This window comes from Pelomonas parva (assembly GCF_043555835.1).
GTDB lineage: Bacteria > Pseudomonadota > Gammaproteobacteria > Burkholderiales > Burkholderiaceae_C > Pelomonas > Pelomonas parva.
The window spans coordinates 230,686-272,208 of record NZ_JBIGHV010000010.1; the positions used below are offsets into that span (position 1 = coordinate 230,686).

The window sequence follows — 41,523 nt, forward strand, 5'->3', positions numbered from 1 at the left end:
AGCAGCGTCGCCCCCCTTCCCTTCTCGTCCTGGTCGACCGGCCGCAAGGTCGCAGCCGCCACCTTCGCGATAACCAGCTACGCGATGCTGGCTTGGGCGGCGGTCTACCTCGCGGGCGTGATCTTCCTGCTGCTGAACAAGGCCAACCCGGCACAAGCCAGGTTCCCCAGCATCGTCAGCTACTGGCGCCTCTACGCCGACGACCCACCCCTCCGGAAGAAGCTGCAGATTGCCATCGGCGCGGCGAGCGGCGGGATGCTCATTCTGTTGCCCGCCGCTTTGGTCACCGCCGCGAGGCAGAGGCGCCCGCTGCACGGCGACGCCCGCTTCGCAACACCTGCCGAGGTGTCGCGCGCCGGCTTGACCGCCGGCGGCCAGCCCAGCATCCTCGTCGGCAAGCATCGCGGGCAGTACCTCTCTCTGTCGGGACAGCTCTCCGTGATGCTGTCGGCGCCGACCCGCAGCGGCAAGGGCGTCGGGGTGGTAATCCCGAACCTGCTGAACTGGCCAGACTCCGTCGTCGTGCTCGACATCAAGGGAGAGAACTACGACATCACGGCTGGCTATCGCGCGGCGCACGGCCAGCCGGTCTACGCCTTCTCGCCGTTCGATGACGGAGCGCGCAGCCACCGCTGGAACCCGCTGACCACGGTGCGGGCCAGCCTGCTGCACCGCGTTGGCGACCTGCTGAACATCGGCCAGGTGTTCTTTCCGAACGACGGCAGCGGCACCTCGTCGGAAGCCTTCTTCAACGACCAGGCCCGCAACCTCTTCCTCGGTCTCGGCCTGCTGCTGTTGGAGACGCCCGAACTGCCGCGCACGGTCGGGGCGATGCTGCGGCAGTCCTCCGGCAAGGGGCGCACGCTCCGCGACCACCTTGCCGGCCTGATCGCAGCACGCATCGAGGAAGAGCGTCCTCTCACTGACGAGTGCGCAGACGCACTGCAGCGACTGCTGTCGAACTCGGACAACACGCTGTCCAGCATCGTCGCCACCTTCGTGGCGCCGCTGACCATCTTTGCGGACGCCATCGTCGATGCGGCGACCAGCGCCAACGACTTCCGGCTGGAAGACGTCCGGCGCCGGCGCATGTCGATCTACGTTCGCATCCCGCCCAACCGGTTGACGAACGCGCGACCGCTGCTGACCCTGTTCTTCTCCCAACTGGTCAGCCTCAACACCCAGCACCTGCCTGAGCAGGATCCGTCCCTGCGCTTCCAGTGCCTGCTGGTCAACGACGAGTTCACGGCGATGGGGCGGGTCGGCGTCATCACCAGCGCCGCAGCCTTCCTCGCCGGCTACAACCTGCGCTTGCTGACGGTCGTGCAGGCAATGTCCCAACTCGACGCCGTGTACGGCGACAAGGAGGCCCGCACATTCGCGACCAACCACGGCCTGCAGATCCTCTACGCGCCCAGGGAGCAGCGCGACGCCGATGAGTACAGCGCCATGCTCGGCCATTTCACCGAGCGAGCCACGTCGCACGGCCGCAGCCGCTCCTTCAGCACGCGCGGAAGCAGTTCTGTCAGCCGCAACGAAAGCGAACAGCGCCGGGCCCTGCTGCTGCCCCAGGAGTTCAAAGAGCTGGGCAGCGAGCGGCTGGTCGTCATCCTGGAGAACTGCAAGCCCATCCTGGCCGAGAAGATCCGCTACTTCAAGGACAAGGCCTTTCGATCACGGCTGCTTCCCCCGCCCGTGGTGCCATCCATGAATGTGGAGCTGCACCTGGCTCGCGTTCAACAGCGTTGGCGCTACGCCGACGACGAACTCGCCCCCGGCGAGGGTATCGACATCGAGGCCCTTGCCCACGACCTGGCGCAGCTGCCCGAGAACTTCGATGGCCCGCCGGATGGGATCGCGGAGACCTTCCTGAACTTCTTCACGGCCGGTGGCCCCAGCGACGCAGGCATCGGCGGCGCAATTGAAGCCATACCCGACGACGACGGCGTGCTGCTCGTCGAACCCGAACTGCAGCGGGCCGGCGACGTCCGCGCGCCGAAAGCCATCCACCCCTGAAGGGAGCACCGCCATGCGAGCGACCATCCTCCTCACGCCCTTCCTGCTCTCGCTGATGCTGCTGGCGTCGTGCAGCTCGCCGCCCAAGCCACCGTCGGTCGACGAGGCACGCAGGCGACCTGCGAATACAGCCATGGCGGTCGAGCTGCAGGTCTGCAAGAACGAACTGCAGAACACCCGCTTGCTGGCAACGGAAGCCGGCCTGTTGGCCGAGACAGCAACCACCACGCTGGTCAACACCGCTGCAAGGCAACAGGCTCTTGCCAGCCTGCCGCCGCTCAACGAGAAGAAGCCACGTGGCAACAGCGTCTACAGCGTGCGTTTCGAGTTCGGCAGCTCGCAAGTCGACTTCCCGGCCGACATAGCCAAGGCGCTGACCGACCAAGCCAAGGCCGCGCCGCTCGTGAAGTTGCGCGGAAGGACCGACGGCAGCAGCGACTCCGCAGTAGAGAGCCGCATCGCCCGCGAGCGCGCCACGGCCGTCAGGGACTACCTGGTGGCTGCGGGTGTTGACCCATCCCTCATCCGCACGACCTACCAACCCTCGGGAGACCACGTGGCCGACAACAGCGGCCCGACGGGACGCGCTCTCAACCGGCGAGTCGAGATCGAGATCTATCAGGCTCTGCCTGTTGCACAGGCCGCCGCAGTACAGCGTTGAAACACGGTCCACAAGGAGATCACCGTGGATGCAGACACCTCCCCAGGCCACGCAGCCCCCTTGCCACGCGGCGGCGTCGTTGAGCCGGCGAATCGAGCCTCCGTGGCGATCAACAAGTTCCAGACCCCACCTGAGGCGCCAAGCGAGCGGTACGAGCTTCGTGACCCGTTCGCCGACATCACCTATCGCGCCAACTCCTTCGCCGAGATGGTCGCGAAAGCCGACCAGCTGGGCAGCAGCCGCTTCACGGCCATCGCTGCGGACGACACACGCACGCCGGTCCTCAAGCATGGCAGCGAGTGGCAGCGAGGCGCGCCGCTCGCGCCCCTGCCCCAACGCCCTCTTGACCCAGCGCCTGCCCGAGACGACCTGCCCGATGCCGGCGCAGTCGCCAAGACGCCGTCCACAAAGCCTGCAGCTCAGCAAGAGGTCGACGACAAGGCCATCGCGAAGATCGACGCCCAGGCCGACCGGGCCGCTCTTGTGGCCCGCCTTGAGGAGGCGTTGAAGGATCGATACGTCATCAAGCGTGCGCCCGTGACCATCGGCGAAGTGGCCATCGGGCACACCGAATACCGCTTCCGTGGCGACAGCTCGCGAGTGGCCTTCACCGAGTCCACGTTCAAGCTGGCCACCGACACCAACAGCCCCTCCGTCGCGCGATCCATGGTCGACGTCGCGCAGGCAAGGAACTGGAAAGGGGTGCGCGTGTCGGGCAGCGAGGATTTCCGGCGCTTGGTCTGGCTCGAAGCATCCGTGCGCGGCGTCAAGGCCATCGGCTACGAGCCGAACCCAGCGGACATGGATGTGCTCAGGCACGAGCAGCAGGCTCGGTTGACCAATCGCATCGAGCCGACCCGAGAGACCGGCAATGGCACGGCCACCATGCCCGCAGAGAAGTCCTCGGCGCGCGGTGGTGGCGGACGCAAGGCCGTCGTTGCGGCCATCGAAGCAGTGCTCGTCGCAAAGCGAGTGCCGGAAGCCAAGCGAAATGCCGTCCTGGCCGCCGCGACGGAAAAGCTTGCCCAGCGAGCAAGCCTCAGCCAAACACCCAAGGTCAAGGTTTACGACCAGGCGGCACCGCCGCAGCGAACCGTCAGCACGCCCACGCCAGAAGCCAGCCACTCACGCGATCGAGCCGCTCCAGCACACGCTCGGTGAGCCGCTGTCATGCATGCCGCCTACAAGCTTCACGAACGAAGAGACACCATCTTCGAGATCAGCGGTCAGAGGTTCGAACCGAGCAATCCTGGCTTCGCGGAGGCCATTGCTCGAGCACATGCGGGGCGCCTACGTCCACGATGCCTTTGCCGGTCCGAAGGGGCCGAGATGTACGTGGCCAGACTGGCTCATGGCTACGTGGTCAAGCGGATGCCCGACACCGGCAATCGTCACGCCGCAGATTGCCCGTCGTTCGCACCGTCCGCAGAGCAGACAGGATTGGCGCCGCTGCTGGGCAGCGCAATCAGGGAGGATCCTGCTACCGGGATCACAACGCTCAGGTTGGACTTTCCGCTGTTCAGATCTAGGCAGACCGGTTACTCAACGGTCGCCTCATCTTCTGCGCACGTCTACGGCGTTAGCGCCAGCGGCACCAAGCTGTCGATGGGTGGCCTGCTGCACTACCTTTGGGAGCACGCAGGCCTGACACGCTGGCACCCCGGCTTTGAAGGCAAGCGCACCTGGGCCATCATCCGCAGGCATTTGCAACGCGCAGCAGACCACGTAATTGCCGGTGGCTGCTCGCTTGGGGCCAGGCTGTACGTACCAGAGCCGTTCTCCTTGGCGAATCAGGATGAGATCCGCGCCCGCCGGTGGGCGAATTGGTCAAGCGCAGCGGCCCAAGAAGGTAGGCACCAGCAGCTGTCGCTTCTCATCGCCGAAGTGAAAGAGGTGCTGCCCGCTCGGCATGGCCACAAAGCTGTGGTCAAGCACGTGCCGGATGTGGCGTTCACCCTCGACGAGCCGATTTGCAAGGCGATCGGGCAGCGGTTCAGCCGGGAACTGGGCATGTGGACCTCAGGGCCCGATATCCGGATGTTGATGCTTGCAACCTTCGAACTGAGGCCGGCGGGCGTACCGGCCATCTGCGGCATCCACCTGATGCCGGTAACCAGGCAGTGGCTCCCGGTAGACACCATGAACGAACAGCAGCTCGTCGAACAACTGGTCCGTGATGGTCGTTCATTCAAGAAGCTTCTTCGCTACGACCTTCGATGCGGTGAAGGACAACCCAGCGTCGCCTTGCTAGATCGGGGCGAGCCCGCGAAATTGCTCATCGCGTGATCACAAGGACGACCCCCAGCGGGCTGACGCTGCGGTCGCGAGGGGTGGTTCTGCGGCGGTTTCCTTAATCCGCAGCAGGATGCCGGATTCACGGCCCAGTGAATGAAGCCGTCATCTGGCTCACCTGACGACGCGGCAGCAGCTACGACCGCTGTCGAGGGCGAAACTGCCATCCAAGTGGGAGGGCCGCCTATCACCCCGGTTGAACCCGGATGAATTTCTGCTGCCCGAGCGGTCGAACGGGTGCTCCCGACCTGAAGCGAAAATTAGCACAGCTTGAGCAAGCCTCCGGAAAGTGGCCGCTCAACGTTTGACTTTATCGGCAGTCACAATGGGCGAAGCCCCGCTTTCGCGTCTCCCTACGATGAAAGGGCTAGGCGCATCGTCGTCCTCACGAGACAGGTACTCAGGTACTTCTTGTGCCAACGCCTTCCACTTCAAATCCAACTTCTGAGCCGCCCTTCCGGGGGGCCGCACTTTCGGGGATGTGAGGAATGAACATGATGTCCAGGCTGGTCTGCGCCAGCATGTGTTTGTTTGCCGGCGCTGCCTTGGCCGCCAGCAATGCGGCGAACACCGCAACATGGAAGCACATCTTCAACGGCAAGGATCTCAGCGGCTGGTCGGCGCACTACGCATTCCCAGTCAGCGCCGATGCGCCGGCCGCGTCCAGCATCTTCGAAGTGAAGAATGGCGAGATCCACGCGTATCCGACGCACGTGGCGGGCACGCCTCAGCCGTTCGCGTACATCGTCACCGACGCTGACTTCAAGGATTACGTGATAAGCCTCGAATACAAATGGGGCGAGAAGAAGTTTCCGCCGCGGCTTCACGAAGTGCGCGACGCGGGCCTGCTGTATCACGTGGTTCGCATGCGGCCGTCAGATTGGCCGGCGAGTGCCGAAGCCCAAATCCAGGAAGGCGACACCGGAGATGCGTGGGCGATATCGACGCGAGCCTCGAGCTTCGTCGATCCGAAGACCGGCCGTTATGCTCCGCCCGAAAACGGCGGTGTCCCCATCACGGGCGGCAAGAACGAGGGCTTTCACCGTACGCGCCACGGGCGTGCCAACGAGCGTCCGGGCTGGAACACGCTCGAAGTCATCGTGCGCGGTGATCGCGCCACACACGTCGTCAACGGCATCGTGAACATGCGCGTCAGCGAACTCAAGTCCTGGGATGCCGGCACGAACAGCTGGGTCAAACTCGACCATGGCAAGATCGTGCTTCAAGCGGAAGGCGCCGAGGTTTTCTATCGCAACATCAAGGTTCGGGCGCTCACGGAGACCGACGACATGCCGCCTGCACCTGAACTCAGCGAGGTATGGTTCCCCGTTCCACCCAAGGTGACGCCGGGCGCGGCGCCAGGTGCCGCGCCGTCGGACGCCATCGTGCTGTTCGACGGCAAGAGCCTCGACGCATGGAAAAGCGCGAACACCGGAGCAACCGCGGGTTGGAAAATTGACAACGGCGAATTGGTGGTCGGCCCGGGCACCGGCGACATCCAGACCAAACAATCCTTTGGTGACGTTCAACTGCACCTGGAGTGGCGCGCGCCCAAACTTCCCGCCGACAAAGTGAATCAGGATCGCGGCAACAGCGGCGTTTTCCTGCAGGATGCCTACGAGGTTCAGATTCTCGACAACTTCGAGAACCCGACCTACGTGAACGGCATGGTGGGGTCGATCTACAAGCAGTTCCCTCCGCTCGTCAATGCCACTTGGCCAGCCGAGACCTGGAACACCTACGACATCATCTACGCCGCGCCGCGCTTCGCGGGTGACGGTTCGCTCATTTCACCGGCCCGACTCACGGTGTTGTTGAATGGCGTGCTGGTGCAGAACAACTCCGCGCTCAAGGGCAGCACCACCTACATCGGCACGCCCAGCTATCGAGCCCACGCGGAAATGCCGCTGCGCCTGCAGGATCATGGGCATCTGGTCCGGTACCGCAACATCTGGGTGCGCAAGCTTTGATGGCGACATTGCTGGTTTCCTGACAAGAGGGGGACCGGTTCGAAGTGGCCTGTTCTGCCCCGGTGCTGCCGCCCCCGGGGTCAGTGTGTTACTTCGACTGCAACCGTACGCCGTCGATGCGCCCTTCGTCGCATTGACAAGGATCCAACCGGGCACTTCGCGGCGGCGAATACAGGGCCACGGATGTCGGTTCAGGGTCGCTATGAAAAGCTTTGCATAGCGACCCATCACTGCCATTCACCACCTTGAAAAGCCGTCGAATCAAGTTGCCCGTGGTCGCTTTCTCAACGGTGCTCACCGCAGAGGATCTAGCGAATCACACCTGTCCTTGGCACAAGTACTTCAAGTGCACGTACTCATCCAGGCCGTGCACGGATCCTTCGCGACCGTAGCCCGACTCCTTGACGCCCCCGAACGGCGCCGCCTCGGCGGCGAGGGCGCCCTCGTTGATGCCGACCAGGCCGCACTCGAGCGCGTCCGCCAGTCGCCAGACGCGGCGCACGTCGCGCGTATAGAAGTAGGCGGCAAGGCCGAAGGGCGTGCCGTTGGCGGCGCGGATGACGTCGGCCGCGTCGTCGAAGCGCGTCACCGGCGCGACCGGACCGAAGGTCTCTTCCATGCTGCACGCCATCGAGCTATCGACGCCCACCAGCAGCGTCGGCGCGAAGTAGTTGGACCCCATCGACGCCAGGCGCTGGCCGCCGACGACGACTTGCGCGCCGCGCTCGACCGCGTCGTTCACGTGACGTTCGATCTTCTCGACGGCACGCGCGTTGATCATCGGCCCGACCTGCGACGCCTCATCACTGGCCGGGCCGACCTTCAGTGCCGAGACTCGCGCCGCCAACTTGTCGACAAAGGTGTCATGCACCGCCGAGTGCACGAAGACCCGGTTCGGACACACACAGGTCTGGCCGCCGTTGCGGAACTTGGCCACCATCAAGCCATCGACTGCCGCATCGAGGTCGGCATCGTCGAACACGATGAAGGGCGCATTGCCGCCGAGCTCAAGCGACAACTTCTTCAAGGTGTCGGCACTGCGGCGCGCCAGGTGCTTGCCCACCGGCGTCGAACCGGTGAAGCTGATCTTGCGCACGCGCGGGTCGTCGAGCCAGACATCCACCACCTCCGCCGCGCGCTGCCGCGACGCGGTGACGATGTTCAGCACGCCGCTGGGCACACCGGCCATCTCGGCCAGCCGCACCAGCGCCAGCGAGGTCAGCGGCGTGTCCTCCGCCGGCTTGCAGACCACCGTGCAGCCAGCAGCCAGCGCGGGTGCGATCTTGCGGGCGATCATGGCCGCAGGGAAGTTCCACGGCGTGATCGCCGCGACGACACCGACCGGCTCCTTCAGCGCGAACATGCGCCGCCCCGGCACCGGCGCGGGGATCACGTCGCCGTTGGCGCGCGTGGCCTCGCCAGCGAACCAGTCCACATAGCTCGACGCATAGGCCACCTCGCCGCGCCCTTCGGCCAGCGGCTTGCCCTGCTCGCGCGAAATCAGGCGGCCGAGGTCGTCCTGGTGCGCCAGGACGAGGTCGTTCCAGCGCCGCAGGATCTGCGCGCGCTGCTTGGCCGGCACCGCCCGCCAGCTCGCGAACGCCGCGTGCGCGGCCTCCAGCGCTGCGGCGGCGTCCAGCGCGCCGCTGTCGGGCACGGTGGCGAAGACGGCGTCGGTCGCCGGGTCGGTCACGTCGAAGCGGCGGCCTTCCTGCGCCTCGCGCCATTGCCCCCCGATGAAGTTGCGGCCGGGCAGCAGGTCGTCATGTTGAATCGTCAATGGCATTTCAAAATTCCTTCACTTGATTGGCAATGGCCTGGCCGACGTCTTCGGTATGGGCGTCGCCGCCAAGGTCGGGCGTGCGTGGTCCACTTCGGATCACGTCCTCGATGGCGCGCACGATGGCGTCGTGCGCCGCGCGCCCGCTGCCCTGCCCTTGCGTCAGGAAATCGAGCATCAGCGCGCCCGACCAGATCATGGCGATGGGATTGGCGATGCGGCGGCCGTAGATGTCGGGCGCCGAGCCGTGCACCGGCTCGAACAGCGATGGGAACTGGCGTTCCGGGTTGAGGTTGGCGCTGGGCGCCAGGCCGATGGTGCCGGTGGTCGCGGGGCCGAGGTCGCTGAGGATGTCGCCGAACAGGTTGGTCGCAACGACGACATCGAAGCGCTGCGGTTGCAGCACGAAGCGGGCGCACAGGATGTCGATGTGCTGCTTGTCGACCCGAACGTCCGGGTACTGCCGCGCCATCTCGTCGGTGCGCGCGTCCCACCAGGGCATGCTGATGGCGATGCCGTTACTCTTGGTGGCCACGGTCAGCGCCTTGCGCTGGCGTGAGTTGGCCAGCTCGAAGGCGTAGCGCAGCACGCGATCGGCGCCGTGGCGCGAGAACACGGACTCCTGGATGACGATCTCGCGCTCGGTGCCGGCGAACATCACGCCGCCGAGGTTGGTGTACTCGCCCTCGGTGTTCTCGCGCACGACGACGTAATCGATGTCACCGACCTTGCGCCCCGCCAGCGGGCACGGCGCGCCTTCGAACAGCCGCACCGGCCGCAGGTTGATGTACTGGTCGAACTCGCGCCGGAACTTCAGCAGCGAGCCCCACAGCGAGACGTTGTCGGGCACCGTCGCCGGCCAGCCGACGGCGCCGAAATAGACGGCGTCGACGCCAGCCAGCTGTTCCTTCCAGTCGTCCGGCATCATCTGGCCGTGCTGCGCATACCAGTCGCAGCTGGCCCAGTCGAACTCGCGCAGTTCGAGGGCGAAGCCGAAGCGGCTGGCGGCTGCCCTCAGCACCCGCAGCCCCTCGGGCATCACTTCCTTGCCAATGCCATCGCCTGCGATGGCGGCAATACGGAACGTGTTGATCATGGGTTTTCCTTCTTCGTCGTTGTCAGGCGACCAGCACGGGTCGCGGCAGGTCGAGTTCCTCGAGCCAGCCGCGCCGCAATTCAGGCACGGCGCGCGCGAGTTGCTCGTAATAGGGGTGGTGCGGCCCGCGGTCGTAGTCGGCGCGCGCAACTTGGGCCAGCTTGCAGCCATGCCGCATCACGACGATCTCGTCGCAGACCGCGCGCACGGTGTGCAGGTCGTGGCTGATGAACAGGATCGACAAGCCCAGCTCGCGGCGCAGTTCAGCGATCAGATCTAGCACGGCCGCGCCGACAACCGTGTCCAGCGCCGACGTGACCTCGTCGCACAGCAGCAGCTCCGGCTCGGCGGCGAGCGCCCGCGCCAGGTTGACGCGCTGCTTCTGGCCGCCCGAGAGGCCCGCAGGCAGGCGGCCGGCAAGGTTAGCTGGCAGCTTCACCAGGTCCAGCAGCTCGGCGATGCGGCGCTGCAGGGCGGCGCCCTTCAGGCCACGGTAGAACTGGAGCGGTCGGGCCAGGATGCTCTCGATGGTCTGCGACGGATTGAGCGCCGTGTCGGCCGACTGGAAGACGATCTGGATGCGGCGCAGCTCGTCTTTGCTGCGCTGTGCGAGCGTGGGTGACAGCGCCTGGCCGTCGAAGCGGATGGTGCCGGCGCTGGGCGCCAGCAGGCCGGCGACGGCGCGGGCCAGCGTCGTCTTGCCCGAGCCCGATTCGCCGATGACGCCCACCGCCTGGCCGCGCTCTAGGCGCAGGCCGATGTCCTGCAGGATGCACACCTGCGGCCGGCCCTGCGCGTCGCGCGCGCCGTAGCCGGCCGAGACGCCGCTGATTTCGAGCAGGGCCTGCGTGCTGCCTGAGACGTGGCCGGAATCGCGCGCCGCCGGCCGCGCAGCGGCCAGCAGTTCGCGGGTGTACTCATGCGCCGGCTGGGCGAGCACGCGGTCGGTGCTGGCCAGCTCCTGCATGCAACCGCCCCGCAGCACGAGGATGTGATCGGCCATCTGCGCCACAACCGCCAGGTCATGGCTGACGTAGACGGCCGTCACCTGGCGCTCGCGCACCACGCGCTTGAAGGCGCGCAGCACCTCGATCTGCGTGGTCACGTCCAGCGCCGTCGTCGGCTCGTCGAGGATGACGACGTCGGGGTCGGTGATCAGCGCCATCGCCGCCATCAGCCGCTGCAGCTGGCCGCCCGAGACCTGGTGTGGGTAGCGCGCGCCGATGCCTTCCGGGTCGGGCAGCGCCAGCTCGCGGAACAGCGCGATGGCCTTGAGCTCGGCCGCCGGGCGCGACAGCGTGCCGTGCATCGTCGCGGGCTCCACGACCTGGTCGAGGATGGTCCGCGACGGGTTGAACGACGCCGCCGCGCTCTGCGCGATGTAGGCCACCTTGCGCCCGCGCAGGCTGCGCAGCTGGCTTGCGCCGAGCTTGAGCACGTCGATGTCGTCGATGCGGACCTGTCCCGCCGCGATGCGGCAACCGTGTCGCGCATAGCCCATCAGCGCCAGCGCGGTGGTGGTCTTGCCCGAACCCGATTCGCCGATCAGCGCCAGCACCTCGCCGGGCCGAATGCTGAACGACAGCGCGTCCACCAGCGTGGCGTCTCCGGCCACGACCGTCAGGTTGCTCACCTCAACAAGGCTGCCCATCAGCGCGCTCCTCTTTCGCGAGCCTTGCGGCCCGGCAGGTTGTCGATCAACAGGTTCACGGCGATGGTCAGGCTGGCGATGGCTGCAGCCGGCGCAATCACCGAGGTGCCGCCGTCGGCCAGCGCGCCGATGTTCTCGCGCACCAGCGAACCCCAGTCCGCCATCGGCGGCTGCACGCCCAGGCCGAGGAAGCTCAAGGACGCCAGCAGCAGCACGACGTAGACGAAGCGCAGCCCGAGGTCGGCCAGCATGGGCCCAAGGATGTTGGGCAGGATCTCGCGCCGCATCACATACCAGGTGCCCTCGCCGCGCGTGCGGGCCACGGTGACGTAATCCATCGCATTGATATTCACGGCCAGCGAGCGGCCGATGCGGTAGGCGCCTGGAACATAAATGACGGCGGCCGTCACGATCAGCACCGGCACAGACGAACCGAAACCGGCCACGATCAGCAGCGCGAACATCTTGCTCGGGATGGCCGTCAGCGTGTCCAGCACGCGGCTCAGCGCGCCGTCGATCCAGCGGCCGCTGGCTGCAGCCAGCAGCGCCAGCAGCGTGCCCGCGCTACTGGCCAGTAGCGTGGCGGCCATGGCGACGCCGACGGTGTAGCGCGCGCCCTCAATGACGCGGGCAAGGATGTCGCGCCCGAGGTAGTCGGTGCCGAGCCAGTGCTGGGCGCTGATTGGCGCAAACACCGCGCCGCCGCCGTGGGCGCCGCTGCGGGCCAGCAGCGTGGGGCCGAACACGGCCGCCAGGACCCAGAAGATCAGGACCGCCATGGCGCACAGCCCGGTGGGGCCGAACTTCGCGAGCCGATGGCGCCAGGGCGCTGGCCGCACGGCCGGCAGGGGAATGGAAACGACGCTCATGCCAGTGCTCCGTTCAGCGGTGCCGCAGCCGCGGGTTGGCGACGATGCCGCAGATGTCTGCGGCGGTGACGAGGATCAGGTAGCCGCTGCAGAACAGCATGGCGCAGGCCTGCACCAGCGGCGTGTCGCGCTGCGCAACGCCGTCCACCATCAGCTTGGCGACACCGGGATAGTTGAAGATGGTCTCGACGATGATCACGCCGCCCAGCAGGTAGGACAGGCTCAGCGCCACCGCGTTGGCAATCGGGCCAACCGCGTTCGGCAGCGCATGGCACATGACGATGCGCAGCGACGAGGCACCCTTCAGGCGAACCATCTCGACGTAGGGCGCCTCCAGCTGGTCGATGACCGCCGCACGCGTCATGCGCATCATCTGGGCGACGATCACGCAGGTCAGCGTCAGCACCGGCATTGCGAAGGCCTTCAGCAACTGGCCCATCGATTCGATGTCGTTGACATAGGACAGCGCCGGCAGCCAGCGCAGCTGCACCGCAAACACCAGCACCGCCAGCGTCGCGATCAGGAACTCCGGCACCGAGACGATGCCCACCGAGGCCGTGGACGCGGCGCGGTCGAACCACGAGCCCCGCCACACCGCCGAGGCGATGCCGGCCGCCAGCGCGATGGGCACCGAAAACAGCGCCGTGATGGCCGCCAACAGCAGCGAGTTGGGCAGCCGCGAGCCGATCAGCTCGGCCACCGGCAGGTAGGCCGTGACGGACTTGCCGAAGTCGCCCTGCACCAGGCCGCCCAGCCAGCGCAGGTAGCGCTCGGGCGCCGACGCGTCGAGCCCCATCTGCGCCCGCAGCGCCGCCAACGCTTCGGGCGTGGCGTCCTGGCCGAGCTGCTCCTGGGCGGCGTCGCCGGGCAGCACGGCGGTCACGGCGAAGACGATCACCGACACCGCCAGCAGCGACAGCAGCGACAACCCGATGCGCTGCGCGAGCAGCTTGAGGATGATCCCGTTCATAGGATGCCTTGCCTGGTGTGGGGAGTTCGGCGTCAGGCGGCGAGCCAGACGTTCTCGGCAAAGTTGTAGCCCATCAATCCGCCCAGCGGGATCGGCGACAAGCCCTTGACCTTGGTGCTGTGGCCGTCAAGGCTGGCCAGGAACAGCGGGATGCCGATGCCGGCTTCCTGGTGGATCAGCGTCTGCATGTCGGCATACATCTGGCGGCGCTTGGCGAGGTCGGTCTCGCCGCGCGCGGCGACGAGCAGCTGGTCGAACTTCTCGTTCTTCCAGCGCGACTCGTTCCATTGCGCGTCCGACTTGAAGAACTGCGTCAGCAGCATGTCGGCGCTGGGCCGCGGGTTGACGTTGCCGAAGCCGACCGCGCTGTTCAGCCAGTGGTTGGACCAGTAGCCGTCGGCCGGCATGCGCTTGACCTCGATGTCCAGCCCGGCCCCCTTGGCCGTCTGCTGGAGCAGCAACGCCATCTCGACCGAGTACAGCGCCGCAGGCGAACACACCACCGGCACCGTGCCGGAGACGCCCGCCTTCTTCAGGTGGAACTTGGCCTTCTCGGGGTCGAAGGCGCGCTGCGGCAGGCCGGCGAAGTGGAAGCGGCTAGTCGGGTCGATGGGCTGGTCGTTGCCGACGACGGCCTGGTCGAGGGCGATGGTCTTCCTCATCTGCTCGCGGTCGAACAGGTGCTTCATGCCCAGCACGAAGTCGGGGTTGGCGCCCGGCCCGCTGTCGCGCCGCATCGTCAGGTCCGTGTACTGGCCCGACTGCGTCTTGAACACGGCGTAGCCCGGCGTGCCGGCGATGCGAGCCAGCGATCGCGGGTTGACGGCGCCGACGAGGTCGATGCCACCCGACAGCAGCGCGTTGACGCGGGCGTTTTCGTCGCTGATGCCGACGAATTCAATCTCGTCCAGGTAGGGCTTGCCGGGCTTCCAGTAGGCCTCGTTGCGCACGACGACCGAACGCATGCCGGGCTTGAACTCCTTGAGCTTGTAGGGGCCGGTGCCGATGCCGGCGTTGAAGTCGGTCGTGCCGTCCTTGACGATGTGGAAGTGGAAGGTGCCCAGGATGACCGGCAGGTCGGCGTTCGGCGCGGCGAGCACGATGGTGACCTCGTTCGGGCCGCTTGCCTTGATGCTCTCGATCTGGTCGGTCTGGACCTTAGCCTTGCTGGCGGTGGCCAGGTCCTTGTGGCGGGAGAGCGAGTAGACGACGTCGGCCGGGGTCAGCGCCTTGCCGTCATGGAAGGTGACGCCGCGGCGCAGCGTGAACACCCAGGTCTTGGCGTCCTTGGTGTCGAAGCGCTCGGCCAGGGCCGGCTGCGGCGTCAGGCTGCCGTCCAGCGACGTGAGCCCGTTGTAGAGCATGTTGCAGCGCGAGTAGTCGGCCTGGTTGGACTGCTTGGCCGGGTCCAGCGTGTCGCTGGCCGACGCCGTGGCGCCGGCCACGCGCAGCTTGCCGCCGCGCCTGGGCGCTTGCGCGTGGGCCGTCATCGCCGTGCCCGCCAGCGCGCCCGCGAGGCCTGTCTGCATGCCGGCCCCGGCGAGCAGGCCGAGGATGTCGCGACGACTGGCGCCGCGCTGGAGCGCGTCGAACAGACGCTGGCTGTCTTGCGGGCCGACAAGGGCTTCGAGGGATTGGCGATGGCTCATGGTGTGTTTCTCGTTCAGTGTTCTGTTGGGGTTGACGAGTTCGGGGCGGGTCTTGGGAGAGCCGCCCGCTCCAGGCTAGGCGAAGCGATCCTTCAGCCGGAAGTACAGGCCGACGGCGGGCAGGAACCACGGCGGGCCGACATGGCCGGGAATGGCTGGCCAGGCGCGGTCCGCCCATGGGTTGGCGGCTGCATCGCCGCCCATCACGGCGGCCATGCGCTGGCCCATCAGCACGGACATCTGCGTGCCGTGGCCGCTGTAGCCCATCGTGTAGTACAGGCCGTCGCGTTCGCCGGCATGGGGCAGGCGGTCCTGCGTCACATCGACGAGGCCGCCCCAGCAGTAGTCCAGCCGCACGTCGGCGAGCTGCGGGAAGGTCTCCAGCAGGCCGGCGCGCAGGACCTCGCCGCTGGCGGCGTCCTGCTGCGGGCTGCTGATGGCGAAGCGCGCGCGGCCGCCGAAGACGAGCCGGTGGTCGGCCGTGAGCCGGAAGTAGTGGTGGATGTTGGCCACCGTCGTGTAGGTGCGGCGCGCTGCCAGCAGCGCGGCCGCGCGCTCCGCGCCGAGCGGCTCGGTCACGACGATGAAGCTGCCGATGGGCACGATGCGCCGGCGCAGCCAGCCGAAGCTGCCGTAGCCGCCGTGGCGCGACGCGCCGGTGGCCAGCAGCACCTGGTCGGCAGCCACAGTGCCGCGCGTGGTGTGCAGGCGGTGGGCATGGCCGTGGGTGCGCTCCAACCGCTGCACGCAGGTGCCGATGAAGATACCGGCGCCTTGGCGCTCGGCAGCCTCGGCCAGGCCGTTGGCAAAGCGCCCCATGTGCATCTGGCCGCTGCGCCTGTAGAGCATGCCGCCGTGGAAACGCTCGCTGCTCACCTCGGTGCGCACGGCGGCCGCGTCGAGGATCTCGGTGTCGGTGTCGACACCGTCGGCATGCAGGCGCTCCACGCTGCGGCGCAGCACGTCCAGTTGCCCCGGCCGGGTCGCCAGCTTGAGCTTGCCGGTGCGGTTGAAATCGCAGGCGATGCCCTCCTGCTGAACAAGCTGCGCCACGGCGTCGACGGCGGTGTCATAGGCGCGGTACCAGGCGGCTGCCCGCGCGGCGCCATGGCGGGCGGCGGCTTCCGCATAGTCCACCGCCAGCCCGTTGTTCACATGGCCGCCGTTGCGCCCCGAGGCTTCGGACGCGACGCGCGCGCCGGCCTCCAGCACGGCCACCGTGGCACCGCGCCTCGCCAGCGCCAGGGCGGCGGACAGGCCGCTGAAGCCCCCGCCCACCACGGCGACGTCCACGCGCTGCGGCAGCTCGCGCGCGGCCGGCAAGAACGCCGGCACGCTGTCGGTCCAGTAGGCATCGAGCTTCATGGCGGGTTGCTTTCGACGTTCAGAGACCGACGACGCCGGCCAGGCCGCCGATGTCGGCGATCTCGGTGTAGCGGTAGCCCGGGCAGCCCGGGCCATGGCCACGGTTGACGAAGACCTTGTTGACGATGCCGATGTCGTCGGCCGACATCAGGTCGTAGCGCAGGCTGGACGACACATGCAGCAGGTCCTCGGGGTTGCAGCCCAGCGAATCGATCATGAACTCGAAGGCCTTCAGCCGCGGCTTGTAAGCCTGCGCCTGCTGCGCGGTGTAGACGCGGTGGAAAGGTGCGCCGAGCATGGCGACGTTGGACTGGATCTGGTGGTCCATCGCGTTGGACAGGATCACCAGCGGGATCTCCTTGGCGACCTTGGCCAGGCCGGCGGGCACGTCGTCATGCGGGCCCCAGGTGGGCACGGCATCGACGTAGCGCTGCGCCTCGGCGTCCAGGTATTGCAGCTTCCACTTGCGGCACAACCGTCGCACCGCGTTTTTCAGCACCACGTCATACGGTTGCCAGTCGCCCAGTACTTCGTCGAAACGGTAGGCCGTGAAGTCGGCGATGAATTGCTCCATGCGCTCGGCCGGCACGCGGTCGAAGAAGATGTCGCGTGTGATCTCCGCCATGCGGAAGCGGGTCAGCGTGCCGTAGCAATCGAAGGTGATGTACTTGGGTCGGATGCTCATGTTGTGCGTCTCGCTCAGTGGGTTGTCATCAGGACTTCATTGCAGCATGTGCCCTGAAGTGGTTTGTGGGGAAAACGGGTTGCCGCAGGCGCTGAAACTGCCGTTCGGAGGCGGCTCGGCGGCATGGCCTGCGGAGCGCACTTCGAAGGGGCCCGGCGCCCCGTCATGGCCATCGAAGAGCACTGTCTTGTCGCGCAAAGGCTGCCCGAGCGGCCCGCTGCAAGGTGATCTGGATTGAAGGCTGGCATGGCTTGGATGCGCGCTGGAGGAATGGCGCAGATGGTAGGAATGAGGCCATGGAATATGTGTGCGTAGACGCGCGCCGTTCAGCAGCGAATGCCGTGCTGACCGGCCTGGCAGCGCAAGCTGCTGAATTGCGGCGGCACCTCTGTTCGGACTGGTGCGGCAGGCGCGAAAGGCCGCAACATGAGCAACCCCTTGCCCTTCAGGAGACCCGCCACATGGGCGCCCTCACCACCATGAATGCAGCTGCCACCGACGACGGCGTGCGGCTGCGCGAAATGAACGACGCCGACCTTGCGGCCGCGCACTCGCTGTCCGAAGCGCTGCGCTGGCCGCACCGCCTGGCGGACTGGAAGCAGGTCTTCCACCACGCCGAGGGCGTCGTCGCCGAGCGCGACGGCGCGATCATCGGCACCGCCCTGCGCTTTCGCTGGGGCCCGCAGGACGCCACCATCGGCCTCGTCATCGTCGCGCCGGCGCAGCAGGGCCGGCGCATCGGCCACCGGCTGATGAGCGCAGTGCTCGACGGCCTGGACGGCTGCCGCGTTCGGCTCAACGCCACGATGGATGGCCGCGGCCTCTACGAGCGCCTGGGCTTCACGCGCGTCGGCGAACTGCGCCAGCACCAGGGCATCGCGCAGCCGGCGCCGCTGGTGGCGCTGGACAGCGGCTGGCGCTTGCGCCCCGCTGGCGCTTCCGATGCTGCGGCGTTGAAGGCGCTGGACACCCAGGCCTGCGGCATGCCGCGCGACGCGCTGCTGGATGAACTGCTGGCCGAGGCGGAGTTCACCGTCGTGCTGGACGACGGCGGCACGGTGCGCGGCTTCGCCCTGCTCCGCCGCTTCGGCCGTGGCCATGCCATCGGGCCGGTCGTCGCGCCGGACGAGGAAGGCGCCAAGGCCCTCATCGCCCACTTGGCCGGCACCAATGCCGGCCGCTTCACGCGCATCGACATCGACCTGGACAGCGGGCTGGCCGAATGGCTGGAGGCGATGGGCCTGCTGCGCGTGGACGCGCCGGTGGTGATGCAACGCGGCCCGGCTGCCGAGCCGCCGACACCCGGCGCGCCCAGGGGCTATGCCGTCGTCACCCAGGCGCTGGGCTGAAGCGCGATGGCCACCTTCCTCTACATGGCCGACGCCGAGCGCGGCCGGTGCTGGGGCGAGATGTTCCGCCGCGACGCGCCGGCGCTGGACTTCCGCCTCTGGCCGGATGCCGGCGACCCGGCCCAGGTGCACTACCTCGCCACCTGGCAGCAGCCCGAGCAGCTGGCCCAGCGCTTCCCGAACGTGAAGCTGCTGTTCTCGACCGGCGCCGGTGTGGACCAGTTCAACCTGGCCGCGCTGCCACCAACCGTCTCGCTGGTGCGCATGGTGGAGCCGGGCATCGTGCAGGGCATGGTGGAGTACGTGCTGCATGCCGTGCTGGACCTGCACCGCGACATGCCCGCCTACCGGCGCCAGCAGGCCCAAGCGTCGTGGCGGCCGCTGCCGGTGCGCACCGCGGCGCAGTGCCGTGTCGGCGTGCTGGGGCTGGGCTCGCTGGGCGAAGCCGTGCTGACGGCGCTGCGCGGCCTGGGCTTCGACTGCGCCGGCTGGAGCCGCAGCCGGCGCAGCATCGACGGCGTGCCGTGTTTTGCTGGCGAAGCCGAACGGGCCGACTTCCTGCGCCGCAGCGACATCCTCGTCTGCCTGCTGCCGCTGACCGACGCAACGCGCGGCCTGCTGAACAGCGCGCTGTTCGATGCACTGCCGCGCGGCGCGGCGCTGGTCCATGTCGGCCGCGGCCCGCAGCTGGTGAGCGCGGACCTGGTGGGCGCCCTCGATGACGGCCGCCTCGGCGAGGCCATGCTCGACGTGACCGACCCCGAGCCCCTGCCGGCGGACGACGCGCTGTGGCGCCATCCCCGCGTGCAGATCACGCCGCACATCGCCAGCATGACGCAGCCGGACACCGCGGCCGCTGTGGTGCTGGACAACCTGCGGCGCTTCGAAGCGGGGCTGCCGCTGGTGGGTTTGGTCGATCGCGACAAAGGCTATTGAGCGCGAGCCGAAGCTTCTGCCGTGACGGCCCGCAGTTCAGCGCAAGACGCTGCGGTGAGCGGCCAATGCAGCATCCACTAGAAGCCGCTAACGCCCAAACTGAAGCGTCGCTATCCACTGCAACACGCCGCCTCATGACTGCCCTGCCCCACGCCCAAACCGCCGCCGCCGACCACGCCAACATCGCCACCCCGGAACAGCACGCCGCGCTGGCCGGCCTGGACCGCGCGCATCTCATCCACCCCGTGGCGCCGTGGCGCCGGCACGAGGAGCGTGGCCCGACGGTGCTGAGCTCCGGCCACGGCGTCTGGCTGCAGGATGCCCAGGGCCGCGAGCTGCTCGATGCCTTCGCGGGCCTGTGGTGCGTCAACGTCGGCTACGGCCAGGAGAGCGTCGTGCAGGCCGCCGTCGAGCAGATGCGCCGCCTGCCCTATGCGACCGGCTACTTCCACTTCGCCAGCGAGCCGGCTATCCGCCTGGCGGCCAAGCTGGTCGAGATCACGCCGGCCTCGCTGACCCGCGCCTACCTGACGCTGGGCGGCTCGGAGTCGGTCGATGCGGCCGTGCGCTTCATCGTGCAGTACTACAACAACACCGGCCGGCCGGCCAAGAAGCACTTCATCGCGCTGGAGCGTGGCTACCACGGCTCGTCGTCCACCGGCGCAGGGCTGACGGCGCTGCCGGTCTTCCACCGCGGCTTCGACCTGCCGCTGGCCACGCAGCACCACATCCCGTCGCCCAACCCCTATCGCCATGAAAGCGGCTCTGACGCTGCGGCCTTGATCGCCGCCTCCGTCGCCTCGCTGCGCGCCAAGGTGGCCCAGCTGGGCGCGGAGAACGTGGCCGCCTTCTTCTGCGAGCCGGTGCAAGGTTCCGGCGGCGTCATCGTGCCGCCGCGTGGCTGGCTGAAGGCGATGGCCGACGCGGCGCGCGAGCTGGACATCCTGTTTGTCGTCGACGAGGTCATCACCGGCTTCGGCCGCACCGGGACGATGTTCGCCTGCGATGCCGAAGGCGTGCAACCCGACCTGATGACGCTCGCCAAGGGCCTGACCTCGGGATATGTGCCGATGGGCGCGACGATGATGTCCGAGCGGGTCTACGCCGGCATTGCCGACGGCGCCCCGGCCGGCCAGCCCATCGGCCACGGCGCGACCTACTCGGCGCATCCGGTGTCTGCCGCCGTGGCGCTCGAAGTGATCCGGCTCTACGAGGAAGGCGGCATCCTCGCCAACGCCCAGCGCGTTGCCGCGCGCTTCGCTGCCGGGCTGGCGGCCTTGCGCTCGCACCCGCTGGTGGGCGACGTGCGCTGCGTCGGCCTGCTGGGCGCGCTGGAACTGGTGAGCGACAAAGCCAGCAAGCGTGGCTTCGACCCGGCGCTGGGCCTGGCCGACCGGCTGTTCGCCCTCGGCTACCAGCACGGCCTGGTGTTCCGCAGCTTCGGCGACCACGTGCTCGGCTTCGCGCCGGCGCTGACGATCACCGAGGCCGAACTCGACGTGCTGTTCGTGCGTTTGTGCCGCGTGCTCGATGACGCATTGGCGGCGCCGGATGTTCGCGCCGCGATGGCTGGCTGAGCCGGACAATCGGCCCTTCTCCCACCACGCCTCGCGACCCCCATGGCAGAAGCCCTCAAGCTCGACCGGTTGGACCTGCGCATCCTGGCCCAGCTGCAGAAGAACGGCCGCATCACCAACGTCGACCTTGCCGATGCCGTCGGCTTGTCGCCCAGCCCCTGCCTCATCCGCGTCAAGCGGCTGGAGCAGGCCGGCTACATCAGCGGCTACGGCGCCCACCTGCGGCTGGAGAAGCTGGGCGACACGCTGACGGTGTTCACCGAGGTGACGCTGACCGACCACCACCGCGAGGACTTCATCCGCTTCGAGACCGCCATCCGGGACGTCGACGAGATCCTCGAGTGCCACCTCGTCAGCGGCGGCTACGACTACCTGCTGCGCTTCATGACGCGGGGTGTGAACCACTACCAGCAGGTCATCGAGGGCCTGCTCGAACGCAACATCGGCATCGAGAAGTACTTCAGCTACATCGTCATCAAGTCGCCCTTCGTGAAGACGCATTGCGCGATCGAGAAGCTGTTCAACGAAACGCGCTGAGCGCACGCACCAACCGAGCAGGCCCGCAGCACGCGGGCCTGTTGCACTTTGGGCGCGCCGACGCGTCGTGATGACGCCGCAAACGCTGCCGGCAACACCTCTCCCAACCGCAGCAACCACCTGCGCACCGCACGGTTTCGGCATCGGCGCAGACCACGCTGCCAACGCCCTTCACAACCGCACTTCGTGCCGCCGCAGCCGCCCACAACGCGACGCCTCGCACAGCCCCCGGTGCTGGAATGCCCTGGCACCGAGCGGTGCGGCTTCCGAAGCGAAGTTGCAGCCCCTCGCCGTCGCCGACCAAGCAACCTACAAGAGGGAATCCATGACAGCTTTCAACCGCATCCGCCTTCTCGCCGTCACCGGCGCCGCCCTGTGTGGCAGCGTCGCCAGCGCGCAATCCAACGTCACGATCAGCGGCAGCATCGACGCGGGCGTGTTCCGCGACACGGCCGGCCGCAAGAATGTCGGCACCATCCAGCGCAGCCACCTGGAGTTCGCCGGCACCGAGGACCTCGGCGGCGGCCTGGCCGCGACCTTCCGCCTGCGCCACCGTTTCGACGCCGACACCGGCGCCTCGGAGGCCGGCACCGGCAGGCCGTTCTGGCATGGCGAATCGACCGTCGGCATCAAGGGCGGCTTCGGCGCCTTGCGCGTGGGCCGCGCGCTCGACGCCATCCAGGCGCACGACTGGGCCTTCGATGCCTGGAGCAACTACGACCGCATCGTGTCGCCCGCCTGGGACCTGTGGCACTGGAACTACTCCGCCGACCCGGCCGGCGGCGGCTCCGGCCGCGTCGCCAATGCGGTGTTCTACGACTCGCCCAAGTTCAGCAACGTCTCGCTGCACGTCAGCGCCTCGCCGGAGTCGCCCGAAGGCGCCGTGGCCAAGACGCGCGCCGCCACGCTGCTCTACAACGACGGCATGCTGCGCATGATGCTGGGCAGCGGCAAGAACAGCGCCGGCGCCACCGAGACCCTGGCCGGCGTGCGCGCCACTTTCGGCCAGCTGTCGCTGATGGGCGTGTACAACATCAGCGAAACCCTGGCCGGCTCCAAGGCCAAGGTGACGACGCTGGGCGCCGTCTACCGGATGGGTGCAACCACCTTCAAGGCCGGCTGGGGCCAGGCGGACATCAACGGCGTGAAGCAGCGCAGGATGGTCTCGGTGAGCACCGGCTACAGCCTGTCCAAGCGCACCACGGTGTATGCGGACCTGGCCTCCAAGCGCATCCTGGGCACGGGCACGAAAGAGGTCTACGGCGCCGGCATGACGCACTCGTTCTGAACAGGCCGCGCTACAGCAGCGGTGCGCCGCCCGTCACGGCATAGCGCGCACCGGTGACGTAGCTCGCCTCGTCCGACGCGAGGAAGACGAACAGCGGCGCCACCTCGCGCGGCTGGCCGGGCCGCTTCATCGGCACGTCGCTGCCGAACTTCTCGACCTTCTCGGGCGGCATCGTCGCGGGGATCAGCGGCGTCCAGATCGGGCCCGGGGCTACCGAGTTGACGCGGATGCCCTGCTCGGCAAGCAACTGGCCCAGGCTGGCGGTGAAGTTGGCGATGGCCGCCTTGGTCGCCGAGTAGGGAATGAGTTCCTTGGGCGGCTTGTCGGACGTGATCGACGTCGTGTTGAGGATGGACGACCCCGGCTTCAGGTGGGGCAGCGCGGACTTCGCGAGATAGAACTGCGCATGGATGTTGACGTCGAAGGTGTGCCGCCATTCGTCGTCGGAGATCTCGTCCAGCGACTCGCGTGACATCTGGAAGGCGGCGTTGTTGACGAGGATGTCCAGCCGCCCGAACTCGTCGACCGCGCGGCGGACGATGGCCTTGCAGTGTTCGGCATCGACGATGTCGCCAGCCATCAGCACGCAGCGGCGGCCGGCCTCCTCCACCCAGCGGCGCGTCTCCTGCGCGTCGTCGTGCGATTCGAGGTAGGCGATCAACACGTCCGCACCCTCGCGGGCGTAGGCGATGGCCACCGCGCGGCCGATGCCGGAATCGCCGCCCGTGATGATGGCCGCCTTGCCGGCGAGCTTGCCGCTGCCCTTGTAGCTCTGCTCGCCATGGTCCGGCTGCGGGCGCATCGGGGCGGTCTTGCCGGGCAGGTCCTGTTGCTGTGCGGGTTGGTTCATGGAGGGGCTCCTGGGTTGACAAGGCCGTAAGCCAGCAAACGACACACCCAAGTCGCCGCAGGGTTGCAACCTTTCACTCACCTAACCCTTCTTCTCCAGCGCACGTCGGCTGCCCGCCTTGCCGATCGACTTCCACTTGCCGCGCAGTTCGATGCGCTCCAGCGCCGTCAACTCGCCACGTTGGGCATCGCGCATCAGCTTCTTGTAGTTATCGAGCCGGTCGCCGTCGACCTGGGCCAGCACGGCGCACCCGGGCTCGCCCTCGTGCCGGCAATCGCGGAACCGGCACTGCTGCGCGAGCGACTGCACATCGTCGAACGACGCCGCCAGCGTGCGCGCGTCCGCATCCGGCCGAAAGGTGCGCAGGCCCGGCGTGTCGATGATGCAGCCGCCCTGCGGGCAGCGGTGCAGCGAGCGCGCCGTCGTCGTGTGGCGGCCGCGGCCGTCACTGGTACGCACGGCGCCCGTCGACTGGCCGGCATTCGCCAGCGTGTTGATCAGCGTCGACTTGCCGGCACCCGACGAGCCGAGCAGCACCAGCGTCTGCCCCGCATGCAGCCAGGGGCCGAGATCCGTGCAGGTCTGCCGCGACAGCGCGTTCACCGGCAGCACCGGCACCGTGGCGGGCAGGCGGGCATACATCTGCGCGATGCGTGCCGGCGCGTCAGGCGCGATGTCGCGCTTGGTGAGCACGACAACCGGCGCCACGCCGCAGGCCCGCACCATCGCGATGTAGCGCTCCATGCGGCGCGCGTTGAAGTCGGCGTCCAGCCCCATCACCAGCAGCGCCGCGTCGACGTTGCTGGCGAGCGGCTGCCGGCGCCCGTCGTTGGCGCGGCGGGCGATCTGCGTGAGCGGCTCGACGCGCTCGACGATCCAAGCTTGGCCGTGCACGTCGACCTGCATGGCGACCCAGTCGCCGATGGTCAGCGGCTGCGCCGTGGCTTGCAGTTGCTGGACCAGCCTGGGCAATGTGCGGGCCGGATGCTCCGCGCGGCCGTCATGCAGCGTGAAGCGGTCGCGCTGCGATTCGGTCACGCGCGCCAGGCGCATGTCCGGCGCGGGTCCAGTGAGTTGTGCAGCACGCGTTGCAATGGCGGGCGTGAGCCCGAGCGCCTGCAGCGTCTCGAATTCGATATCGATCATGGGAGTCCATTGATGTTTGGCTTCGTCCGCGCGAGCGCGAACCTGTCCACGCGCAGTGGCGCGTGGCGCAATCAGTTGGGAAGCCGGCCGCGACTGGCGCGGCGATCAATGGCGCGATGAATGCAGGGTCAGGAGCGGGAAGCGCTCAGGCAGCCGGACACGAGAAGGACGACACGATTTGCTTGTTCCATGGTCTTCTCCTGGGCTGGTTGACGAAGGGCGCGAGTCTGCCAGCCGGTTGCGGCTGGCGTCAACCGTGCGAAGGCGTCTACGCTTGGCGCGCTGTTGCAGCCGACCCGACGGGCGTGCTGCCGCAGGGCGCTTGCCTCCTGCCAGGCGGGCGATGTCGATTTGGCGACCCGTCGTTCGTCGACGGAATACGGGGCACCCACAGGCGGGTGCGCCGAACGGCCAACCCAACAGGAGTGAAGACAGGTCCTACATCGATGGTTTCGTGATCGCAGTTCCCACCGCCAACAAAGAGAAGTTCGTCGAGCACGCGCGCCACTTCGACGCGATGTTCATCGAGCTGGGCGCTCTCCGTGTGATCGAAAGCTGGGGCGACGACGTGCCCGACGGCAAGGTCACCGATTTCCGCCGCGCCGTCCAGGCCACCGCAGAGGAGACCGTGGCTTTTTCGTGGGTCGAGTGGCCCGACAAGGCCACGCGCGACGCCGGCATGAAAAAGATGATGGAAGACCCCCGCATGGACCCGTCGACACCCGGCAATCCGCCCATGCCCTTCGACGGCAAACGGATGATCTTTGGCGGGTTTGAGCAGGTGGTGGAAGTGAAGGCTTGAGTGGCGGGGGCGACACGCCCCTGGACGTGCCGCGCGTGTCGGCCTTCGCTACCGCGCGACCGGCAGCGGATACCGCCGCACCTTTGCGGATAACGTGCGCGCGTCTACAAACCTTGGAGGAGACCGAATGGCACGGCTGCTTGTCACGACGCTTGCATTGATGTTGCCGCTTGCGGCACGTGCGCAGGGCGAATGCGCGCTCGAGAAATCCGAACACGTGTACAGCAATACCCCAAATGGCGCACTGAAAGCCTACGTGTTCACACCGGTTGGTCAGCCGGTGAAGCCCAGGGCTGCGGTGGTCATATTCCATGGCGGTGGCTGGGTCGTTGGGGAACCGTCGTGGGGGTTTTGGCTGGTGGACCGCTACGTCTGCAAGGGCATGACTGTGGTGGTTCCGCAGTACCGACTCTCTGATCAGAAGACCGCGTCTCCGGCCGAGGCGTCGGACGATGCGATGGCGGCGATCAAATGGACGCGCAAGAACGCAGCCAAGTTCCATCTCGACAGGAATCGAATCGCCTCATTGGGTTGGTCAGCCGGCGCCCACCTGGCTGCATCAGCTGCGGTGTTCGCCAATGACAAAGCGCAGCGACCGGATCTGCTTGCATTCGTCTCGCCCGCACTGTCCGTCGTTAATGACAATCACTTTCGCGCGCTGTTCCCGCCCGGGACGCCGATTTCGGACTTCTCGCCGGCTCAGCATGTAAGGGCCGGTCTACCTCCAGCAATCATCGTGACCGGCAGGACCGACACGGTCACGCCCTTGGCCGAAGTCTCGAAGTTCCACGAGAAGATGATCGAGGCAGGCAACGTTTCCGTGCTCAAGGTTATTGACGGGGTGGGGCATCTCTTCACGCCGGCTGGAGAGCCGGATAGCCGCATGCCTAAACCGGACCTGGCTATCCAAGCACAAGCCTACGGAGCGATCGACGCATTCCTGATCGCACATGGCTACCGTGACCGCTAACGCAGCCGGCTTGAGCAACCGCTTCTCTCCTCGTGCATGGCGCTTCCATGAGCGCCCGCTATGTCGGCATTGCTGAAGGTCACTCCCCCGTCCGCAACACCCGCTCCACCACCGCACAGAACCACCGCACGCCGTGCGGCAGCGCCTCGTCGTTGAAGTCGTAGCAGGGATGATGCAGCGGCCTGTCGCCGCCCTGCCCCAGCCACAGGTAGGCGCCCGGCCGCTCGCGCAGCATGAAGGCGAAGTCCTCGCTGGTGAAGGCGGGCCGGGGTGCTTCGGTGGCGCGCAGGCCGACATCGGCCGCGGCGGCCAGTGCGAGCGCGGCTTCGGCCGGCGTGTTGATGGTGGACGGGTAGTAGCGCGTGTACGCCACGTCGACCTCAATGCCCTGGCCCAGCGCCACGCCGGCCGCCGCGTCGCGCAGCGCGGCCTCGATGCGGTCCTGCACGGCAGCGTCGAAGCTGCGCACCGTGCCGGTGATGCGCGCTTCGGCCGGCAGCACGTTGTGGCTCTGGCCGCCCTCCAGCTTGGTGACAGACAGCACGGCCGAATCGGCGGGGTCGATGCGGCGCGAGACGATGGTGTTGAGCTGCACGACGAGCTGGCTCGCGGCCAGCAATGCGTCGGGCGTGTGGTGCGGCTGGGCGGCGTGGCCACCCCGACCGCGCAGCGTGATGTCGAAACGGTCCGCCGCCGCCATGATGGGGCCGGGCCGCGTTTGCGCCTGGCCCAGCGGCAGGTCGGGCCAGTTGTGCAGCGCGTAGACCGCGTCGCAGGGGAAGCGCTCGAACAGGCCCTGCTCCACCATCACACGGGCGCCGCCCTGCCCTTCCTCGGCCGGCTGGAAGATGAAGTGCACCGTGCCGTCGAACTGCCGGGTGCGCGCCAGGTGCCGCGCGGCGCCGAGCAGCATGGCGGTGTGGCCGTCGTGGCCGCAGCCGTGGTGTGCACCGGCGTTGCGGCTGGCATGGCCCAGGCGTGACTGCTCGGCCATCGGCAGCGCGTCCATGTCGGCACGCAGGCCGACCGAGCAGCCGCTCGTGCCGTGGCGCAGCGTGCCGACGACGCCGGTACCGCCCAGGCCTTCGTGCACTTCAAGGCCGAGCAGGCGCAGTGCCGCCGCGACGATGCCGGCGGTGCGGCGCTCCTGGAAGGCCAGCTCCGGGTAGGCATGCAGGTCGCGGCGCAGAGCGACCAGGTCGGGCATCAGGTCGTCGACCGCGGCGGCGGGGGTCTGTTCTTCAAGCATGACCGACTTTAGGTCCGGGGCTGCGGCCATCCACAGCAGCGCTCGCTGTTATGCGGGGCCGGCACGACAGATTCTTGCGAAAGCCGGCGCACATCCGGCACGCCCTCAAGCCGCCCTTCATGTCTACTTTCGTTCGCCCTGTCAGGCCAAAGGACATACCGAATGCACCCCGTCATCGAGCGCCTTACGAACGCTGGCCACCTGGATCGCGTCTTCATCGGCGGCGAGTGGAGTGCCCCGGCGGGCCGGGCCCGCATCGCCGTCATCGACCCGTCGACGGAGCAGGCCGTCGCCGAGATCACGCTGGGCAATGCGCAGGACGTGGACGCCGCCGTGGCCGCAGCCCGGGAGGCCTTCGTCACGTGGTCTGTCACCGCCGTCGAAACCCGCGCCGCGCTGCTCGACCGCGTGCACAAGCTGATCCTGGAGCGCGCCGAGTCGTTCGCCCAGGCCATCTCGCTGGAGATGGGCGCGGCCATCGGCATGGCCCGCAGAAACCAGGTGCCGGTGGCCGCCGAGCACATCCGCGTGGCGCGGGACGTGCTGCGCGGCTACCCCTTCCTTGTGCATCGCGAGGGCGTCGCCATCCTGCGCGAACCCATCGGCGTGTGCGGCCTCATCACGCCCTGGAACTGGCCGCTCTACCAGATCACCGCCAAGGTCGGCCCCGCGCTGGCGGCGGGTTGCACCGTCGTGCTGAAGCCCAGCGAGCTGTCGCCCCTGAGCGCGCTGCTGTTCGCCGAGGTGATGCGCGATGCCGGCATTCCCGCCGGCGTGTTCAACCTCGTCAACGGCGACGGGCCGGAGGTGGGCGCGGCGCTATCGGCGCATCCGGATGTCGACATGGTGTCGATCACCGGCTCGACCCGCGCCGGCGTGCTGGTGGCCCAGGCAGCCGCGCCGACGGTCAAGCGGGTTGCGCAGGAGCTGGGCGGCAAGTCGCCCAACATCGTGCTGCCGGATGCGGACCTGCCGCGCGCGATACCGCTGGGCGTAGCAGCGGCCTTCCGCAACGTTGGCCAGTCGTGCAGTGCGCCGACCCGCATGATCGTGCCGCGCGAGCACCTGGCGGAGGTCGAGCGGCTCGCCGCCGAGGCAGCAAGCGCCCTCATCGTGGGCGACCCGCGTTCGCCGCAGACGACGCACGGCCCGGTCGCGAACCGCGCCCAGTTCAACCGCGTACAGGAAATCATCGAAGCCGGCATGTCGGAAGGTGCCCGCCTCCTCTGCGGCGGGCCCGGCCGGCCGCCAGGCCTGGAGCGCGGCTTCTACATCCGCCCGACCATCTTCTCTAGCGTGCAGCCGCGCATGCGCATCGCGCAGGAGGAGATCTTCGGGCCGGTGCTGGCCATCATTCCCTACGACAGCGTGGACGAGGCCGTGGCGATCGCCAACAACACGGTCTACGGCCTGGGCGCCCATGTGCAGAGCCGGGACCTCGCCGCCGCGCGTGCCGTCGCGGCGCGCATCCGTTCCGGGCAGGTCCACATCAACCACCCGGCGTGGAGCCCACACGCCCCCTTCGGCGGCTACAAGCGCTCGGGCAATGGCCGTGAGTACGGCGTGGAAGGCCTGCAGGAATACCTGGAAACCAAAGCCATTCTTGGCTACATGAACGAGGAACCCACATGACCGCAGCTATCCTGCTGCACCGTGCCGACGGTGCCGCCCTTTCGACGCCCTTCCACCAGGCCGCATTCGGCAAGGATGACCCCTTCGCGGCGCAACGCGAGATCGCCTGGGAGGGCCCCGGTTCGATGATCGCCGCCCGCGTGAGCTTCACCGGCGCCATCGACGTGGCGAGCTTTCCCCACACCGAGACGCTCGTCGTCCTGGACGGCGAGCTGACCTTGACGGTGGCCGGCGAACCGCCGCTGCGGGTCGGCCCGCAGGCCGGCGCCGTCATCGCGCGCGGCACGGCGGTGCGCATCGAGGCGAGCTCCGGCGTGCGCTTCGTGTCCTGTGCGGCGGCGTGCGAAGCCGCGTCGGCGCCCGGTGTCACGCCGCTGCGGGCCGACGCCGATTTCAAACCGTCCAATCCGCCGCCGGCGCAGACGCTGCTCGGCCCCGCCCCGGCGTGCCGCAGCGACAACGTCTTCACCGAAGCGCAGTCGCAGTACAAGGCCGGCACCTGGGACTCGACGCCCTACGAGCGCATCGTGCGTGCGCATCCGCTCAACGAGTTCATGCACCTGCTCGCCGGCAGCGTGCGCTTCGCCGGCCCCGATGGCAGCGTGCTGTCGGCGGGCGCGGGCGATGCACTCTTCGTGCCCCAGGGCGCGCCCATCGGTTGGGAGAGCCACAACCATGTCGCCAAGTTCTACGTGGTGCAAACCGTCCAGGCCTGAAACGACCGAGAACGAGAACCCTCATGAACCAGCCCTTGCGAGCCCTGGAGACTTCGCCCACCCTGCCGGCGAGCGCCGATGTCGTCGTGATCGGCGGCGGCATCGTCGGTGTCTTTACGGCCTACTACCTGGCCCGGCGCGGGCTGTCGGTTGCCGTGGTCGAGAAAGGCCGGATCGGCGCCGAGCAATCCAGCCGCAACTGGGGCTGGTGCCGCCAGCAGAACCGCGACGCTCGCGAACTGCCGATGGCGACCAAGAGCCTCGAGCTCTGGGAACAATTTGCCGCCGACACCGGCGAAGACACCGGCTTTCGCCGCTGCGGCTTGTTCTATCTCAGCAATGACGAGGCCGAGTTGTCGGGTTGGGCCCGATGGGGTGATTTCGCGAAGACGGCCGGCGTGACGACGCACATGCTGAGCGGCCAGGAGGCGACGCAGCGCGGCGCTGCGACGGGCCGCGTCTGGAAAGGCGGCGTCTTCTCGCCCAGCGACGGCACGGCCGACCCGGCCAAGGCGGCGCCTGCCGTGGCAGTCGCATTCATGAAGCTCGGCGGCAGCGTCCATCAGAACTGCGCCGCCCGCGGCATCGAGCGGGAGGGCGGGCGGGTCAGCGGCGTCGTCACCGAAGCCGGCACCATCAAGACCCGCACGGTGGTGCTCTCAGGCGGCGCATGGGCATCCTCCTTCTGCCGCCAGCTGGGCATCCGTTTCCCGCTGGCCACGGTTCGCCAATCCATCGTGCGCGTGGCTGCGGTCGGGCAGCGCCTGCCGGACACTCTGCACACCAAAGGCGTGTCCGTCACGCGGCGCAGCGATGGCAGCTACACGCTGGCCATCAGCGGACGCGGCCGCGTGGACGTGACGCCGCAGCTGCTGCGCTTCGCCCCGCAGTTCCTGCCGATGTTTGCCAAGCGCTGGCGCAATGTTTTCCCTGGCGGGCTGGAGGGCATCCGCGGCGGTCATGAAACGCTCTCGCGGTGGCGGCTCGACGCGCCCACGCCGATGGAGCGGGTGCGTATCCTGGATCCGCAGCCCGACGCGAGGGCGGTCAAGCAGACCTATGACCGCGCCGTCGAACTCCTGCCCGCTTTTCGTGACGCGAGGATCGCCAACGCCTGGGCTGGCTTCGTCGACAGCACGCCCGACGGCGTACCCGGCATCGGCGAAGCGGCGAACGTCCCCGGTTTCATCATTGCTGCGGGTTTCTCAGGTCACGGCTTCGGCATCGGCCCGGGCGCCGGCCACCTTGTCGCCGACCTGGTCACCGGTGCCCAGCCGATCTTCGACCCCGCGCCCTACCGGCCGGGGCGATTCGACGAATCGGCGTGGGGCAAGGTGGCTGACTTCTAGGACCGATAACAGCGAGGCCCGTATCCGCGCGCCTCGCTACGAGCAATTTGCTTCGGATGCCAGCGTGGGCTGGCATCAATCTGGCATCCAGGCACCCGTAGGCTTCTCTGGAACCGGCGGCTGCTGATCGACGGCGGCCTGCGCACCATCGGCGACACCAGCCTCGGCTCGGCCAAGGTCGCGTTCCTGACGATCAAGGCACTGAAGCTGCGCCAGATGAGGCCGAGAACAAGCGCGACCACGCACTGCTGGCCATTGAGGAGCCCCAAGCGCTCATGCAGCCCCACCTGCAACGCTCGGTCTACCGCCATGTGATTGGCGGCCTGATCGTCGCAGAAGGCGAGACCCGGCCCGTATCGTTGCTGCTCACTACGCTCACGCCCATACTGGCAGCTTGGCACCGACCCGTTCGCTGACGCTGTGGCGCGACGCGGGCGATCAAGCATCGATCGCCACGCCCGCCGCGAGCATCGACTTAACGCCGGAAGAGGAAGAACTCGGGGAGCCGCCCGGTCCACGGCAGAGCTTCAACATGGCCACGGCGATGCAGACGCCGCCGTAGGCGACCTACGTACTCGGCTTACGGCCTGCGCTCACCCATCACGCGGTCCCACCCTTCTTCTCGCGGCGCACGGGCGCAGCGGTCATCGGAGCGGCATGATGCTCAGCCGTCGCCGCATTGAAGGCATAGAACTCATGCAGTTTGGCCGCCAGCATCTGCTTGTCGGGCAGTTGGGTCTGGTACTGCGCTACCAGCGCCGGCGAGAGGCTGCGACTCAGCGAGTACTCCACCACTTCGCTGTCCTTGGACGCGCAAAGCAGCACGCCGATGGCAGGGATCTCGTGCGACCTGCGCGCGTCGAGGTCCAGCGCTTCGAGGTATAGGTTCAGCTTGTCCAGGTGCTCAGGCTTGAAGCGCTCCACCTTCAACTCGATGGCGACCAGGCAGTTCAGCCCCCGGTGGAAGAACAGCAGGTCGAGCGCAAAGTCGCGGCCGCCGACCTGCACCGGGAACTCCGAGCCGACAAGACAGAAGTCGCGGCCCAGCTCGATCAGGAAGGTTCGAAGCGGCCCAGCAGGCCGCGGTGCAGGTCGGCCTCGCTGTGGTTGGCAGGCAGGCTCAGGAACTCGACGTCGTAGCCGTCCTTGAAGGCAGCAGTGGCAGCGTCGCCATGCATTTGTGTCAGCGCCGACGACACTATTGTCGGGCTCAGCACCACGCGCTCGAAGCTGCTAAGACTGTACTGGCGCTCCAGCTCGCGACTGCTCCGCTTCTCCTGCACGGCCATGCGCAAGTAGAACTCCCGTTCTTCGGGGCGCTTGGACTGGGTCTGGATCATGAGGTTGTGCGTCCAGGGCAGTTGCGTCAGCAGTGCTGTCACTTTCTCGTCGGCGCCGTAGGCCTCGAAAGATTGCCGCATGCGGAGCGGGTTCCTGCGGGTGAAACCGCGCTCCCAGGGCGTGGTGCGCGCGAGGTGCTCGGCCAGGCTGTCCACCACGCCCTCTGCCCAGACGGCACCAACGCGTTCTTGGACCGGCTACCGCGATGGCATCCGGTCCAAGCCCGGCGCCTGCTGCAGGTCCACGTGGCCGCTGCGAGATCGACCCCCGATTGCCCCTTGGTGAAGGACAAGGGGCATGCCCTGCACAAAGTTCACGACGGCCTGGGCCAGCTTGCGGTCGGCAGCATCGCCAGACAGCGCCAGGGCACGGCCAATGTGCACCCAGGCCTCGGCGTTGACGGCCCGCGCGGCGTGGACCGGTGCTCCGACGGCGGCATCGGAATGGTCGGCACGAAGCCGCCCGTCCTCTCGCGCCTTGATGCGCCAGAGTGGCTCGAAATTGCGGCGCTGCCCCCGTGTCGCCTGCCGGCTGGCTTCGGCGTCGATGCCGAAGCCCCGCAGCTTCTCGGCAAAGGTCTCGCGCCAGCGATGCAGGTCCGCCTTGCGCGGATTGAGCCGCTTGCCATGGATGGACTCTGCCCGCACGCTGATGTGAACGTGCGGATTGGCCTGATGGTCATGCAGGACCATCACGTACTTGTGGTCGGCCAGTTCGGCCCGCGCGAATTCACGCGCGGCACGCTGGACGGCCTGTGGGTCCGTGCCGCGTGGCATGGACAGCATGATGTTGAAGGCTTCGCGCCGATGACCTGCCTCGGCAGCTTCAGGAATCAGCGAGCCGCCGAACCGCCACTCGTCGCCCAGATCGCGCAGGGCATCCTTGCCCCTCAACGTCTCGCCACGCTGGTCCTCGATCTGCTGCCGACCGTTCTTGCTGATGTAGCGGAAGTGCGCAGCAATGGCCTGCATGCCGCGCCCGCCGCCCGTTACCTTGACCATCACCTGGGGAGCACGCCGAAGCACCGTCGCCTCGATGCGCTTGCGGATGGTGGCGGCCCGATGGGCTGCGGCATCGCCTCTCAGCTTCGGCGGAGGAGCCCCCTTGACGATTCGGTTGCCAGGATAGAAGAGCCTGTCGCCCCACGTCACCAGGACGCCGTCGATGTTCACACCTTGTGCCATGGGTCACTCCGTTTCTGCCGCCTGGGGTTGGGCGCTCCATGCGACGACGCCTGCGGGCTCTGCAGCGCCGACAGCACCTGCGCGGCGAGGCGAAGGTGCTTGCGAACGTCGGCCGCCATGCTGTCCAGCATGTCGCGGTAGACCAGCGCCTGCTGAACGTGGCCTTCGCGAAGAAGAGCTGTGAGCTGGTGCGTATTGCGGCTGAGCGTCGACAGCTCGGCACACGAGGCCACCAGCGACGAAATGTGTTCGGCGCGCCCGCCCGTGCGAAGCACGGGAATGCCATCCGACAGCCCCACCAGGTAGGCGCCCCTCGACAGGCCCGCCGCCCGGGCACCAGCGGCCAGGCGTTCCGCTTCAGGGCGCCTGACGCGGATCGAAAGCTTGAGCCAGCCAGCTGCCTCGTCGTGCGCTTCGGGCGAGCCGAGCTGCGCAGCACCGTCGGCACCGGCGGCGTCTAGCTCGCGCGCCACTGCGTCCCGGACGACGACCGACACGCTGCACCTTTTCGCCTTAGCGTGCGCCACCAGCGCGGCCTTCAGGCCGCGCATATCGACGGTGACGAAGTCATGCGCAGAGGTGTTCATGAGCCGACTGAAAGGAGGCTGCGGAGCGCTTGTGAAATCGGCGGCAGGCCGCCTATCTCTGCACTCACCCATTCCCCCAGTATTGGCCTGATCCGCGGCATTCAAGCCGCTGGATTCAGGCCCGAATCCAGCGCGCTCAACGGCACACCCAGCGCCGAACATGGGTACAGGCGGGTCTTCGTGAGTTGCCTCCGGATCGTCACCGGGTGACCACCGGATCGAAGTGAATATGAAGTGGGTCGAAAGCGGGTGCGAAGTGAATCGAGCCGAACCGAATCCGAACGACACGTGCCGCGAACGCGTCCAGGATCTCACCGTTGGCCGCGCGAACGAGTCTCCGTTGCCCACCCGGCTGCAGCCGAAGGAACCACCAGGTCAACGCACTCGCAAGGCGCGGCGGTTCGGTGACGAGATCCGCAGGCTGCACGCGGAGGGCTACTCCCTCGAAAGCATCCGCGAGACGCTGGCTGAAGCCGGCGTCGTCGTCAGCTGGAGCACGGTCCAGCGCGAGGCAGCGCGGCAGGCGCCTGCGCCGCCTCAAAGAGCCAGCATAAGGCCTCAACCCGACCTGTCCGCGCCGGCTGTCAGCCGGACTTTCGGCGCCACGGCTGCTGTCGTTGAGCCGCCTGCCGCGCCGCCGCGCCAATCCGGCAGAGAGGTCGCGGAAGCGTTCTTCCAGACCCACATTTCCAACCCGCTTCTCCGAAAGGACGAACGATGAAAGTAGCCGTCATCAACTTCTCCGGCAACGTCGGCAAGTCCACCGTGGCAAGGCACCTGCTGAAGCCAAGGATCCCCGGCGCCGAGGTCATCATGATAGAGAGCATCAACGCCGACGAAGGCGAGCAGCAGGCACTGCGCGGCCGGCAGTTCGGCGAACTGCAGGAGTACCTGCAGATGACGGACAACGTCATCGTCGACATCGGTGCGAGCAACGTCGAAGAGTTGCTCGCGGCCATGAAGCGGTACCGGGAGAGTCACACCGACTTCGATCACTTCATCGTGCCGACGGTTCCCGCGCTCAAGCAGCAACAAGACACCGTTGCCACGCTCGCCGAGCTCGCGCGCCTGGGGATACCCGCCAAAAAGGTCCACGTTCTGTTCAACATGGTGGAAGACGGCGAGGACCTGGCTCAGGTGTTCGATCCGGTCCTGGCGTTCCTTGCTGTGCACCCGGTGGCCGAGGCAGACCTGGCATGCCGGATGGGCACGAACGAAATCTACGGACGGATCCGGCGAACGGACCTTGACCTGTCAACGCTGCTGGCCGACGAGACGGACTACAAGGCCGCCATCGCCGCTGCCGAAGGGCAAGCCGCCAAGCTCGTACTGGCGCAACGTCTGGCCACACGCAGGCTGGCCGCCGGGGTCGTCCCCGACCTCGACGACTGCTTCGCCGGGTTGCGCTTGGATTACCCGCCGTATCCCCCTGCGGCAGTCAGGCGCGGAAGGACGCCATGAGCCCGCCGTCCAACGCGCGCGAAGCGCTGATCGCCGAACTGATGGGCGAGGTTTCCACGCTGCTGGACCGCGTAGACACGCTGATTCCCGCGATGAACGCGACGTGCGATGCCCTGACCCGCGCCCGTGCGGAGATGGACGCAAGGGCCGCGCAGGCGCAAGCCAGCATTGCAGCACTCACCGAGGCAGCCAAGACGCATGCCGTCCGACACATCGCACACCGAACGGAGGAGCTGGCCCAGCGCACGGCAGAAGCTCAGAGCAAAGCCATGCAGGTGGCGGCGCAGCAGGCGTTCCGAACGGAGCTGGAGCCGGCTCTCGGGCAGCTCAAGCTCATGCTCGGCGTCGGCTTGCGAAGTCAGTGGCTAGCCCACGCGGCCACGGCTATAGCCTCATCCCTGATCACCGCGGCGCTAACGATGAACCTCTTGGCACCGTGATCGCAGCTCGCCAGGGAAGCTACGCCAGCGCCGAATCGATGCGCAGGCCCAATTCGCACGCCAGGAGGATCGCGGCCTTGGTACCGGAGTCAGCCCGGCCGGTCCCGACGTACCGCTGCGCAGCACGAAGTTCGACCCGCAGCTTGTGCGCCGCCTCGCTCACCTCGCTGGGCGCGCGCGCCATCGACAGCGTCATTCGCAAGACCTGCGTCAGTCGATCGATCTCCCTGAGATGGAGCAGCAGTTGCCGCTGCCATGGCTTTAAGGGCGGCAAGGCGACCAACACCGCCTGAACCAGCTCGTCGAGATCAGTGATGGCTTTCTCGACATGCCCCGCCTTCAACGTGGCCTCATCCTTGATGGTTTCCATGTAGCGCAAGGATAGAACACGGCGCCTGCAGCCGTCGCGTGCAGCACACGGCGCCCCCCACGCTCAGCTGGCGCTACGTGACGCGAGTCCCCAGCGTTGGATGACCGCTCGCACGCGCGAGTGACCATCCGGCACCAAGCTGTAGAGGTCGGCCTGCGCCCAGCGCAGGGCGTCCAGGCAGCACAGCATGTCATCACTGATCTCCGCATCAACGGCTCGCAGCTCAAAAGGGTCAAAGGGAAACCTGCGGCCGTTGAACGTGGAAGCCACAAACGCTGCAACCCGGCGCGCCTGGCTGGTGTTACCGGTCTCGGCAATCTGGAGCAGCCGGGCGAATGCCGCACCGCCCTTGTCTGTAGCGCACTGAGAACGCACGCCGAGGCGAGCGATCTCCTCCAGGATGGAGTTGGACATGATCGTCTCCTTGATGTGAACGACAGGCCCGACCGATGGTCGGACCGGTTCAAGCCAGGCTGAGCGCTGGATTCGCAGACAAATCCAGCGCAGGCGACTCAATCGGCCTTGAGCTTGCGCATCTCCTCGGCCAGCATCCACAGCGCTCGATTGAGGCTCACGCCACGGTCGATGCCGCCGACCGGCCGCGTTTGCATGCGGCGACCTTGAGCAGTGCGACCAAGCTGGCCGCCCCTGATGACGTTTTCCTGCACGCACTGGAATGTTTTCCAGAGGCTGCGGCCCACGTCCTCGGGCCTCCGCGCCTGGGTTAGTTGCTCGGCCGTGATGGGCGCCGGCCGGTGGCCGCCTGTCTCTTCGATCACCTGCTCGCCGAATCGCAGCGCCAGCGCCGCCGTCGCGAACGCGGTCTGCTCCCGCGGCTCCAGCTGCACGGCTTTCATCACCTCGGCATGCGCTTCGACCAACTCGAACTGGCGCAGCACCCGAAACGCGCCTTCGATCACATCGTTCTGAATGCTGCCCTTGTGCGGGATGCGGATGTCCTCCACGACATCCCCCACCACCAGCCCGTTGCAACAAACGAAGCGGATCATCCCCGCGAGCATGCGGTACGAGCTGGCGCCATCGTGGCTGTTGATGAGGATGACCTCGCTGGCCTCGGGCTTAGTCTGGACCTGCCCAGCGTGGCGCATGCGGATCATGTGCTTGGTGAAGTCCGCCTTGCCCTCCACGAGGCTGGCGCCCTGGGTCACCATGAACGGCTCGAAGCCCTCCTTGCGCAGGCCGCGCAGCACGTCGATGGTGGGGATATACGTGTAGCGGTCGGAGCGGCTGACGTGCTTGCCCTCCGCAAAGATAGACGGAGCAGCCGCGCGCATCTGGTCCTCGCTGAGCGGCTGCTCGCTGCGCAGCGTGTGCGAGGTACGGCCCGAGAAACGGGTGGCGAGTGTGGATTGGGTCGAGTACATGATGGATTCCTTCGATCGTTGATGGTTTCGAAGGGCGGGGGGCGACGGATCGCCCTGCCCGCCCCTGTCGGTTCAGGCATGGGCTGGGCGGTGCGAATCGGCCTTCGCCTCGTCGCCGGCGCTGGGCCTGGGCTTGTTGCCGCCACGGCGCGCCTCGGCCTCGGCGCGGCTGTCAAGGAAGTCGATCTCGTCGACCACGAAGTCCCAGCCATAGACGGTCTCGCCGTCCCTCACGTAGTTGTTGTTGCTCATGCGTCCGACGACGTTGACGTGCGAGCCTCGGCCCAGATAGGCAGCGGCGTTCTCCGCCTGCGCGCCCCACAGCGTCCACTGGATGGACGTCGCTTGGTACTCGCGCGCATCGCCCGAGCCACGCGCCGAGTTACTGATCGCAACCAGCGTCCCCTTGGTAACGCGGCCTGCCCGGCCCTCGACGAACTCGACCTTGACGTTGCCCGCCAGATGCGCATTGCGCTGGATGACTTGAATGTTGGCCATGACCAACCTCCTTGCATGAGAGACCAGCCGGCGCCCGTCCTGGGTTCCTTAAAACTGATCCTCTCGCTCGGACTCCCTCGCCCCCGCCCACGGGCGGGCGGGGGGTGGGCATGGCCCCTTCCGGCGGGAAGGGGTTGGGGATGGGGTCGGTCTTGAACGCAGCCGAAGCAGTGCGCCGGTTTCCCGGCCCACCGCATTGAAGATCCCCCCACAAGTCCCCCTCACCCAGGGACGGGGGTTGTGGGGGGATCGCGGTGGGACGACCGGCGCACCGGCTGCCCCACCACGGGCGTCGCAGCGCCGCAGCGGATGTGCCAGCTCGCCTGGCGCAGCGGGTGCAGCGAAGTCGCGCGCATCCACCGAGCAGCGGCGGTACCGCGACCGGCGTGACACCAAGCGCAGCGACTGGCGCGACGGTCGAGCCGCTGCGAGCACTTCTCGGCTGTTCGCGGCCCGGCCTCGGGCATGGCGGGTGCTCGGGGCGGCGATCTGGCCGGACCCGCGCGAAGCGCAGCCGATCAGTACCGGCCTGTTCGCCAAGCGGGCCCGTTCACGCGCAGCGTGAAGGAAACAGGCCCGCGATCCCCGAGCGCGGGAGGGCCGCGCACCCCAAGCCCCGCGTGCGCAGCACACCGCACTTCAGCGCCGCAGGCGCCTGCGAGAGGGATCGGGATGGCTGCGCAGCAGTCCACGCACCGCGTGGATGAGCGCCAGGCGCGAACCCGAGAGAGCCCGGTCGGCGCAACGCGCCGGCTCGCCCGCACTGCCTCGGACCAGGCAGACAGCACTCGACATCCGCCCTCGTCTGCGATACTGTATGCACATACAGTATTTATATGCCTGCAATCCCTGCAGAGCCCGCAGCTCGGGCATCCAGGTCATTGAGCCACTGGCAGCCACTTCACGCCCCACGGAAGACGCGCATGAACACGAAGTTCTACATCCCCTACTTCCCCAGCAACCCGTATGGTGCCGAAGCGCCTGCAAAGGCCCCGGAGGCCGCCCGTGCGGCCTTGGAGGCACGGCTGGGAGGAGCGTGGCAGGTGCTGGCCGCCAAGGCTGCCTTCGAGCAAGCCGGCGGCCTGCATGCCTGCTGGCGCGGGATCTATCCGCCGGCCCTCACGCGCTGGACCGATGCCACCCGCGACGCACTCGACGCCGCCTACCTGGCTGAGCCACCCCGACAAGTATCGATCGAGGACATCGACCAGCTGAACTCGGCTTGCATCGACGTGATCGCCACCGCCCGCTACGCCTACACACAGCACGAGTGGCTGGACGCGTTCACCGCCCACTTCGGCATGAGCGACTACTGCAACTCCCGCGAAGAGGCCGCTGCAGCTGGCCACCGCTGGCTCGCGATCGCTTCCCAGGCCTGCCCCATTGCCGCCGCGGAACAAGAAATCAGGAAGCGATCCCACACCGCACAGCGGTTAGCTCTCCCACGCGACCCCACAACCATCGCCAGCGCTTACCTGCCCCGAGCCATCAACCCCGAAACCCAAGGAGCACCAGCATGCTTCTGAACCTGAACGACCCCGACAGCATCGTGGCCTGGTGGACCGTCCTCCCAGATCGCCACGATGCCTACCTGTCGCACAAGGCCCGGGTCAGCCCCGAGTTCGCGCCGGCCATCAATGAGGCCCGCCGCCGCATCGCAGCACATCCCGAGCTGAACCGGACGCTTGAGCTGTCCAACGCGCGACGACTCCAGCACGAAGCGGCGATGGCCAGCCGCAACGACAGCCTCAGTTCGCTGCAGCTGAGGCACCAGGAGCTGGCAACGGCCGCCTGACCTGACACCTACACGCACCCCGCAGTTGCCATGGGTCCCACTGACCCGATGGCATTGGGCTTGCTGCTTCGTGCCGCAAGCCCTTTTTTCCGTTTCCGCGCGGCCTCGTCAACCAGGCGATGCACTGGCGCTCAATGCAGGGCCAGGTGAAGCTCTTGGGAGTCGCCGAGGGTGCAGGCGCCGTCTCTCGCACCTCAGTCACGCGCTCTTGTCGCAAGAAACGCCTGAGCGTCCAGGGCGAACATCCAGGCGCCAGATCGCTGAAGCGCGCCCTTCACACTGTGCACGTCTGCTGGGAAATTTTCATTCAGTTCGGGTGAGAAAAGCGTGCAGCCCAAATGCGACATGAGCACGCATACCAACGAGATGAAGCTGTCCGCATCGCTCCTGGCGTCGATCCGCACATCCAGTTCGCAGCCCTCGTCGTCGAAGGCCACGTCAATGCGGTTGCCCTCTGCAGGGCCGTACATCAGCCAGCCTCCTGGCTCCGCACTGCGATCCATGAGGCCATCAAGGAAGGAATCGATCCGAGCCAGATCGAACGTCGGCAGCGACGTGCCGCCATCGCCGCAAGCCGCCTTCATGTCGAACTGCCAAGCTGCCACCACACGCCCCCATTCGAACGAGAAGTTGTGAGCAGTCGAGCGTGCCAGAAGTACGAAGCGCTCGCTACCGCATGTCGGCTCCGCCAGCCCCCGAAAAGATCCTCCTGGGACCTGCATGCGGCAACGCGTGCACAGGAGCAGCCGCCCTGGAACATCCACGCACGCCCCGATCAAACACCGACGGCTCAACGCTAGATAACCGAGCAATCGATTCATCAATACTGACGAGACTCGCAGGAAGTCGCGCCGGTACACCGTTGACGTTCAAAGCCAGGGTCGATAGCTTTGCGGCCTGCCCGGCGTCAACTACCCTGAGCTGCCAGCGTCAACTATCTTGAGCGGTGCGGGTGGACGTTGATCATGGTGTTGGAGGGGCGGGGGGGGGGGGGGGGCCCCCCCCCCCCCCCCGGGGGGGGGGGGGGGCCCACCGAAAAAAAAAGCAGGGGGGGGGG

41 protein-coding genes and 1 pseudogene (2 of these 42 cut by a window edge) are annotated in these 41,523 nt (G+C 67.5%); 22 read left to right on the forward strand and 20 right to left on the reverse strand.

The features are described 5' to 3' along the window. Position 1, forward strand: partial view of a P-type DNA transfer ATPase VirB11 gene (gene virB11, locus ACG00Y_RS24090; protein ID WP_394483352.1) — a 1-nt sliver only. The gene continues 1,082 nt to the left of window position 1, outside the view; only 1 of the gene's 1,083 nt is visible here; its start codon lies beyond the left edge, outside the window; the stop codon is cut by the window's left edge — 1 of its three bases falls inside, at position 1. Next, positions 1 to 2,016, forward strand: partial view of a type IV secretory system conjugative DNA transfer family protein gene (locus ACG00Y_RS24095; RefSeq protein ID WP_394483354.1) — the 3' portion only. It extends 3 nt beyond the left edge of the window; only the last 2,016 of its 2,019 coding nucleotides appear in the window; the start codon falls outside the window, past its left edge; it ends in the stop codon at positions 2,014 to 2,016. Before virB11 ends, ACG00Y_RS24095 begins: the two co-directional genes overlap by 4 nt. A 13-nt stretch (positions 2,017 to 2,029) precedes the next feature. Further along, complete coding sequence (locus ACG00Y_RS24100; RefSeq protein ID WP_394483356.1) at positions 2,030 to 2,677, forward strand: OmpA family protein; 648 nt, start codon at positions 2,030 to 2,032, stop codon at positions 2,675 to 2,677. Positions 2,678 to 2,779: 102 nt separating this feature from the next. Next, a complete protein-coding gene (locus tag ACG00Y_RS24105) occupies positions 2,780 to 3,838 on the forward strand; it encodes an LPD7 domain-containing protein (RefSeq protein WP_394483358.1) in 1,059 nt (352 codons plus the stop codon). 9 nt (positions 3,839 to 3,847) lie between these two features. Further along, positions 3,848 to 4,963 (forward strand): DUF1173 family protein, encoded by a 1,116-nt coding sequence (locus tag ACG00Y_RS24110; protein ID WP_394483360.1) that lies wholly within the window; start codon positions 3,848 to 3,850, stop codon positions 4,961 to 4,963. Positions 4,964 to 5,457: 494 nt separating this feature from the next. Beyond that, entirely contained in the window at positions 5,458 to 6,939 is a 1,482-nt protein-coding gene (locus ACG00Y_RS24115; protein WP_394483362.1) for a 3-keto-disaccharide hydrolase, read from the forward strand. A gap of 316 nt (positions 6,940 to 7,255) precedes the next feature. Here ACG00Y_RS24115 and ACG00Y_RS24120 read toward each other — a convergent pair whose 3' ends face one another. From ACG00Y_RS24120 to ACG00Y_RS24155, 8 genes are all read right to left on the reverse strand, one after another. Then, entirely contained in the window at positions 7,256 to 8,725 is a 1,470-nt protein-coding gene (locus ACG00Y_RS24120; protein WP_394483364.1) for an NAD-dependent succinate-semialdehyde dehydrogenase, read from the reverse strand. 1 nt (position 8,726) lies between these two features. Beyond that, positions 8,727 to 9,815: a tartrate dehydrogenase gene (locus tag ACG00Y_RS24125; protein WP_394483366.1), complete on the reverse strand. Its 1,089-nt coding sequence runs from the start codon at positions 9,813 to 9,815 to the stop codon at positions 8,727 to 8,729. Positions 9,816 to 9,837: 22 nt separating this feature from the next. Further along, positions 9,838 to 11,466 (reverse strand): ABC transporter ATP-binding protein, encoded by a 1,629-nt coding sequence (locus ACG00Y_RS24130; RefSeq protein ID WP_394483368.1) that lies wholly within the window; start codon positions 11,464 to 11,466, stop codon positions 9,838 to 9,840. Continuing rightward, positions 11,466 to 12,335: an ABC transporter permease gene (locus tag ACG00Y_RS24135; protein ID WP_394483370.1), complete on the reverse strand. Its 870-nt coding sequence runs from the start codon at positions 12,333 to 12,335 to the stop codon at positions 11,466 to 11,468. The genes ACG00Y_RS24130 and ACG00Y_RS24135 overlap by 1 nt, the downstream gene beginning before the upstream one ends. A gap of 13 nt (positions 12,336 to 12,348) precedes the next feature. Continuing rightward, on the reverse strand, positions 12,349 to 13,305 hold the full coding sequence (locus tag ACG00Y_RS24140; protein ID WP_394483372.1) for an ABC transporter permease: 957 nt from the start codon (positions 13,303 to 13,305) through the stop codon (positions 12,349 to 12,351). Positions 13,306 to 13,337: 32 nt separating this feature from the next. Continuing rightward, the gene (locus ACG00Y_RS24145) at positions 13,338 to 14,954 is read right to left on the reverse strand and encodes an ABC transporter substrate-binding protein (protein ID WP_394483374.1); all 1,617 of its coding nucleotides are present in this window, start codon (positions 14,952 to 14,954) and stop codon (positions 13,338 to 13,340) included. Positions 14,955 to 15,029: 75 nt separating this feature from the next. After that, on the reverse strand, positions 15,030 to 16,319 hold the full coding sequence (locus ACG00Y_RS24150; protein WP_394483376.1) for an NAD(P)/FAD-dependent oxidoreductase: 1,290 nt from the start codon (positions 16,317 to 16,319) through the stop codon (positions 15,030 to 15,032). Between the two features lie 19 nt (positions 16,320 to 16,338). Beyond that, complete coding sequence (locus ACG00Y_RS24155) at positions 16,339 to 17,004, reverse strand: haloacid dehalogenase type II (RefSeq protein WP_394483378.1); 666 nt, start codon at positions 17,002 to 17,004, stop codon at positions 16,339 to 16,341. A gap of 479 nt (positions 17,005 to 17,483) precedes the next feature. Between ACG00Y_RS24155 and ACG00Y_RS24160 the strand changes: the two genes are divergently transcribed. The 5 genes from ACG00Y_RS24160 to ACG00Y_RS24180 all read left to right on the forward strand — a co-directional run bounded on the left by ACG00Y_RS24160 (position 17,484) and on the right by ACG00Y_RS24180 (position 22,691). Beyond that, positions 17,484 to 18,353 (forward strand): GNAT family N-acetyltransferase, encoded by an 870-nt coding sequence (locus ACG00Y_RS24160; protein ID WP_394483379.1) that lies wholly within the window; start codon positions 17,484 to 17,486, stop codon positions 18,351 to 18,353. Positions 18,354 to 18,359: 6 nt separating this feature from the next. Beyond that, positions 18,360 to 19,289, forward strand: a complete 930-nt coding sequence (locus ACG00Y_RS24165) for a 2-hydroxyacid dehydrogenase (protein WP_394483381.1) — start codon at positions 18,360 to 18,362, stop codon at positions 19,287 to 19,289. Between the two features lie 134 nt (positions 19,290 to 19,423). Beyond that, positions 19,424 to 20,866: an aminotransferase class III-fold pyridoxal phosphate-dependent enzyme gene (locus tag ACG00Y_RS24170; protein ID WP_394483383.1), complete on the forward strand. Its 1,443-nt coding sequence runs from the start codon at positions 19,424 to 19,426 to the stop codon at positions 20,864 to 20,866. Between the two features lie 42 nt (positions 20,867 to 20,908). Next, on the forward strand, positions 20,909 to 21,403 hold the full coding sequence (locus ACG00Y_RS24175) for an Lrp/AsnC family transcriptional regulator (protein ID WP_394483385.1): 495 nt from the start codon (positions 20,909 to 20,911) through the stop codon (positions 21,401 to 21,403). 325 nt (positions 21,404 to 21,728) lie between these two features. Further along, the gene (locus ACG00Y_RS24180; RefSeq protein WP_394483386.1) at positions 21,729 to 22,691 is read left to right on the forward strand and encodes a porin; all 963 of its coding nucleotides are present in this window, start codon (positions 21,729 to 21,731) and stop codon (positions 22,689 to 22,691) included. Positions 22,692 to 22,701: 10 nt separating this feature from the next. Here the strand turns inward: ACG00Y_RS24180 and ACG00Y_RS24185 are convergent, their stop codons facing one another. Further along, positions 22,702 to 23,541: an SDR family oxidoreductase gene (locus tag ACG00Y_RS24185; protein WP_394483388.1), complete on the reverse strand. Its 840-nt coding sequence runs from the start codon at positions 23,539 to 23,541 to the stop codon at positions 22,702 to 22,704. Between the two features lie 81 nt (positions 23,542 to 23,622). After that, positions 23,623 to 24,687: a ribosome small subunit-dependent GTPase A gene (gene rsgA, locus ACG00Y_RS24190; protein ID WP_394483390.1), complete on the reverse strand. Its 1,065-nt coding sequence runs from the start codon at positions 24,685 to 24,687 to the stop codon at positions 23,623 to 23,625. 343 nt (positions 24,688 to 25,030) lie between these two features. On the opposite strand from rsgA, the gene ACG00Y_RS24195 reads away from it, so the two are divergent. After that, positions 25,031 to 25,489: a DUF1428 domain-containing protein gene (locus tag ACG00Y_RS24195; protein WP_394483392.1), complete on the forward strand. Its 459-nt coding sequence runs from the start codon at positions 25,031 to 25,033 to the stop codon at positions 25,487 to 25,489. A 127-nt stretch (positions 25,490 to 25,616) separates the two neighbouring features. Beyond that, on the forward strand, positions 25,617 to 26,459 hold the full coding sequence (locus tag ACG00Y_RS24200) for an alpha/beta hydrolase (protein ID WP_394483394.1): 843 nt from the start codon (positions 25,617 to 25,619) through the stop codon (positions 26,457 to 26,459). A gap of 79 nt (positions 26,460 to 26,538) precedes the next feature. Here ACG00Y_RS24200 and ACG00Y_RS24205 read toward each other — a convergent pair whose 3' ends face one another. Beyond that, positions 26,539 to 27,708: a M20 aminoacylase family protein gene (locus tag ACG00Y_RS24205; RefSeq protein WP_394483396.1), complete on the reverse strand. Its 1,170-nt coding sequence runs from the start codon at positions 27,706 to 27,708 to the stop codon at positions 26,539 to 26,541. A gap of 162 nt (positions 27,709 to 27,870) precedes the next feature. On the opposite strand from ACG00Y_RS24205, the gene ACG00Y_RS24210 reads away from it, so the two are divergent. The 4 genes from ACG00Y_RS24210 to ACG00Y_RS24225 all read left to right on the forward strand — a co-directional run bounded on the left by ACG00Y_RS24210 (position 27,871) and on the right by ACG00Y_RS24225 (position 31,967). Continuing rightward, on the forward strand, positions 27,871 to 29,340 hold the full coding sequence (locus ACG00Y_RS24210; protein ID WP_394483398.1) for an aldehyde dehydrogenase family protein: 1,470 nt from the start codon (positions 27,871 to 27,873) through the stop codon (positions 29,338 to 29,340). Continuing rightward, entirely contained in the window at positions 29,337 to 30,056 is a 720-nt protein-coding gene (locus ACG00Y_RS24215; RefSeq protein WP_394483400.1) for a cupin domain-containing protein, read from the forward strand. Before ACG00Y_RS24210 ends, ACG00Y_RS24215 begins: the two co-directional genes overlap by 4 nt. 23 nt (positions 30,057 to 30,079) lie before the next feature. Further along, a complete protein-coding gene (locus ACG00Y_RS24220; RefSeq protein ID WP_394483402.1) occupies positions 30,080 to 31,405 on the forward strand; it encodes an NAD(P)/FAD-dependent oxidoreductase in 1,326 nt (441 codons plus the stop codon). Between the two features lie 394 nt (positions 31,406 to 31,799). Continuing rightward, positions 31,800 to 31,967, forward strand: a complete 168-nt coding sequence (locus tag ACG00Y_RS24225; protein ID WP_394483403.1) for a hypothetical protein — start codon at positions 31,800 to 31,802, stop codon at positions 31,965 to 31,967. Between the two features lie 38 nt (positions 31,968 to 32,005). Here ACG00Y_RS24225 and ACG00Y_RS24230 read toward each other — a convergent pair whose 3' ends face one another. From ACG00Y_RS24230 to ACG00Y_RS24245, 4 genes and pseudogenes are all read right to left on the reverse strand, one after another. After that, entirely contained in the window at positions 32,006 to 32,413 is a 408-nt protein-coding gene (locus ACG00Y_RS24230) for a PDDEXK nuclease domain-containing protein (protein ID WP_394483405.1), read from the reverse strand. 44 nt (positions 32,414 to 32,457) lie between these two features. Further along, positions 32,458 to 32,910 (reverse strand): annotated as a pseudogene (locus tag ACG00Y_RS24235) (DUF1016 N-terminal domain-containing protein); the annotation flags it as partial. 33 nt (positions 32,911 to 32,943) lie between these two features. After that, entirely contained in the window at positions 32,944 to 33,930 is a 987-nt protein-coding gene (locus tag ACG00Y_RS24240) for a relaxase/mobilization nuclease domain-containing protein (protein ID WP_394483407.1), read from the reverse strand. Beyond that, on the reverse strand, positions 33,915 to 34,517 hold the full coding sequence (locus tag ACG00Y_RS24245; protein ID WP_394483409.1) for a hypothetical protein: 603 nt from the start codon (positions 34,515 to 34,517) through the stop codon (positions 33,915 to 33,917). The genes ACG00Y_RS24240 and ACG00Y_RS24245 overlap by 16 nt, the downstream gene beginning before the upstream one ends. 229 nt (positions 34,518 to 34,746) lie before the next feature. Here ACG00Y_RS24245 and ACG00Y_RS24250 point away from each other — a divergent pair, with 229 nt between their 5' ends. The 3 genes from ACG00Y_RS24250 to ACG00Y_RS24260 are packed head-to-tail and all read left to right on the forward strand — an operon-like array spanning position 34,747 to position 36,418. Then, positions 34,747 to 35,238 carry a hypothetical protein gene (locus tag ACG00Y_RS24250; protein WP_394483411.1) on the forward strand — a complete coding sequence of 164 codons (492 nt, stop codon included), beginning with the start codon at positions 34,747 to 34,749 and terminating at the stop codon, positions 35,236 to 35,238. Beyond that, complete coding sequence (gene stbB, locus ACG00Y_RS24255) at positions 35,235 to 35,978, forward strand: StbB family protein (protein ID WP_394483413.1); 744 nt, start codon at positions 35,235 to 35,237, stop codon at positions 35,976 to 35,978. The genes ACG00Y_RS24250 and stbB overlap by 4 nt, the downstream gene beginning before the upstream one ends. Continuing rightward, on the forward strand, positions 35,975 to 36,418 hold the full coding sequence (locus ACG00Y_RS24260; RefSeq protein ID WP_394483414.1) for a hypothetical protein: 444 nt from the start codon (positions 35,975 to 35,977) through the stop codon (positions 36,416 to 36,418). The genes stbB and ACG00Y_RS24260 overlap by 4 nt, the downstream gene beginning before the upstream one ends. Positions 36,419 to 36,437: 19 nt before the next feature. Here ACG00Y_RS24260 and ACG00Y_RS24265 read toward each other — a convergent pair whose 3' ends face one another. The 4 genes from ACG00Y_RS24265 to ACG00Y_RS24280 all read right to left on the reverse strand — a co-directional run bounded on the left by ACG00Y_RS24265 (position 36,438) and on the right by ACG00Y_RS24280 (position 38,671). Further along, positions 36,438 to 36,788, reverse strand: a complete 351-nt coding sequence (locus ACG00Y_RS24265; RefSeq protein WP_394483416.1) for a hypothetical protein — start codon at positions 36,786 to 36,788, stop codon at positions 36,438 to 36,440. Positions 36,789 to 36,851: 63 nt separating this feature from the next. Beyond that, complete coding sequence (locus ACG00Y_RS24270) at positions 36,852 to 37,202, reverse strand: DUF7673 family protein (RefSeq protein ID WP_394483418.1); 351 nt, start codon at positions 37,200 to 37,202, stop codon at positions 36,852 to 36,854. Positions 37,203 to 37,300: 98 nt separating this feature from the next. Beyond that, positions 37,301 to 38,173, reverse strand: a complete 873-nt coding sequence (locus ACG00Y_RS24275; RefSeq protein ID WP_394483420.1) for a DUF932 domain-containing protein — start codon at positions 38,171 to 38,173, stop codon at positions 37,301 to 37,303. Between the two features lie 72 nt (positions 38,174 to 38,245). Next, entirely contained in the window at positions 38,246 to 38,671 is a 426-nt protein-coding gene (locus ACG00Y_RS24280) for a single-stranded DNA-binding protein (protein WP_394483422.1), read from the reverse strand. Between the two features lie 923 nt (positions 38,672 to 39,594). Here ACG00Y_RS24280 and ACG00Y_RS24285 point away from each other — a divergent pair. Next, positions 39,595 to 40,197, forward strand: coding sequence for a hypothetical protein (locus ACG00Y_RS24285; protein WP_394483424.1), 603 nt, complete (start codon positions 39,595 to 39,597; stop codon positions 40,195 to 40,197). Beyond that, on the forward strand, positions 40,188 to 40,466 hold the full coding sequence (locus tag ACG00Y_RS24290) for a hypothetical protein (RefSeq protein ID WP_394483426.1): 279 nt from the start codon (positions 40,188 to 40,190) through the stop codon (positions 40,464 to 40,466). Before ACG00Y_RS24285 ends, ACG00Y_RS24290 begins: the two co-directional genes overlap by 10 nt. 194 nt (positions 40,467 to 40,660) lie before the next feature. Here the strand turns inward: ACG00Y_RS24290 and ACG00Y_RS24295 are convergent, their stop codons facing one another. Further along, positions 40,661 to 41,071, reverse strand: a complete 411-nt coding sequence (locus ACG00Y_RS24295; protein WP_394483428.1) for a hypothetical protein — start codon at positions 41,069 to 41,071, stop codon at positions 40,661 to 40,663. Between the last annotated feature and the right edge of the window lie 452 nt (positions 41,072 to 41,523).

Bases quoted from the DNA above. Each gene is read 5' to 3' on its own strand.
- ACG00Y_RS24100 (WP_394483356.1), top strand. From the start codon at position 2,030: ATGCGAGCGACCATCCTCCTCACGCCCTTCCTGCTCTCGCTGATGCTG.
- ACG00Y_RS24110 (WP_394483360.1), top strand. From the start codon at position 3,848: ATGCATGCCGCCTACAAGCTTCACGAACGAAGAGACACCATCTTCGAG.
- ACG00Y_RS24115 (WP_394483362.1), top strand. From the start codon at position 5,458: ATGAACATGATGTCCAGGCTGGTCTGCGCCAGCATGTGTTTGTTTGCC.
- ACG00Y_RS24120 (WP_394483364.1), bottom strand. From the start codon at position 8,725: ATGCCATTGACGATTCAACATGACGACCTGCTGCCCGGCCGCAACTTC.
- ACG00Y_RS24125 (WP_394483366.1), bottom strand. From the start codon at position 9,815: ATGATCAACACGTTCCGTATTGCCGCCATCGCAGGCGATGGCATTGGC.
- ACG00Y_RS24130 (WP_394483368.1), bottom strand. From the start codon at position 11,466: ATGGGCAGCCTTGTTGAGGTGAGCAACCTGACGGTCGTGGCCGGAGAC.
- ACG00Y_RS24135 (WP_394483370.1), bottom strand. From the start codon at position 12,335: ATGAGCGTCGTTTCCATTCCCCTGCCGGCCGTGCGGCCAGCGCCCTGG.
- ACG00Y_RS24140 (WP_394483372.1), bottom strand. From the start codon at position 13,305: ATGAACGGGATCATCCTCAAGCTGCTCGCGCAGCGCATCGGGTTGTCG.
- ACG00Y_RS24145 (WP_394483374.1), bottom strand. From the start codon at position 14,954: ATGAGCCATCGCCAATCCCTCGAAGCCCTTGTCGGCCCGCAAGACAGC.
- ACG00Y_RS24150 (WP_394483376.1), bottom strand. From the start codon at position 16,319: ATGAAGCTCGATGCCTACTGGACCGACAGCGTGCCGGCGTTCTTGCCG.
- ACG00Y_RS24155 (WP_394483378.1), bottom strand. From the start codon at position 17,004: ATGAGCATCCGACCCAAGTACATCACCTTCGATTGCTACGGCACGCTG.
- ACG00Y_RS24160 (WP_394483379.1), top strand. From the start codon at position 17,484: ATGAATGCAGCTGCCACCGACGACGGCGTGCGGCTGCGCGAAATGAAC.
- ACG00Y_RS24165 (WP_394483381.1), top strand. From the start codon at position 18,360: ATGGCCACCTTCCTCTACATGGCCGACGCCGAGCGCGGCCGGTGCTGG.
- ACG00Y_RS24170 (WP_394483383.1), top strand. From the start codon at position 19,424: ATGACTGCCCTGCCCCACGCCCAAACCGCCGCCGCCGACCACGCCAAC.
- ACG00Y_RS24175 (WP_394483385.1), top strand. From the start codon at position 20,909: ATGGCAGAAGCCCTCAAGCTCGACCGGTTGGACCTGCGCATCCTGGCC.
- ACG00Y_RS24180 (WP_394483386.1), top strand. From the start codon at position 21,729: ATGACAGCTTTCAACCGCATCCGCCTTCTCGCCGTCACCGGCGCCGCC.
- ACG00Y_RS24185 (WP_394483388.1), bottom strand. From the start codon at position 23,541: ATGAACCAACCCGCACAGCAACAGGACCTGCCCGGCAAGACCGCCCCG.
- rsgA (WP_394483390.1), bottom strand. From the start codon at position 24,687: ATGATCGATATCGAATTCGAGACGCTGCAGGCGCTCGGGCTCACGCCC.
- ACG00Y_RS24195 (WP_394483392.1), top strand. From the start codon at position 25,031: ATGTCGATTTGGCGACCCGTCGTTCGTCGACGGAATACGGGGCACCCA.
- ACG00Y_RS24200 (WP_394483394.1), top strand. From the start codon at position 25,617: ATGGCACGGCTGCTTGTCACGACGCTTGCATTGATGTTGCCGCTTGCG.
- ACG00Y_RS24205 (WP_394483396.1), bottom strand. From the start codon at position 27,708: ATGCTTGAAGAACAGACCCCCGCCGCCGCGGTCGACGACCTGATGCCC.
- ACG00Y_RS24210 (WP_394483398.1), top strand. From the start codon at position 27,871: ATGCACCCCGTCATCGAGCGCCTTACGAACGCTGGCCACCTGGATCGC.
- ACG00Y_RS24215 (WP_394483400.1), top strand. From the start codon at position 29,337: ATGACCGCAGCTATCCTGCTGCACCGTGCCGACGGTGCCGCCCTTTCG.
- ACG00Y_RS24220 (WP_394483402.1), top strand. From the start codon at position 30,080: ATGAACCAGCCCTTGCGAGCCCTGGAGACTTCGCCCACCCTGCCGGCG.
- ACG00Y_RS24240 (WP_394483407.1), bottom strand. From the start codon at position 33,930: ATGGCACAAGGTGTGAACATCGACGGCGTCCTGGTGACGTGGGGCGAC.
- ACG00Y_RS24245 (WP_394483409.1), bottom strand. From the start codon at position 34,517: ATGAACACCTCTGCGCATGACTTCGTCACCGTCGATATGCGCGGCCTG.
- ACG00Y_RS24250 (WP_394483411.1), top strand. From the start codon at position 34,747: ATGAAGTGGGTCGAAAGCGGGTGCGAAGTGAATCGAGCCGAACCGAAT.
- stbB (WP_394483413.1), top strand. From the start codon at position 35,235: ATGAAAGTAGCCGTCATCAACTTCTCCGGCAACGTCGGCAAGTCCACC.
- ACG00Y_RS24260 (WP_394483414.1), top strand. From the start codon at position 35,975: ATGAGCCCGCCGTCCAACGCGCGCGAAGCGCTGATCGCCGAACTGATG.
- ACG00Y_RS24265 (WP_394483416.1), bottom strand. From the start codon at position 36,788: ATGGAAACCATCAAGGATGAGGCCACGTTGAAGGCGGGGCATGTCGAG.
- ACG00Y_RS24270 (WP_394483418.1), bottom strand. From the start codon at position 37,202: ATGTCCAACTCCATCCTGGAGGAGATCGCTCGCCTCGGCGTGCGTTCT.
- ACG00Y_RS24275 (WP_394483420.1), bottom strand. From the start codon at position 38,173: ATGTACTCGACCCAATCCACACTCGCCACCCGTTTCTCGGGCCGTACC.
- ACG00Y_RS24280 (WP_394483422.1), bottom strand. From the start codon at position 38,671: ATGGCCAACATTCAAGTCATCCAGCGCAATGCGCATCTGGCGGGCAAC.
- ACG00Y_RS24285 (WP_394483424.1), top strand. From the start codon at position 39,595: ATGAACACGAAGTTCTACATCCCCTACTTCCCCAGCAACCCGTATGGT.
- ACG00Y_RS24290 (WP_394483426.1), top strand. From the start codon at position 40,188: ATGCTTCTGAACCTGAACGACCCCGACAGCATCGTGGCCTGGTGGACC.